The organism is Blautia segnis (assembly GCF_014287535.1).
Lineage (GTDB): Bacteria > Bacillota > Clostridia > Lachnospirales > Lachnospiraceae > Blautia_A > Blautia_A acetigignens.
Window position 1 is genome coordinate 1 of record NZ_JACOOT010000019.1, and the last position, 57,354, is coordinate 57,354.

The 57,354-nt window shown below is 43.1% G+C and carries 57 protein-coding genes, 3 pseudogenes and 1 riboswitch (1 of these 61 only partly in view); of the genes and pseudogenes, 13 read left to right on the plus strand and 47 right to left on the minus strand.

Annotated elements, in window-relative coordinates:
- Positions 1–85: 85 nt before the first annotated feature.
- The 10 genes from H8S54_RS08185 to H8S54_RS08225 all read right to left on the minus strand — a co-directional run bounded on the left by H8S54_RS08185 (position 86) and on the right by H8S54_RS08225 (position 11,101).
- A complete protein-coding gene (locus tag H8S54_RS08185) occupies positions 86–718 on the minus strand; it encodes an AraC family ligand binding domain-containing protein (RefSeq protein ID WP_186901254.1) in 633 nt (210 codons plus the stop codon).
- Positions 719–1,142: 424 nt separating this feature from the next.
- On the minus strand, positions 1,143–1,274 hold the full coding sequence (locus H8S54_RS18445) for a hypothetical protein (RefSeq protein WP_279288572.1): 132 nt from the start codon (positions 1,272–1,274) through the stop codon (positions 1,143–1,145).
- Positions 1,258–1,500, minus strand: a complete 243-nt coding sequence (locus H8S54_RS08190; protein ID WP_186901255.1) for a hypothetical protein — start codon at positions 1,498–1,500, stop codon at positions 1,258–1,260. The genes H8S54_RS18445 and H8S54_RS08190 overlap by 17 nt, the downstream gene beginning before the upstream one ends.
- Positions 1,501–1,661: 161 nt before the next feature.
- Complete coding sequence (gene rhuM / locus H8S54_RS08195) at positions 1,662–1,997, minus strand: RhuM family protein (protein ID WP_243176720.1); 336 nt, start codon at positions 1,995–1,997, stop codon at positions 1,662–1,664.
- Positions 1,998–2,085: 88 nt separating this feature from the next.
- Positions 2,086–2,463 (minus strand): PH domain-containing protein, encoded by a 378-nt coding sequence (locus tag H8S54_RS08200; protein ID WP_186901256.1) that lies wholly within the window; start codon positions 2,461–2,463, stop codon positions 2,086–2,088.
- A gap of 96 nt (positions 2,464–2,559) precedes the next feature.
- Positions 2,560–2,874 carry a hypothetical protein gene (locus tag H8S54_RS08205; RefSeq protein ID WP_186901257.1) on the minus strand — a complete coding sequence of 105 codons (315 nt, stop codon included), beginning with the start codon at positions 2,872–2,874 and terminating at the stop codon, positions 2,560–2,562.
- Positions 2,875–2,894: 20 nt separating this feature from the next.
- Positions 2,895–4,148, minus strand: coding sequence for a hypothetical protein (locus tag H8S54_RS08210; RefSeq protein ID WP_186901258.1), 1,254 nt, complete (start codon positions 4,146–4,148; stop codon positions 2,895–2,897).
- Positions 4,149–4,267: 119 nt separating this feature from the next.
- Positions 4,268–6,622, minus strand: coding sequence for an FtsK/SpoIIIE domain-containing protein (locus H8S54_RS08215; protein WP_186901259.1), 2,355 nt, complete (start codon positions 6,620–6,622; stop codon positions 4,268–4,270).
- A gap of 16 nt (positions 6,623–6,638) precedes the next feature.
- Positions 6,639–8,354 (minus strand): hypothetical protein, encoded by a 1,716-nt coding sequence (locus H8S54_RS08220; protein ID WP_186901260.1) that lies wholly within the window; start codon positions 8,352–8,354, stop codon positions 6,639–6,641.
- 92 nt (positions 8,355–8,446) lie between these two features.
- Positions 8,447–11,101: a hypothetical protein gene (locus tag H8S54_RS08225; RefSeq protein ID WP_186901261.1), complete on the minus strand. Its 2,655-nt coding sequence runs from the start codon at positions 11,099–11,101 to the stop codon at positions 8,447–8,449.
- A 171-nt stretch (positions 11,102–11,272) separates the two neighbouring features.
- Between H8S54_RS08225 and H8S54_RS08230 the strand changes: the two genes are divergently transcribed.
- Entirely contained in the window at positions 11,273–11,611 is a 339-nt protein-coding gene (locus H8S54_RS08230) for a helix-turn-helix domain-containing protein (RefSeq protein ID WP_186901262.1), read from the plus strand.
- A gap of 1,049 nt (positions 11,612–12,660) precedes the next feature.
- Positions 12,661–13,362 (plus strand): hypothetical protein, encoded by a 702-nt coding sequence (locus H8S54_RS08235; protein ID WP_186901263.1) that lies wholly within the window; start codon positions 12,661–12,663, stop codon positions 13,360–13,362.
- Positions 13,363–13,688: 326 nt separating this feature from the next.
- On the opposite strand, the pseudogene H8S54_RS18940 reads toward H8S54_RS08235, so the two are convergent.
- Positions 13,689–13,898 (minus strand): annotated as a pseudogene (locus H8S54_RS18940) (DUF6783 domain-containing protein).
- Here H8S54_RS18940 and H8S54_RS18945 point away from each other — a divergent pair.
- A pseudogene (locus tag H8S54_RS18945) lies at positions 13,836–13,976 on the plus strand (DUF6783 domain-containing protein); the annotation flags it as partial. The pseudogenes H8S54_RS18940 and H8S54_RS18945 sit on opposite strands and share 63 nt — an antisense overlap.
- On the opposite strand, the gene H8S54_RS08240 reads toward H8S54_RS18945, so the two are convergent.
- The 7 genes and pseudogenes from H8S54_RS08240 to H8S54_RS08270 form a co-directional block, all read right to left on the minus strand.
- Positions 13,927–14,232, minus strand: a complete 306-nt coding sequence (locus tag H8S54_RS08240; RefSeq protein WP_186901264.1) for a DUF7724 family protein — start codon at positions 14,230–14,232, stop codon at positions 13,927–13,929. The pseudogene H8S54_RS18945 and the gene H8S54_RS08240 sit on opposite strands and share 50 nt — an antisense overlap.
- Before the next feature lie 177 nt (positions 14,233–14,409).
- Positions 14,410–15,033, minus strand: coding sequence for a hypothetical protein (locus H8S54_RS08245; RefSeq protein WP_186901265.1), 624 nt, complete (start codon positions 15,031–15,033; stop codon positions 14,410–14,412).
- Positions 15,024–15,230: a hypothetical protein gene (locus H8S54_RS08250; RefSeq protein ID WP_186901266.1), complete on the minus strand. Its 207-nt coding sequence runs from the start codon at positions 15,228–15,230 to the stop codon at positions 15,024–15,026. Before H8S54_RS08250 ends, H8S54_RS08245 begins: the two co-directional genes overlap by 10 nt.
- Positions 15,231–15,265: 35 nt before the next feature.
- Positions 15,266–15,520: pseudogene (locus tag H8S54_RS08255) on the minus strand (LysR family transcriptional regulator); the annotation flags it as partial.
- Positions 15,521–15,556: 36 nt separating this feature from the next.
- Positions 15,557–15,736: a hypothetical protein gene (locus H8S54_RS08260; protein ID WP_186901267.1), complete on the minus strand. Its 180-nt coding sequence runs from the start codon at positions 15,734–15,736 to the stop codon at positions 15,557–15,559.
- A gap of 3 nt (positions 15,737–15,739) precedes the next feature.
- The gene (locus tag H8S54_RS08265; protein ID WP_186901268.1) at positions 15,740–16,177 is read right to left on the minus strand and encodes a hypothetical protein; all 438 of its coding nucleotides are present in this window, start codon (positions 16,175–16,177) and stop codon (positions 15,740–15,742) included.
- Positions 16,178–16,444: 267 nt separating this feature from the next.
- Positions 16,445–17,320, minus strand: coding sequence for an FKBP-type peptidyl-prolyl cis-trans isomerase (locus tag H8S54_RS08270; RefSeq protein ID WP_186901269.1), 876 nt, complete (start codon positions 17,318–17,320; stop codon positions 16,445–16,447).
- A 175-nt stretch (positions 17,321–17,495) separates the two neighbouring features.
- Positions 17,496–17,592: riboswitch (THF riboswitch) on the plus strand.
- Between the two features lie 170 nt (positions 17,593–17,762).
- Here H8S54_RS08270 and folE point away from each other — a divergent pair.
- The 4 genes from folE to folK are packed head-to-tail and all read left to right on the plus strand — an operon-like array spanning position 17,763 to position 20,508.
- Positions 17,763–18,320, plus strand: a complete 558-nt coding sequence (folE, locus tag H8S54_RS08275; RefSeq protein ID WP_186901270.1) for a GTP cyclohydrolase I FolE — start codon at positions 17,763–17,765, stop codon at positions 18,318–18,320.
- Entirely contained in the window at positions 18,317–18,814 is a 498-nt protein-coding gene (locus H8S54_RS08280; protein WP_186901271.1) for an HD domain-containing protein, read from the plus strand. Before folE ends, H8S54_RS08280 begins: the two co-directional genes overlap by 4 nt.
- Positions 18,815–18,848: 34 nt before the next feature.
- Entirely contained in the window at positions 18,849–19,658 is an 810-nt protein-coding gene (gene folP, locus H8S54_RS08285) for a dihydropteroate synthase (RefSeq protein ID WP_186901272.1), read from the plus strand.
- A 22-nt stretch (positions 19,659–19,680) separates the two neighbouring features.
- Positions 19,681–20,508: a 2-amino-4-hydroxy-6-hydroxymethyldihydropteridine diphosphokinase gene (folK, locus tag H8S54_RS08290; RefSeq protein ID WP_186901273.1), complete on the plus strand. Its 828-nt coding sequence runs from the start codon at positions 19,681–19,683 to the stop codon at positions 20,506–20,508.
- A 78-nt stretch (positions 20,509–20,586) separates the two neighbouring features.
- On the opposite strand, the gene H8S54_RS08295 is transcribed toward folK, so the two are convergent.
- The 4 genes from H8S54_RS08295 to H8S54_RS08310 all read right to left on the minus strand — a co-directional run bounded on the left by H8S54_RS08295 (position 20,587) and on the right by H8S54_RS08310 (position 25,001).
- Entirely contained in the window at positions 20,587–22,374 is a 1,788-nt protein-coding gene (locus tag H8S54_RS08295) for an aminopeptidase P family protein (RefSeq protein WP_186901274.1), read from the minus strand.
- Between the two features lie 30 nt (positions 22,375–22,404).
- Positions 22,405–23,259, minus strand: coding sequence for a YitT family protein (locus H8S54_RS08300; RefSeq protein WP_186901275.1), 855 nt, complete (start codon positions 23,257–23,259; stop codon positions 22,405–22,407).
- A gap of 127 nt (positions 23,260–23,386) precedes the next feature.
- Complete coding sequence (locus H8S54_RS08305) at positions 23,387–24,118, minus strand: class I SAM-dependent methyltransferase (RefSeq protein WP_186901319.1); 732 nt, start codon at positions 24,116–24,118, stop codon at positions 23,387–23,389.
- The gene (locus H8S54_RS08310; protein WP_186901276.1) at positions 24,108–25,001 is read right to left on the minus strand and encodes a 4Fe-4S binding protein; all 894 of its coding nucleotides are present in this window, start codon (positions 24,999–25,001) and stop codon (positions 24,108–24,110) included. The genes H8S54_RS08305 and H8S54_RS08310 overlap by 11 nt, the downstream gene beginning before the upstream one ends.
- 113 nt (positions 25,002–25,114) lie before the next feature.
- On the opposite strand from H8S54_RS08310, the gene H8S54_RS08315 reads away from it, so the two are divergent.
- Positions 25,115–26,026 (plus strand): LysR family transcriptional regulator, encoded by a 912-nt coding sequence (locus H8S54_RS08315; RefSeq protein ID WP_021926199.1) that lies wholly within the window; start codon positions 25,115–25,117, stop codon positions 26,024–26,026.
- A gap of 102 nt (positions 26,027–26,128) precedes the next feature.
- Here the strand turns inward: H8S54_RS08315 and H8S54_RS08320 are convergent, their stop codons facing one another.
- The 7 genes from H8S54_RS08320 to H8S54_RS08350 all read right to left on the minus strand — a co-directional run bounded on the left by H8S54_RS08320 (position 26,129) and on the right by H8S54_RS08350 (position 32,683).
- Positions 26,129–26,332 carry a hypothetical protein gene (locus H8S54_RS08320; protein ID WP_117850319.1) on the minus strand — a complete coding sequence of 68 codons (204 nt, stop codon included), beginning with the start codon at positions 26,330–26,332 and terminating at the stop codon, positions 26,129–26,131.
- A gap of 282 nt (positions 26,333–26,614) precedes the next feature.
- Positions 26,615–27,817, minus strand: a complete 1,203-nt coding sequence (gene hydF / locus H8S54_RS08325; protein WP_186901277.1) for a [FeFe] hydrogenase H-cluster maturation GTPase HydF — start codon at positions 27,815–27,817, stop codon at positions 26,615–26,617.
- Between the two features lie 95 nt (positions 27,818–27,912).
- Positions 27,913–29,328, minus strand: coding sequence for a [FeFe] hydrogenase H-cluster radical SAM maturase HydG (hydG, locus tag H8S54_RS08330; protein ID WP_186901278.1), 1,416 nt, complete (start codon positions 29,326–29,328; stop codon positions 27,913–27,915).
- A 74-nt stretch (positions 29,329–29,402) separates the two neighbouring features.
- Positions 29,403–30,464, minus strand: a complete 1,062-nt coding sequence (gene hydE / locus H8S54_RS08335) for a [FeFe] hydrogenase H-cluster radical SAM maturase HydE (protein ID WP_021925125.1) — start codon at positions 30,462–30,464, stop codon at positions 29,403–29,405.
- Between the two features lie 188 nt (positions 30,465–30,652).
- Positions 30,653–30,898, minus strand: coding sequence for a TM1266 family iron-only hydrogenase system putative regulator (locus tag H8S54_RS08340; protein WP_021925126.1), 246 nt, complete (start codon positions 30,896–30,898; stop codon positions 30,653–30,655).
- 384 nt (positions 30,899–31,282) lie between these two features.
- The gene (locus H8S54_RS08345; RefSeq protein WP_021926223.1) at positions 31,283–31,645 is read right to left on the minus strand and encodes an aldo-keto reductase family protein; all 363 of its coding nucleotides are present in this window, start codon (positions 31,643–31,645) and stop codon (positions 31,283–31,285) included.
- Positions 31,646–31,654: 9 nt separating this feature from the next.
- The gene (locus H8S54_RS08350) at positions 31,655–32,683 is read right to left on the minus strand and encodes a helix-turn-helix domain-containing protein (RefSeq protein ID WP_021926224.1); all 1,029 of its coding nucleotides are present in this window, start codon (positions 32,681–32,683) and stop codon (positions 31,655–31,657) included.
- Between the two features lie 201 nt (positions 32,684–32,884).
- Between H8S54_RS08350 and H8S54_RS08355 the strand changes: the two genes are divergently transcribed.
- Genes H8S54_RS08355 through H8S54_RS08370 form a run of 3 tightly spaced genes read left to right on the plus strand, consistent with a single transcriptional unit; the run spans position 32,885 to position 36,635 of the window.
- On the plus strand, positions 32,885–33,817 hold the full coding sequence (locus H8S54_RS08355; RefSeq protein WP_173767744.1) for an ABC transporter substrate-binding protein: 933 nt from the start codon (positions 32,885–32,887) through the stop codon (positions 33,815–33,817).
- Between the two features lies 1 nt (position 33,818).
- Positions 33,819–35,819 (plus strand): iron ABC transporter permease, encoded by a 2,001-nt coding sequence (locus H8S54_RS18190; protein ID WP_243176721.1) that lies wholly within the window; start codon positions 33,819–33,821, stop codon positions 35,817–35,819.
- A gap of 27 nt (positions 35,820–35,846) precedes the next feature.
- Entirely contained in the window at positions 35,847–36,635 is a 789-nt protein-coding gene (locus H8S54_RS08370) for an ABC transporter ATP-binding protein (RefSeq protein WP_173767746.1), read from the plus strand.
- A 76-nt stretch (positions 36,636–36,711) separates the two neighbouring features.
- Here the strand turns inward: H8S54_RS08370 and H8S54_RS08375 are convergent, their stop codons facing one another.
- The 13 genes from H8S54_RS08375 to H8S54_RS08435 form a co-directional block, all read right to left on the minus strand.
- Positions 36,712–37,263: a CDP-alcohol phosphatidyltransferase family protein gene (locus H8S54_RS08375; RefSeq protein ID WP_021926229.1), complete on the minus strand. Its 552-nt coding sequence runs from the start codon at positions 37,261–37,263 to the stop codon at positions 36,712–36,714.
- A 144-nt stretch (positions 37,264–37,407) separates the two neighbouring features.
- Positions 37,408–38,163, minus strand: a complete 756-nt coding sequence (locus tag H8S54_RS08380; protein ID WP_021926230.1) for a hypothetical protein — start codon at positions 38,161–38,163, stop codon at positions 37,408–37,410.
- A complete protein-coding gene (locus H8S54_RS08385) occupies positions 38,160–39,416 on the minus strand; it encodes a COG1361 family protein (protein ID WP_173767748.1) in 1,257 nt (418 codons plus the stop codon). The genes H8S54_RS08380 and H8S54_RS08385 overlap by 4 nt, the downstream gene beginning before the upstream one ends.
- 312 nt (positions 39,417–39,728) lie before the next feature.
- Complete coding sequence (locus H8S54_RS08390) at positions 39,729–40,388, minus strand: ATP-binding cassette domain-containing protein (protein WP_186901280.1); 660 nt, start codon at positions 40,386–40,388, stop codon at positions 39,729–39,731.
- Positions 40,366–41,094: an ABC transporter permease gene (locus H8S54_RS08395; RefSeq protein ID WP_243176722.1), complete on the minus strand. Its 729-nt coding sequence runs from the start codon at positions 41,092–41,094 to the stop codon at positions 40,366–40,368. The genes H8S54_RS08390 and H8S54_RS08395 overlap by 23 nt, the downstream gene beginning before the upstream one ends.
- A 21-nt stretch (positions 41,095–41,115) precedes the next feature.
- Entirely contained in the window at positions 41,116–42,006 is an 891-nt protein-coding gene (locus H8S54_RS08400; RefSeq protein WP_117850296.1) for a hypothetical protein, read from the minus strand.
- Position 42,007: 1 nt separating this feature from the next.
- A complete protein-coding gene (locus tag H8S54_RS08405) occupies positions 42,008–43,597 on the minus strand; it encodes a DUF6034 family protein (RefSeq protein ID WP_186901281.1) in 1,590 nt (529 codons plus the stop codon).
- Between the two features lie 268 nt (positions 43,598–43,865).
- A complete protein-coding gene (locus H8S54_RS08410; RefSeq protein ID WP_186901282.1) occupies positions 43,866–45,296 on the minus strand; it encodes a HAMP domain-containing sensor histidine kinase in 1,431 nt (476 codons plus the stop codon).
- Positions 45,293–45,958, minus strand: coding sequence for a response regulator transcription factor (locus H8S54_RS08415; RefSeq protein ID WP_186901283.1), 666 nt, complete (start codon positions 45,956–45,958; stop codon positions 45,293–45,295). Before H8S54_RS08415 ends, H8S54_RS08410 begins: the two co-directional genes overlap by 4 nt.
- 149 nt (positions 45,959–46,107) lie before the next feature.
- Entirely contained in the window at positions 46,108–47,979 is a 1,872-nt protein-coding gene (locus tag H8S54_RS08420; RefSeq protein WP_186901284.1) for an ABC transporter ATP-binding protein, read from the minus strand.
- Positions 47,966–49,873, minus strand: coding sequence for an ABC transporter ATP-binding protein (locus tag H8S54_RS08425; RefSeq protein ID WP_186901285.1), 1,908 nt, complete (start codon positions 49,871–49,873; stop codon positions 47,966–47,968). Before H8S54_RS08425 ends, H8S54_RS08420 begins: the two co-directional genes overlap by 14 nt.
- A 145-nt stretch (positions 49,874–50,018) precedes the next feature.
- Positions 50,019–50,681 (minus strand): sensor histidine kinase, encoded by a 663-nt coding sequence (locus H8S54_RS08430; RefSeq protein ID WP_021926240.1) that lies wholly within the window; start codon positions 50,679–50,681, stop codon positions 50,019–50,021.
- A gap of 7 nt (positions 50,682–50,688) precedes the next feature.
- Positions 50,689–51,393: a LytR/AlgR family response regulator transcription factor gene (locus H8S54_RS08435; protein ID WP_021926241.1), complete on the minus strand. Its 705-nt coding sequence runs from the start codon at positions 51,391–51,393 to the stop codon at positions 50,689–50,691.
- Between the two features lie 79 nt (positions 51,394–51,472).
- On the opposite strand from H8S54_RS08435, the gene H8S54_RS08440 reads away from it, so the two are divergent.
- The gene (locus tag H8S54_RS08440; RefSeq protein ID WP_117850284.1) at positions 51,473–51,745 is read left to right on the plus strand and encodes a hypothetical protein; all 273 of its coding nucleotides are present in this window, start codon (positions 51,473–51,475) and stop codon (positions 51,743–51,745) included.
- Positions 51,746–51,818: 73 nt separating this feature from the next.
- Here H8S54_RS08440 and H8S54_RS08445 read toward each other — a convergent pair whose 3' ends face one another.
- Together H8S54_RS08445 and H8S54_RS08450 are read right to left on the minus strand one after the other, a co-directional pair.
- Positions 51,819–52,526 carry a FadR/GntR family transcriptional regulator gene (locus H8S54_RS08445; RefSeq protein ID WP_117850282.1) on the minus strand — a complete coding sequence of 236 codons (708 nt, stop codon included), beginning with the start codon at positions 52,524–52,526 and terminating at the stop codon, positions 51,819–51,821.
- A 94-nt stretch (positions 52,527–52,620) separates the two neighbouring features.
- Entirely contained in the window at positions 52,621–53,997 is a 1,377-nt protein-coding gene (locus H8S54_RS08450) for a sodium-dependent transporter (RefSeq protein ID WP_186901286.1), read from the minus strand.
- Between the two features lie 175 nt (positions 53,998–54,172).
- On the opposite strand from H8S54_RS08450, the gene H8S54_RS08455 reads away from it, so the two are divergent.
- Positions 54,173–54,694: a hypothetical protein gene (locus tag H8S54_RS08455; RefSeq protein ID WP_173767756.1), complete on the plus strand. Its 522-nt coding sequence runs from the start codon at positions 54,173–54,175 to the stop codon at positions 54,692–54,694.
- Between the two features lie 73 nt (positions 54,695–54,767).
- On the opposite strand, the gene H8S54_RS08460 is transcribed toward H8S54_RS08455, so the two are convergent.
- The 3 genes from H8S54_RS08460 to H8S54_RS08470 all read right to left on the minus strand — a co-directional run.
- On the minus strand, positions 54,768–56,138 hold the full coding sequence (locus tag H8S54_RS08460; RefSeq protein WP_173767758.1) for an MATE family efflux transporter: 1,371 nt from the start codon (positions 56,136–56,138) through the stop codon (positions 54,768–54,770).
- Between the two features lie 110 nt (positions 56,139–56,248).
- Positions 56,249–57,112 (minus strand): YitT family protein, encoded by an 864-nt coding sequence (locus H8S54_RS08465; protein ID WP_186901287.1) that lies wholly within the window; start codon positions 57,110–57,112, stop codon positions 56,249–56,251.
- A gap of 136 nt (positions 57,113–57,248) precedes the next feature.
- On the minus strand, positions 57,249–57,354 hold the end of the coding sequence (locus H8S54_RS08470) for an alpha-L-fucosidase (protein WP_186901288.1). Its footprint extends 1,328 nt past the window's final position; 106 of the gene's 1,434 nt are visible here — the last part of the coding sequence; the start codon falls outside the window, past its right edge; the stop codon is at positions 57,249–57,251.

Sequence of the window (57,354 nt, forward strand, 5' to 3'; positions counted from 1 at the left end):
AGTTACATCACAATAATAAAGGAAAAACGTACCGCTTTGAGCAGAAAACGCATACCGCTAAATCAGAATGGATGTACCGCTAATTTCAGAATAGGCGTACCGTTCGGGCAGAATTTGCACCGGAAAAGACCCGGGAAAGTGTAAATTTACTTACTCCCATATCTCTTGCCATCTTTTCCAGGGACATTTCTTCTTTAAAATGTTTTGCAATATAGGAGACAGTCTGATAAATGATATCATTGCTCTCCACACTGCTCTTTTCCTGTAAGTTAAATGCCGGGATACTTCTGGCCAAAAGGATCTGCACATAAGCCTGTTCCACAACAAGGTTAGGATTTTGCTCCTTTTTATCGAGCTTCAGACACCGAATTGCATTTACAATATCCCGGTGGACCTGCGGCTTTTTAATCACAGGATTTTTCGGACAGTATTTCTGCATAACAGAAGCAAATTGTCCGCAAAGTATGGGCTGCGCCCACAGATAGCATGCCTTATTATTCTCTCCTGAAAAGACCTGGCAGTGATGGATCACTTCCGGAAAAAGGACTGCAAAATCACCTTCCTCCATGTGAAAGAGTTCCTGGCCCATTCCAAGCTCCAAGCATCCTTCTGTAAGATAGATGAATTCAACTGAATTGTGCAGATGAGGGGATTCATGTCTGGCAATGCGGGAATGTAAATGCAGGTTTTCTTTTTTCTCTTCATAAACCGGAAACATAATTTCTCTCCTCTGCAAATTTTGTCTGTTTTTTCTTTTCATTTGGCACGTAATCCGCTTTCAGGTGATCTATAATGCACTTGTAAGTTAAGCAAAGAGGTGAACGAAATGAAAAATTTAAAAGCTTATATCTTATATGTGATGAATTTCTATGCAAACTATTATAAAGTTTGCCGCTAATGCCAGAAGAGAATTCCGGTATTCGGCCGGATTTTCTTCTGCATAAACTATCACATCCGCTTTTTATTAGTATAACCAACTGATGAACCCCTGTACATGAACAGGATTCTTTAAAATATAGACAAAATGATACAAAAAAAGATATGCTGCAAAAAATGACTGTATTTCCTGCCTCATATCTTTCCTTAATCCAATGACAGACAGCCCGAAAATATCGGGCTGTCTGCTTTTTAGATGGTATCAATCAGATCACTTCCACTAATAATCTGGCTCCAGCGGTTTTCACGTTTGTCCGCATTTTTCTCAAAGTATGGAAGTTTTCCATCATCTTCTTTAATTTCTTATAGTAGGCACCAGTGTCAACGCCGCTCTTCACCACCTCCTGCCTCTGTTCTTCGAGCCCTCACTTTCGTAACAGTATCGGGAACAGCATCAAATATTTCTTGAAGATGAGTGCCGGATACAACAAGATTTTCATCGCCATTGCCCGTACTTGATACAAAAAACACAGGGACAGAAATTAGGCTTGGATTATAATCCCACTGCAAAGCCTGTGCCATCGTCATATTCGTTGGACTTGCAGAGAAAATCGCCTTAATCATATATCCATGCTTATTCTCTGTTGCCGCATTGATAACACCTACACCGCCTTGAGAGTGTCCAGAAACACCAATGTTATCAATGTTAACACGACCATAAAATGGATTCCTCTTGCATCCATCAACATAAGGATGATCTTGCTTCCAGTAGGCTTTTTAAGTGATTAATGATCATACTGATCTAACAGCATCAAAGCATTTGTATATAAGCTAATAGCTTTCAACACCTCTGCTTCATCTACTTCCAAAGTGCATGCAAGCATTTTTGTTTGGATATTTATTGTTCGTTGTAAAGCTTCTAATCTTTTTTCATTGATTGCATACCCCTGTATGATATACTGTTTTAGAACACTATTAGCCCATTTTCTAAATTCTACTCCTCGATTAGATTTCACTCTATAGCCTATAGAAATAATCATATCTAAATTATAATGTTCTACTTGATACATTTTTCCATCTGAAGCAGTTGTCGCAAAATTTGCGACAACTGAAGTTGGCATTGTTAATTTTCTGGCGTATAAGCTAAATGAGCTGCCGCACACGTACATTTTAGCGCGACAGCCTATTTTACTATTTCCAATATTACAGCTAACAATACATCCCAATTATTCTGCCAATTTCAATAATATTGGCTTTTTCTTGAAAATGAAACTCAGCCTTTTTTCCATCAGCGAAAAAAAGAAGCAACGATGAATCCGGAATTACCTCCGCAAAACCGGCAGTTTTTATTCCATAGTATTGCACTTTTCTGTAAGGTAATGAAAAAATGTCCTGCTGCACACCTGTAATCCCATTAACTTCGACGGTAATAATACGTTTATTGGTAAAAATTACTTGATCTCTAACTACAGCAAAAGGGGCAACAACATTTTCTCCACTATGTAATAAATTCAAAATATTTTTATTTACCATTTTTAATGGCAAACCATGTAAATTAATAACACCTTTCTTAGTAAAATCCAGCATAATATCCCCCTATTCTATACAATAATCTCTCGGAATCTTTCACTGGCATGATCAATTAGAATTCCGAGAGCTCATTACATTTTTTAATTATATATGTTAACTTTGTAACTTATGTATTCCCCAAATGACAAACGCAATTATTAAAAAAGCTATTATCATATAAATTATGCTTTCCGTTACTCCGTATTTAATGATATAAAAAGTGAAATAAATCACATATGTTGCCCCAACTCCCAACAAATGTGATACTTTGAAATCAATACAAATCATTGCACACCATATTAGAAATCCTATAAGACCATTGATACCTGTTCCTCCCATGCTTTTAGGCCCTGATATATAGAGAACACCCAGGGTAATTAATAAAAAATCAAACCCACATCTTAATACATATCCTATTTTACCAAACATATTGCTTCCTCACAATCATTCTATTGGAACACACTTGTAATCATTTTTATCATTATCCACAGCCCAAATAATACAGCCGCACCTTCTGCCAAAACCACTAATAATGTATTTACTCCTGTTCCAGAATTACCATTTTCTATTCTTTCCTGCATTGCATTATCATTGTTTTTTATTTCATTTATTGCAGATGTCGAAATTTTTTCGGACGAAGAATCATTCAATGCTGCCATTTGTGCTATTACTAAATCTAATTTCTCATTTTTTTCCAATTCTTCGTCCCAATTAATTGTAGTTTGTGGAACACGCTTTATACTTTTTAATATATTCTGAAAATCTTCTGCTGATAATTCTTCAAAATCACCATTGGCGTAAACCTGATAATAGAAATAACAAGCTGGAGGATATTGTGTATGAAAAGCAGTGCTATATATAACACATGTATCAGAGATCTTGTATAATGTCACCTCTGTGCATTCAGCTTCAGTATGGTTCTCATCCTTTTCTGCTTTTTTTAATTTGTCACAAAATGTTTTGGCAATGTTATATAATAATGGATTTCCAGTTATTTCTTCCGCATTTTTATAAGCAAGAAGTTCACTATTTTCCGGGAAATAATTAGTTGCTTTATTAAACAAATCGCACACATACTCAAGATTGTTATTTGCTGTCAATTCTTCATATGCAGTCTGAATAACAGCATTAATGTATTCATTTTTTATATCTGCAATTTGGCCGCTAGCTTTAGAATAATTGGTATCTTCCTTTATTACTTTTTGATATTCATCCATAGCATATATATATTCCGCAGAAGCTTCATATTCTTTTCCTAATATAAATCCTTCTTTTGAAGCAATATATAACTCTTTCTTTTCTTTATAAGAAGAAAAAATTTGTAGCTCACCTTCTGTTAAATTCTGTCGTTCTAATATTGAAAACTTTGAATCTAATTCCCTCTCATTGATTTTATCATTATTATATTCAGAGAGCGTAGAATTTAAATAAAAAGCAATATTTTGATCTACAAGCTTAGTACCGCCTGGTATTCTACATAGAAAACTAACTTTATCAATTCCCTCTTCAACGTGTAATTTATTCTGTATATAGACTGAGGCTCCAAATACAAAAAGAACCAAAATACCAAGAACAGCAAGAATAAAAGAAATAATCTTAACAACTCTTTTTTTTCTTTTCTGATCTTGTTTTTCCGTTTCATGGTATTTATTTACTTTTTTTAATCTTTCTTCTTCTTTTTTTCTAACTTCATTAATATCCATAAAATCCTCTGATCATGTCTCGCTTTTTTTATGCAAATTTGCAAATTTACACATACAAATACGGCATAGTATGGCAAAGATACACTCCGAAGCCTATCCCTGTCATACTATACTTACTTCTAATATGAATTTCCTAATAGAGAATCAAAATTAATTGCTTTTGCTGTTGGCTCATTTAATTCACATCTATATTTTTTAAATGCAAATTTTTTATTAGTATTTTTTATGGTTCCAAAAAATTTTATACCGCTTCCACCTTTGGGAGGCTTTTTTCCATAATAATCTTCAAATATCCTAACATTATCACCTGAAACAAACACGTAGTTGGAAGCTTCTCGTACTTCAAAGCGAACTGCGGTTGTCGAAAAAATCAATGTCAAAATATTGTAGTCCGTACCGTTAGATAAATACTCTGAAAACCAATTAGGAAGTCTTTCCATATTTTCAATTCCTGTAAGAAATACTACAGATGGCTCAAATATTTTATAACTTGGACATTTTTTTAGCGACTTATATCTATAATACCTTTGTAAGTCAATTCTTATATCTTCTTCATGTTTTCCAAGAAAACTCAAATCATAATTAATAAATTCTAGCACATTAGAGTCATCATCTTTAAGCCGATTTAGCCCTGCGTCAAAAAATCTTTTTATAAATTCTTTTTTTATTTCATCATCTTCGCATTCTTCAATTTCACCTAAGTACCCCATAAGTTGATGAATTACATAATCTCGAGCATTTTTCACCTGTCGTAGTATTTCTAACGTATTTTTTCTATCTGTAAATCTATCCCATAGCATATTAAGTTCTTCGGCTCTGTAATGAACATACTCCTCTTCAAATTGCTTAATATAATTTTCTTTTTCCGCTTCATTTGCAAAAGCATTATCATAACCAAAATCTCGCATACGCTCTTCTACTGGATAAAAAGTGGATACAAGTGGATTTAAATCATAAAATTCTGGTTCATTTAATGGCAAATTTATATCATTAATAGTGTGATTCGCTGCATCCATCGTTCTAAGATTCATTGCAATCAATTTTTGAAAATATGCAAGATCTTCATTGTTTGGAGAAACACAAAGGATACATCTGTTCTTAGCATAATCGATGTAAATATTTTCTATGTCAAAATTTTCATTGGTGTATGTTGTCTTTCTTCCGAGTACCAGGCTCATAAAGTTTCTTCGTTTATCTTCTGAAAATTCTTCGCCTTCAAACATTCTGACTTTTTTAATAGCAGGATTTTCTAATAACTTTTGCAAATCTTCTATTTGCCATTGTTTATCTTCATCATAAAATTTTTGAGCCAATTCATAAATATAATTTGTTTGCTTTGCATAACCACAAAATAATTTTAACATTCTATAAAAATATTCTTCATCGTGAGGCTCATCCTCGGGATCAACTCCAAGTGGAACAGTATACAATTCGTTGTCTTCAACAAGCTTCGATTTTGCATTCAAAATGACTTGTCCGCGTCTAATATTTTCCGCCGCCGGGTTTCCCAAAATATCACTTGAAATAGAAGCACTGCAATGTAATGCAAAATGAACTTTAAAGTTTGCCAACTGCTGACTATTTAATGCTCCACTAAGTTCCTGGCTACAGAACATTAAATGCACACCTTGTGAACGTCCCGTCTTTATAATACTTGTTAATAAATCATTTATCGCATCTTTCTGAAATGAATCAGTATCCAGATACATCTGCTGAAATTCATCCACAATAAATAAAATGCGCGGTAGTGCAACTTCCAGATTATAGTTCTCTCTATAATATTTTCTAAGATCTTCTATTTTTTGAAATCCTAATCTTGAAAACATCCTTCCTCTATCATCATTTTTATTTTTTATGTACTGAATTAAAGATTGAACATAATCAATTTCACTTGTAGCTGCACATGCCCTGACATGTGGAGCCTTATATTTATTCATATATCTACTAAATTCAACTTTTTTGAAATCTGCTAAATATAATTCCAATTCCCACGGCGGATATTCAGCCATCAAATTTAATATCATACTATTTAGAAATACAGATTTACCAGATCCAGTCTGACCAGCTACTATAGCATGCGATTTTTCGCCTTCCATTAATAAAGGTTTGGGGACTCTATTACTTCCTTCCTGCTTACCTGGTCGCAAATTTATTCCTCTGTCCGTTGTATTATACCAAGTAAAATCATCAGGCATTTTATCTAACGAGATAAACGGTTGCTTTTCAACAAATGCTTTAAATACTTTCTTATTTTTTTCCACATCATCTGGATGCATATTTGTATCTTTTATAATGTCCGTTAAATCCGAAACAATATATGCTTTTTTTCCTTTTCCATATTCAATCCAGCGCTCATTTTCTTTTGCATGTGGATCTCTTTGGAGCGTTCTTTTCCAATTATTTCTGAAAGCATTATGATAACTGATTGAGCTTTGAAATTGATCTAAATTAAAAAGAGACTCATTATTTTCCATTCTACCACCTCATTCTTCATTTCTTTTTTTTCCTTGCATTCTGAAAAATATCTCGTGTATCCTTAATATCAGAAAAAATATTTTCTCCCTTCTTTATTGCTCTATCAATATTATCCTTCCTCTTTTCTTTAAAAGTATCTGCTATTGTTGTTATATCAGCGCGAGCTGCCTCATATACTGTTTCTACATTATTAAATGTACTAACAACCATAGATATCATATTCGCATAAATTGCATTCTCCTCAGAATAACCTTCAAATCGAGTCTTCCATTGTCCCTTTAAAGCGCTCAGTGATTTAAGCCATGAATCTACAAATGCTTGATCCTCACGCATTACTTCTTCATTTACTTGTATAGCTTTATTTATAGCTATTTCTGAGATATTTGTAAAATACGAATCAACCTGTTCTTTCAAACTGTCCTGCAACTTTTCCGCAGCAGCAATAGATTCTTGTGAGCAATCTTCATCCAAATCTTGCAGCAATTTGGAGAAACTCTCATCTGAGCTAGACCATTCCTGTATTGCTTCTTTAATTGCTTTCGGTACATCACTATTATGTAAATTAATAAACGTATTTGCTACATGCTGCAGCTGTTTGTAAGGATGTTCCTTAATACGCTGCTCAAACACTCTAATCATATTCTCACAATTAGACTGTATATTCTGAACAACCATCATATACTGTTTTGCTGCCGCCTGCTGTGCTCCTTCACTTAAATCTGTTCCGCCTGACCATCCTGCCATACTACTTACCATTCCTTTCTCGTTTCCTATTATTTTTTTATTATGTAAATTGTTTTGTTGTAACCTCTTAGACTTTTCTTTCTTGAAAAAATCAAAATCATTACCTACAGCCATCAAAGGATTATTTCCGTTAGGTACTTCATCTCTAAGACCTAACAAAATCTGATTGCGTACAGGCTCATCAATAACATGCTTCAATTGCCTAATTTCTGACAATGTTTTACCAGAATAATATAAGGTACTTTCATCTGCATATCTTCGTGCATCAACCTCCAACGCATTTGCAAGATATTCTAAAAATCCTTCTTCAGTACGTTGCCTTTCCTCATCTGGATAAATGTCTTCTTCATATGCAAAATATTGTTTTACTATTGTATTGATGTGTGGAAACCGCTCCGGATTATCCAACATACGATACTGGTACGAATGCCGTAGTTCATGAGTTGCAGTATCAATCACTTCTAAAAGATTATTATGCTTAATAGCACCATCTGTACTAGAATTAATTACCATCTCTTTTGCATCATGATCATAAAACCCTAGGCTCTCCTCTTTCTCATCCAATTTCTCAAAAATAATTTTTGGATTAGGAATTCCCATTTTTACAGCTTCCATTTCAACAATATGGCGTATTAAGATTTGTTGATCCTTACAAAAATTTGCTTTTGTTTTCCATATTTCAGAATCTGTTATTCCTGGTATATCATCCATTCCTTCATATCGTTTTGTATACCTTGACCTTTCGATACCTTGTTCTCTTGACTTTATAGATCCTGTTTCCGTTGTTTCAACGTTCTCATCAGCCTTTGCCTGCTCTCTTAAATGATCTATAAAAGCCTGTCTCTTTTCTTTTGCCGAAGTGATTTTAGATTCTTTTGCCAGATCCCGAATAGGTTCCTCTTTTTCATCATCATCTGAACCATTATTTTTTTTGCGCATTAATTCTTTTATTCGATCATATAATCCATTATGACTTTTTTCTTTCATTTCTGCTACTTACTATACCCCTATACATTCATAATTTACACCAAACAGGGCACAAAGATTCTTATTTCAGCTTCTTTGTGCCCTGCATATTTTTATGCCTCAGAAATTTTCAACAGATCCTGTCTTTCCTTACCGATATTCTCAATATTCCATATTAATTTATCACGTAAGTTTTTGATCCATGAAATATCGTCACTCAATTCAGGATGATTCCAATTATCAGAATCAACAAGGAAAATAGGAACAATTCCACTTCGAGCACATCCTGTAAAACATTTTCTTAATTCTTCTGTTATTACTGACTTTCCTGCACTCTTCTGGTGTGAAGAGGGAATAATAAATATAACAAAACTATATTTAACTGGCTTTTCCCACAATCCCACCTCACCTTCTACTGGTCTATCCGGATTTTCAAAAATATCATCCTGATCAACCAACATGATTGCTTTATTAAGCGCGTCAATATTACCGATATCTCCAAGCTGATCAGCAATTTCAAGTTCCTTTGCCTGCGAATAAATTGATTGCCCTCTAGATATCAATGCTCTCTCTTTTTCATTAAACCGTTCCTCCAAAGAATGAATTCCTTGACTATCATCAATTACATCTATAAAGCCGTTGAATCTTACAGTTTTTAATACACTATTTCCGGAAAATGTATCTACAACAACAGCTTTATCTATAATACTCTGAGCAGTTGTTCTTCTAATGCTTACACATACCCACTCAATAAAATGACTAAGCTCTTCGCTAAGATTATCTCCTTGCAAAGAACTACTATCATAAATTCCTACTATAGGTATACACTTTAATGATAGTTTACTTACGATTGCCATGCCATTTTCATCTAACTGAGGACTGATAAAATAAATTGAGTCTGAAAGTTTTGCTTCAGTTTTGTATACAGACTTGGTACAATCGATATTCTTAAATGACCTGATTCTAACGAGTCGATCTGTTTCTTTTATTAAATACTCTTTGTCAATCTGCGATTGCTCTATTGTTTTTTCTTCGCAATCTATCTTTTTTCTTAAAAAAACTGATATTATAGAAAGAGCCTTTTCCGTAAAATTTTCAACAACTGGAAGTATTTTATCCCGATCGTAAATAGCAATACCTGTAAGTACTTCACCTGTACTTGTCCTTACAAGTTGACATATTCTCAATGCGTCATCTTCAACTGCTTTATTTAAAGCATTCATTTTTTGTTTAACATTTTGAATACGCGTTGCCTCTTTTTTTTCAAGGTTTTTTCTAATTCTCTCTTTTTCTTCATCATTGGTCTTTCTTCGCAGTTTTTCTTTGACTCGTTCACTATCACGCTCCTTTTCAAGTGTTTTTAATTCAATTTTACATTTATTCTCAATTTCAACATAACCAGAATCTTTCTCTATATTGCTTAAAGAGGACTCTATACTCTGTAATCTACCACTCAAGCTTTTAGTGCAAGCATATTCCATTGCTAAATCAATATTAAACAGATTTATAAAAGTTGATTTATTGGTCTCAAAATATTGGTCATACGCTTCCAAATCCTTTAGAACTTTATTATCTTTTGGTTTATAAAACAAGCCTATTAAGGGCGTATTACTGATTAGCACATTTACAATAAAAAGAACAATCGCTATCAATATAATTTGAATAATCCATATGAGAATACCATGTATTACCCCGCCAGCTCCCATTAAACTACTTGTTTCGATTGTTGGATGCATATCTGTGTATATTTTCCAGCCAAAATAGAGACCTCCAATAACACCTATTATTCCACCTAATATTTCCATTTCAAAGTAGGTAAATAAAGAGTACACAACACCAAAAATAAGAACCCCGCCAAGCAATCCTAAAATAATGTTAACTAAAAACTGCAATACTGACTGAGTAGTTCCTGCAATGGCACTTGCTGATAAAAACGATTCAAATGGTGCGAAATAAATGAATGCCACAACAAAAACTATTCCAAGAAAAATCAAAAATGGAATTGTTGATCCTGTTGTATTACCTGCTTTTACATCGTTCGCTGTTATTTTATTTTTTCTTGCATATATATCAGTTCCGCCTAAATTCATTACCTCATTTAGTAGTTTTTCTTCTGGTAAGACACTTGTTGAAAGATTTGGCTTTTCTGTTTGAATAATACTCATTATCTTTTGTGAGATTGGAGAATTTTTTATCTCAGAACTAAATGTCAAATAATCTGTAATTTCCTTTCTCTTACCAGATAAGACGGTATCACTTCCTGGACAAATTTCTTCTTTTCTCCTATTTACGTAACCAGCTTTATCATGTGCAAAATTTTCAAGTTCTTTTCTATATTTATCTCTTTCTGGTTCGAGTTTCGAATGCCTTTGTTTTACATATATATCTTTCTGTTTTTGATATTTATCTATTATATTTTTTCTTTGAGATTCATATGTGTTGCTATCTGTATATCTTCCGTGGAAATCTGTAATGCCACGTATTTGTCGGTTATATTCATCTTCTACAGACCTGCTCTGAACTTCTTTTATATAGCTTTTTCTATAATCATCTCTTGTTTCACTAGATTTTTTTAACCTGTCACTAAGCAAGCCTGCATCTCCAAATGCTTTTTGAGCTTTTTCTGTTTCTGAATGAGCTACTTTTATTCCTTCTAACGAATGCTGGTAACGATCATATGTGCTTATATACTCCTCATAATCATCAGAAGGACATTTCCAGTCTTCCAGCCATTTAGGTACTCCAGATTCTGCTATTCCAGTTTGCATACCACTCTTCCTTTCCACATTACATATCATTATTTTCAGTATGTTTATGAAAAATTTTTCACATCCTACCCTATTATATATCGTTTTGTTGAATTAAGTCAACAGTACGCGCTTATTTTTATCGTCTATTGTGGATATAATTAAACAGCAGAAGAGGAGGAGAATTCTTTTATGTTTGATAACGAACTGTGTTTACAAGAAATCGGGAAAAGAATCATGGAACGACGAAAAAAACTTGGACTTACACAAGAAGCTCTTGCTGAAAAAGGGGATGTTACAACTCAGTTTGTCTCTTACGCTGAATCAGGCAAACGAGCAATGCGCCCGGAAAACCTTCTAAAAATCTCATCCGCACTAAATGTAAGTGCCGATTATCTGCTTACAGGGGAAATCATTGATAAAGACTTGTTAATTCTCTCCGGCAAGCTCCAAAAGCTTACACCGGCTCAAGTACGAACTGTTGAAAGTATTATTGATGAATGTATTACGCTTTTTGGTTCAGAGAAATAATGAACTTTTTCCTTTTCCACTTAAATATCAAACACAGAAAGTTGTTCGTTTTTTCTGAAATATTATGGTAAGCGATGAAAAACCGGGAGGTTATTCATTGCTTACGTATGATACGGCTTTAGCCTGTTCAAAATGTCTACGCATCGTGTAGACACTTTGAACTACAATCCATCTGCTTTGCGGGTGGTGTACACTTGTTATACGCAAAAATCACCTTTCCGCACTATAATAGAGGTGTTCTGCACTATTATTATAGTACGGAAAGGTGATTTTATGGCAAAGAAAACGAATGATCTATTACACAAAAAAACCAGGAACTGTCTTCAGTTTGAAATACAGATGTTCTTTTGGCTGTTCCCTTCCTTCTTCCATAAAGTCATTTGAAAACATATCAAAGCTGCTTAAAAAACAGACCATTTATACCGTGAAGCCTTTTGACTACGGATAACTAATACACTGGATATTTCCCCACTGGAATGAAATCAGGATGCGTCCACCCGACTTCATTTTCTTTTCTAATAGCAACATATGCTTCGAACTCGTTATGACACATGCCACATTTCACTTTACGAGTAACTGTCAGTCCTGGAGGAGACATCAGCGATATTATCGGATGTTCACCTGCATGCTGTGCTGTATGCTTGTCTAATACCTGCTGTTCCTCATCTGTTAGACGGATTGTCCAATATTCATGTTCCTCACCACAATGAGGACATGACGGATTAATTTTATATAGTCTTCCCATTATAGGTTCCCTTTCAAATGTTTTAATATTTCTATATCGCTTTTTAGAATAACGGAATCATTTTTTTCCGCATATTCTCTTTCTCTATTATTTTATATACCTTTATACGGCGGTAGGGGGCGATATAACTTTCCAATATAGAGAATGCAGTTTGACATAATAAATATTAAAAGAATACTTTTTATACGATACTACTTGCATAATATAACAAAATGATTTAATATACAATATGAAATATATTATATTTAAAAAGAATATGTTAAAGCACAGTTTATGTCCAATAAAATATTGAATGGAATATAAAATGGGTGATGTAAGTATTATTGCAAGACGACTTGCTGATGGTCATGTTCAATACGGCTGGAGCGGAAATGGAGGGTATTTTAGCATGGTGGGAATTAGACTGCTATTATGGTATCAAGAGCCTGAAAATGTAGAATATCTATTTTCACTTGGGCAGACCTCATTAATCGGAAAGATTGGAAGTGAAAAAGGCGGTTCTAATTGGTATGAAACTCATTGCCCTACAGGAGAGCCATTCTGGCTAGATAATACGGAAAGAATGATTTTTAGTAGAATTATGTTTATTGATTATGGCTATTTTTATGATTTAGACCATAAATGGTATTATACTATTCCCGGACCGTTTAGAATTAAAATTCCATTGGAGCTGATTGAAAATAATCTTGATGAAAGAGATTATGAATTTAAGTATGAATGCGAAGTAGAGGCGAGGATTGCCAGATTTATTTTAAATGATTATAAAAAGACAGATCCGATTTTTGAAGAGTTTATACATACGAAAGGCTATACTTCGGAAGTAATACTTGCAAATATTAGTGAGAACGATACTCCTTCACTTTATAATCTATATTGTAAATATCGTGATATATATGATTACTTTGATGATTGGATTCTGGTAAAATCCAACGCCAATCATACGGAAATATCGGAAATTGTAGTAAAAAAGAAAATGGATGTACATATAGAAACTTGTAAATGGTAATATAGTAATCAAATACAATTGTTATGAAGGATAGTCTTGCCATCGTGGGGCTGTCGGTTAATACCACATTTCGGCATCACTAGTAGTAATTGAAAGGATCCCTGCAAGGACGAGGCTTGTTAGGCTTCTATCTTGCAAGGAATCCTTTTTTCTATGAAAGATGAACTTTATTTTTGTCCTCAAAAATTCCTTGTTCGGATTTCTACAGCAGCACTTTTGATTAAGCAGCAGATACTGGCATTCTGTCTCCGTCATTTTTACCACCTATGATCAGCTGACCGACAAACTTTGCTCAAAAAATAAAAGGCACCTTTTCTACCGTGATGTCATGTACAGAGAGGGAGCAGAAGGAGAAAAGACACCATAAATATTTTTTTGATATTTCCATGATGTGCGCTACTCCTAGAGCGTGTTTGAAAAATCATTCCCGCAATCTGTACGCCCCACTTTGCGGGAGATTTTGCCCGAATTCAGTTGCCGTAGCCCGCTACGGCGCCCTCATCCGGACAAAATCTCCCACAAATTGTGACGCACATCTTGCAGAAAGCCTTTTTCAAACACGCTCTAGCCCTCTTCTGCCATGGAAATTGCATAGTCAATGCGAACCTCCTTGATCGGATTTAAAAATTCATCTACGTCATAGTATAAATTCTGCAAAATTGGTATCAGATCGATATACTCTTCCATTCCATTAAGGTTTTTGTATTTTGCAGTTACGACCAGGTATCCATGATCCCATTCTTTAATACTTGTATATTTTTCTAATTTCGAAGAAGTTACGAAGCGAATCACTTGATTTCTAAAGATAAAAATCGTATATTGGTGATCACTTTTTAAAACGGCATAATCTTCTTTTTTCTGTACACTCATCCCTCAGGCACCTCCGATTCCTTATGAACATATTATAGTATTGTTCCTTACTGCCGTCATTCAGTTTCTGAGTATATAAAAAACGAACCGAATGCTTTATCCCTTTGGAATCAGAAGGTGCTGGCTGATTATGTCATTGGCACATTACATGAGTGTTATAGGAAATGGGGAACCCAATCATTTCACATATCCAAATTTCACCAATTCCTGTATAAATGCACTCCGTCTTGAATATCGTTTGCGATATTCTGCCATAAATGTACTTTTTTCACCGATAGTTCCATAAGACTCCTTCATAAAGGTAAATGACCAGCCAAGTGATTCTCTTACATTCATGCCCTGGGTCATTACAGTATCAAATTCTTTATTCCAGAAAAGAAGCATAAAATATAATTCATTATCCGTTTTATATAGACCCTGGCAGATTTTTGCTGCCTGTCGTTTGTTGTTTTCCCAATTGGCTCCACAGAAGCGCAGACGAAGGTAATGAACAAGCGACGGATTAGAGCGGAATGCTTCCAGCCAGCAATATTCGCATACTGATTCCTGATTATTTTCACATGCATATTTGGCTGTAAGCAGAGCTATTTCGCTTCGGACTTTTGTGTTTTCGGAAATCCTTTCCAATGCTTCAATACCAATGCTCATCATACGTTGATTTTTATCAGGATCAGAGTTTTGCTCCAAGATCTGCTTATATAACTCAGGACAAGTATTTGCATATTTTCTGGCTGTGTCGAGAATCTGCTGTTCATCCTGAAGCATAGACTGGGCTTCTTTCAAAAGTATTTTTACACCCATGCCGCTGTGGGTCCCCAGGTATTCAATCCAAAGCGGAAGGAACTGCTCAAACTCAGGTAATTCAAAGTATCCAAAAAGATTTCTCTTTTATGCTCTGGTAATGTTCTGGCAATTTCATGGATAACAGCAAGCAACTGGTCCTTTGATAACTGTTTTGCAAGTTCATCTGATTTTCTTAAAAAAGTTGGTAAATTCATTTGTATTCTCCATGTATATTGCTTAAATCAGTATTGGACATAATCATATTTTTTAATTTATCCAGCAGAAAAATATTAAGGGCAGTTTCACTGGCACCAATGGATACACTTCCGTGAGACAATCCGGAGCTGTCTGCCAGTTCCTCTTCTGCAATCTGAAACTGCTCCAGACAGTTCATGGCCCGGGTGATATTGGGCTGGCTGTTATTTAAAGCCTGGGCTGCTTTGGTAAAGTTGTGGTACTTTGCTACATAATAGAAAATTTTGTAATACTCGAAATTTACATCCATAATAGGTTTCCTTTTTTTACCATGTACTTTGTTCCCTTATTCACTGTCTATGCAGTCTGCTTTTATAAACAAAGTCAGGCAGTAATCGGAATCTTCCGTGTTTGGGCTGTCCTGGCATACCAGCAGGTCAGGTGTCTGGGAAATAATGTCCAGTGCACGAACACTGTGTTCATTATAATAACAAAATGTGCTGTCGAATATCTCATAGTCGAACACTTCCTAGTCTTCAACAGATATAACCTTATCTTCAGAAAGGAACAGGTCAGATTCCACATTCAGAACGTAGCCCTTGTCCGAAGCTTCTCCGTCTAAAAAGAAAATGCCTATACAGGTATCATCTCCGTAAGCATAGTAAAGGATGGTATCCTCAGATTTAAAAACCGAAAAGCTGGTGATTTCACCTGTATCTGCATCTGTCTCAAAGGTTCCATCCGGATGAATGCACAAATCCGTATTCTCCTCACGTTGAGACATGGTTACATGGCAGTCTCCATTGGAATCAAAGCTTGCTTCATATGAGAATTCTGCTTCTGCAAGCAGCCAATGACCTTTTAGATCGCTGCCTGTAAGCGTTATGTCATTCCCGGCGAAAAGAGTTGCAGGAGTAAAGCAGATTGTAAGGATTGCAGCTGCTGGTATCAAAACTTTTTTTAACATGGAAAAACCTCCTGTAGCTGATATAATAGATTATAAAGCTATTATATCAGCCACAGGAGGGAATGAAAAGAGGCATGGTTGCAAAACTTTCCCAAAACCTGTTCACACAGCATGAACATTACCCTCTCGAATTGTGTGGATTAATAAATTTTTGCACAAAAAAAGCAGACAAAGGGATTCTTCTTAGACCCCATTGTCTGCTTTTCGCACAAAAATCATATTCGGTATTATAACCTGCATTGTTTTTATAATCAAGAAAAAACTATGTTATTTTACTTCAACAAGCTCGATTCTGAAGTTCAGTTCTTTTCCTGCCATTTCATGATTGGCATCAAAGGTAATGGTCTTCTCTTCCTTCGCTGTTACCTTAACCGGGAAAGGCTGTCCAAACTGATTAGACAAGTATACCTGCTGTCCTACAGTAAGATCCTCAGAACCTGGAAGCTGTGCGATTTCAACAGTAAAGATCGCATCCGGGTTAGGCAGCCCATATGCTTCCTCCGGCATCAGATGAACATCTACCACCTGACCTACCTCCATATTTGCAACTGCCGCATCGAAGCCTTTGATCATCTGTCCGGCTCCGCAAATGAATTCTAGCGGTTCCCCGCGGTCATAGGAGGAATCAAATTGAGTTCCGTCGTTAAAGGTTCCTCTGTAATGAGTGCGGCAGGTCTTTCCAACATTCGGTCCGGTGATCACAGGCTTAGAGCCGCATCCGCCGCAGCTGCCACCACAGGAGCCGCCATCTTCGTGGCTTCCACAGGAATGACCCTCCTCGTGATCTCCACAGGAATGGCCTTCCTCATGGTGATGGTGATTACAGTTGGCACCTGTTGATACAAGCTCACCGCGCAGGTAAGCCTCTACAGCCTGATCTGCATCTCCATTTGCTCCGGAGCATACTTCCACGCCAGCCTCTTTAAGAGCTGTCTGTGCTCCGCCGCCAAGACCACCGCAAATCAGCACATCAATGCCCTGCTCTCCAAGAAGTCCGGCAAGAGCGCCATGACCTAATCCATTGGAGCTGATCACTTCACTGGAAATGATCTTGTTATCCGCTACCTCATATACCTTAAAAAACTCTGTTTTTCCAAAATGCTGGAAAATATTTCCATTGTCGTATGTTGCTGCAATTTTCATATGTACAATCCTCCATTAATCATATGAGTTATAGTATAACGTGATAAGAGAATAAAAGCAAGGGGTGTTCTTTTAAGGACCCGGCAAATCCTTTTGGAAATTTTTTAATAAAATAATTAAAAAATCTTTTCTGTTGTTTCATAACGTGTTATACTTACTTTCGAATTGAATGATATGCAAAATAGGATTTTATGCGTTAAGTGTTCGGTGAATGGGGAGTTGTCACTGAAACGAAAAGCACGTCTTACGGTATATTATCCGCACCCGTTGCAAGCACTATAAGAGGATATCTCATATTGTGTCAGACAGTGTTTGGAAATTACGTCCAAACACTCTTTAGGGAATGTTTTCGACATACATTCTATCACAATTGGAGATATCCTTTTTCTTTTTGATATTAAAAGGATAATCTCCACAGCAAAATACAAAGGAGGTTATTTTAATGGTTGACAAACAAAAGGTAGAAGAGGCGATTCGTTTGCTTCTTGAGGGAATTGGCGAGGATATTACACGAGAAGGTCTGATTGATACTCCGGACAGAATCGCACGTATGTGTGAGGAAATCTATGGCGGTCTTGACCAGGAGGCTGACAAGCATTTGTTAAAACAGTTTCCGGTAGAGAACAATGAGATCGTATTGGAAAAAGACATTACTTTTTATTCTATGTGTGAGCATCATCTTATGCCCTTCTATGGGAAGGCACATCTTGCCTATATTCCGGACGGAAAAGTCACCGGCTTAAGCAAGCTGGCGCGCACAGTAGAGGTTTACGCCCGAAGACCACAGATTCAGGAACGGCTTACCGTACAGATCGCAGATGCGCTGGAACGTGCCCTTGCACCTAAGGGAATCATGGTAATGCTGGAGGCAGAGCATACCTGCATGACCATGCGCGGGGTTAAGAAGCCAGGAAGCAAAACCATCACCACTGTAACCAGAGGCGCTTTTAAGGAAGATAAGGAATTACAGAAAATGTTCCTTTCTATGGTTGGAAAATGAGCAGCTTCATATCCGAAACAAACCGTATTAATTTAATCTGGCAGCATCCCCTTTACCAGGAACACTGCCGGAAGATACAGGAGCTTGAAAGAGACCGGATTTTCTGCAGGCATACACCGGAGCATTTTCTGGATGTTGCAAGGCTGATGTATATTTATTCTCTGGAAGAAAAGCTTAATATATCCAGAGACATTATTTATGCTGCTGCTCTTCTTCATGATATTGGACGGGCGCAGCAATACACCTTTGATATTCCCCATGATACTGCAGGAGTAAAAATTGCAGAGGAAATTCTGGCAGAGCTTCCGTTTACTGAGCAGGAAAAAGAAGAAATACTCTCAGCAATCGGTCAGCACAGAACTGAGGCTGACGGTAATGCTCTGTCCCTTCTTTTATACAAGGCCGACAAAAAATCCAGAAATTGCTTTTTATGCGCCCAGGTTTCTGAATGCTACTGGCCTTCTGAGAAAAAAAACATGAAAATTGAATACTGATAGAAAAATAAAATAGGAAGGATGGTTTTTGCTTATGAAAATCGGAAACCGTTTATTTGATACAGAAAATCATACTTACATAATGGGTATCTTAAATGTTACACCTGATTCCTTTTCCGATGGGGGAAAATGGAATCATATAGATGAAGCCTTAAGACATACAGAGAATATGATTGCAGAGGGTGCGGATATTATTGATATTGGCGGCGAATCCACCCGCCCGGGACATACTCCTGTCAGTGCTGATGAAGAAGCCCAGCGTGTTCTGCCTGTTATTGAGGCAGTCAAAAAGCGTTTTGATATTCCCATTTCTGTAGATACCTTTAAAAGCAGTGTTGCAAAAAGTGCTATCCAGGCCGGAGCAGATCTGGTTAATGATATCTGGGGACTAAAGTATGATTCCCAGATGGGGGCGGTAATTGCAGAATCTGATGTGGCATGCTGTCTTATGCATAACAAATCCAACACAGAATATAAGAACTTTCTTATAGACATGCTCTCTGAAACCCAGGAATGTGTCAATCTTGCAAGACAGGCAGGAATCAAGGATGAGAAAATTATCCTTGACCCAGGTGTGGGATTTGGAAAAACATTTGAAATGAATCTGGAAACTATGAAGCATCTGGAGCTTTTCCAGAATCTGGGCTTCCCGGTTCTTCTTGGTACCTCACGCAAATCCATGATCGGACTGGCATTGGATCTGCCTGTAGACCAGCGCGTAGAGGGAACATTAGCAACCAGTGTGATTGGCGTTATGAAGGGCTGTGCTTTTGTCCGTGTCCACGATGTTAAAGAGAATAAGCGCGTGATTCAGATGACAGAAGCCATTTTGGCGCAGAGATAATTCACTGAAAGGAAGTAATGCTATGGAAAAAACCAGATTAGATAAAATAGAAATTAAAGAGCTGGAAGTTTTTGCCAATCATGGTGTGTATCCTGAAGAAAATATTCTGGGACAGAAATTTGTTATTTCTGCCACTCTTTTCACCAGTACCCGTCAGGCTGGCGTAACAGACGATCTGTCTGCCTCCATCAATTATGGAGAGGTCAGTCACATGATTACGGATTTTACCAGAAAGCACACCTTTAAGCTTTTGGAAGCTCTGGCAGAAAATCTGGCAGAGATGCTTCTTTGCACGCTCAAAGGTCTGGAAATGGTTACTTTGAAAATCGAAAAGCCCTGGGCACCTGTAGGCCTTCCGCTGAAAACCGTGTCTGTGGAAATTACCAGGAAATGGCACACTGCATACATTGCATTTGGCTCCAACATGGGAGACAAGAGGCAGTTTATTGATAACGGGATCCGTGGACTTTCTCAAACAAAGGGATGCCGGATTGAGGCTGTATCTGATTATCTTATTACTGAGCCTTATGGAGTCATTGATCAGGATGAATTTTTAAACGGAGCGTTGAAAATGCGCACACTCCTTACACCGGAAGAATTGCTTGAGCGCCTGCATCAGCTGGAGCAGGAAGCAAACCGGGAACGCATTATTCACTGGGGGCCACGGACGCTGGATCTTGATATTCTGTTTTATGACCAGGAGATCATTGACAGTCCAACGCTCCATATTCCACATACTGATTTACAGAACCGCACCTTTGTTCTTATTCCTATGAATCAGATTGCCCCTTACTTGCGGCATCCTGTATTAAATCAGACAATCTCGCAGCTTTTGGATTCTCTTTCCTGAATTATTCCCCAAAAAGCTGTCAAAAAAGCCCCAGATTAAACTGGGGCTTTTCTTTCACTTGATACAATTATTCAGAAATCAGATTGCACGGGTAGCTTCCTTAAGCCATGCTTTCTCATCTTCATTCAGATATGGAGAAATCTTCTCATATACCTGTGCATGATAATCATTAAGAAGTGCTCTCTCCTGGACAGACATCTGCTGTGGAACTACACCGTCAAGGTCAAAGGGAACCATAGTCAGATGCTCAAAGCACATAAACTGTCCGAAGCTTGTTTTTTCTGCCTTCTTGCATACGATCATATTTTCATGACGGATTCCGTATTCATTCTCCACATAATATCCAGGTTCATCTGAGGTAATCATACCCTCTTCCAGTACTGCGTTATCTCCCGGAATGATTCTCCAGCGGAAGCTGTTTGGCCCTTCATGGACATTCAGCAGATAGCCGACTCCATGACCGGTTCCGTGATTAAAATCCTGACCAAGCTCCCAAAGTGGTCCACGAGCCAGATAATCCAGGTTTACGCCTGTGCATCCATAACGGAATTTTGCATTTGCCAGATTCAGCATACCGCGTAAAACGGCTGTAAAGTATTTCTTCTGTTCATCATTTACAGAACCCATAACAATGGTACGTGTGGTATCTGTAGTGCCCTCGTAATAATGTCCGCCGGTATCTGCCAGAACAAAATTTCCCGGTTCAATGGAAATATCTGTTTCAGGTGTTGCAGAATAATGATTAATGGCAGCATGAACACCGTAAGAAATAATAGGATCAAAGCTGTTGCCGATAAAGTTCTCCTGCTGCTTGCGCAGGCTATAAAGCTTCTCTGTAACACTAAGCTCCGTCATTGGAACCTTGCCCACATTTTTCTTTAACCAGTAAATAAATTTTGTGAGAGCCACACCATCTTTAATATGGGCGATGCGCTCATTCTCTACCTCTATCGGATTTTTGATTGCCTTTGGAAGGAAGGTAAGATTCTCTTCATCCAGAACAGCTACGCCCTCCGGGATACTGCCTGCGAGGCGGCTGTTAGCTTTCTTTTTACAAAGAAGGACCTTCATATCTGTTGTGAATGTTTTTACATATTCATAAATATCGTCATATGGAAGAAGGGCTACGCCATCCTTTGCCAGTGCATCCTTAACTTCTGCCGGAAATGCTTTTTCATTTGCAAACAGAAGGATTTTGGTTTTGGTCATTACCAGGTAAGAAAGAACAACCGGACAGCAATGCACATCGCCGCCGCGGATATTTAAAAGCCATGCAATATCATCCAGAGAGGTCAGTACAAAGGCATCTGCCTTCTTCTCTTCCATTGCCTTGCGGATCCTTGCACATTTGTCAGCACGAGATTCTCCTGCCCACTTCACGTCCAGCTCCATAACCGGCTCACATGAAAGCGCAGGGCGGTCTTCCCATACTTCTCCCACAAGATCATAGTTTACGCAAAGAGCTGCGCCCTTCTTTTCAAGAATCTCTGAAAGCTCAGCTGCTTCCTTCGCACTGACAGTTCTTCCGTCAAAGCCCAGACACATGCCCTTTCCCAATTTTTCCTCCAAAAACTGGTGTACAGTGGGAACGTCCGGTTCGCCCATTTTAAAAAGCTCTACACCTGTGCCCTCCAGCTGCGCTGCAGCCTGGATAAAATAGCGGCCGTCTGTCCATAAACCAGCCATGTCCTCCATGATCACAGCTCTTCCTGCAGAACCGGTAAAGCCTGTGATAAATTTCCTGCACTTAAAATATTCTCCTACATACTCTGAAGCATGAAAATCATCTGTGGGAACAAGATAGGCATCTATTTTTTTCTCCCGCATCTTCTCGCGAAGAGCCTCGATTCTCTCCTTTACTGTCATAGCATAATCTCCTTTACTATTGTTTTATCCTTAATGCTTAGGCTGGTAACGCATATCTGAAACATTATATACGGTTACAAAAGCCTTTGGATCCTCCTGATTGATGTAATTCATCAGCTTCTGATATTCGGATTTATCTACAATGGTAATGATTTCATTTCGTCTTTGCATATTGTAAGCGCCGATTGACTCATAGATGGTTGCTCCACTGTGCAGATCCTCTACAATAAACTGACGAAGCTCCTTCTCCTTCTGCGTGATGATACAGACCCGTCTTTTGATATTGTGGTCAAAAATAAAGTGATCCAGAACAATTCCATTAAAGTATGTTCCAAGAACACTAAGCACTACTGTCTTTTTGTCATATACAAGTGCGGCAGAAAGTGCTACGCACATTCCTGATAAAGACATTGCTTTTCCAATCTCCATGTGAAGGTACTTGTTCATGACCTTCGCTACAATATCCAGGCCGCCGGAAGAAGCATTTCTGTTGAAAAGAATACTTGAGCCAATACTTACCACAAGAATATAGCACAGCACATCCAGCTCCTGGCTGTTAGTCATAGATCCGAAATCCGGAAATAATTTTTCGAAAAGGCCAAGAAACAGAGGCAGCATTATACTTGTGTAAATAGTCTTTACGCCAAACTCCTTTCCGCAGGTAAGAAACCCCACAATTAAAAGCACTACATTCAGGATCATAGTAATCGTAGACAATGGCAGGGGAATAAAATTGGTAAGTACAATACCAAGACCTGACATACTGCTTATGGAAGTGTGACTGGGGACCAGAAAGAAATATACGGCAGCTGCTATGATGGCCATAACCCCGGTCAGAATAAGTGCTTCCCTTAATACATTAAAATAGTTGAAATCTTTTTTCATGGTTACTACTACTCCCTACATTATTTTCCCAACATGCTTTAGTATACTTAAGATTGCAGGGTTTGTCTATATGGATTTCGGAAAAACAGTGATTGTATGCGGCAAATCAAAAGGGAGAATTGATACACTATAAGGTATAGCAGTCATAGCGAATGGCTTTTCCGCTTAAAGTATAGGATGGCTTTCTTTCTGCAAGAAATTCACTTTTTAAGGGGCGTTTTACAATAATCTTTGACGGTCTGGTCTTAATGGCAGCGTCAAAAAGCTCTGTTTCAGCAGAGCAAGGCGGCTCCAGCTTCTGAATCAGCTGAAGCTTTTTGTTGATCAGGCTGGACTTCTGCCTTGCAGGAAACATGGGGTCCAGATAAATTACATCTACCGGGTCAAGAAGCTTTGACATCTGGTCTATGCTGTTGCCCTCTATCAGCTTCATGCGGCCTGCAATGTCCTTTAGGAGCGGATGCTTCCTGGCCCGTCGAAGTGCGTCCTTTAAAAGAACTGCGATCACAGGATTCTGTTCATACAAGGTTACTTCATAGCCCTGTGCTGCCAGAAGGAAAGCGTCCTCTCCCATTCCTGCTGTGGCGTCAATGGCTTTTCGCCCCTCTTTTTCAGATTTGGCTGCGCGGACAAGCATCTCATGCTGCAGTCGTCCGTTGGTGACTCTGTGAAGCATGTTTTCAAAATCTCCCTGGTAGCTTAATCCGAAGCCGACTAAAGAAACTCCTTTGGAATTAAACAAAACAGTCAGCTGGCTTCCCGGTTTGTCCATCATGCAGAAGCCTGTTCGCCTGGAAAAGGCTTCTGCCATGTCCTTTTGTCCGCCCTTTTCAAGGCAGACTACGATCTCACTGTTCATTTTCAAGCAGCTGTCTCTCCACAGCTTCAAATCCAATCCGCTCAATAGTTTCTGCGAAGCGCTCTCCTTTGATACCGTTATCACGGAAGAAAAGGATGGCTTTTTCAATCACGTCTAAGGCCTCCTCTTTGGAGGTGAAAATCCTGCCAAGAGCTCTTCCCTTTGCTACTTTTTTGCCCCAACGTCCGCCAATGTAGATTTTGTAGCCGTAGGTGCCGTCTTCAATGGTGCCAAACGGGCATTTTCCTACGCAGCGTCCGCAGTGCTGGCAGGTCTCTTTGTCAATCTGGATTTTTCCATTGATCACCTTTGCCACTTTGTTTGGACAGCTGGCTTCGATGGCACATTTTTTGCAGCCCTTACAGGCATTGATGCTGACCTGTGGGATTCTCTGGCCGATAATGCCAACATCGTTCAGGTCTGGTTTGACGCAGTTATTTGGGCAGCCTCCAACTGCAATCTTAAATTTATGGGGAAGGGAGGTATCCCGGTATCCTTCGTAGAAGCGCTTGTAAATTTCTTCTGAAATTGCGTAGGAATCCAGAAGTCCGTACTGGCAGGTGGTTCCTTTACAGGATACTACAGGACGGACCTTGGCTCCGGTTCCGCCTGTCACCAGGCCCTCCTTCGCAATAAACTGCTGGAATTCTTCAATTTTGTCATAGGGAATTCCCTGCACTTCTACGGAAAGTCTGGTAGTATACAAAAGATTGCCGTTGCCGAACTTCTCTGCCGCTTCTGCCATGCAGCGGTGCTGTGCTGCGGTTACTTTTCCATTGACGGTAAGAATACGGGCAGAAAAAAGATCCGTTCCCCGGTTGTTAAGAAAGCCCATTCCTTTTACGCGGGCTTCGTCTTCTTTGCTGACTGTTAATGCTGACATTTTGCTACCTCGTTTCATGTGTATTTCCTTTAATATAGCACTTGAGGATGTATTTGAAAAATGATATTATTTTATAGAAATGATAGGTATTTTCTATATAAGGAGCAATAGATATGACGATAAGACATCTGACGATTTTTGTTGCAGTGGCGGATCTGGGGTCTATGAGCGCCGCTGCTGCTTCTTTATATTTGTCTCAGCCGACGGTGAGCCAGGCCATTCGGGAGTTGGAAAAGCATTACAATGGTCTTCTTTTTGAACGATTGGGAAAGAAGCTGTATCTCACAGAACGGGGCCAGCTTTTGCTTCCCCAGGCGCGAAATCTGATCCGGCAATTTCAGCAGCTGGAGGAACTGATGCTGAATCAGGGGCAGTCTTCCACACTGAAGCTGGGTTCTACTATTACGGTGGGAACTTGTTTGACGCCCTTTCTGATTCCCCGGCTTCAAAAGAACTGCCCGGAGATTCGGGTCCATTCTTATGTGAGCAATACCAAGGATATTGAGCAGAAGCTTCTTCGCTCGGAGCTGGATGTGGGAATTGTGGAGGGGGAAATCCTTTCTCCGGATCTTACTGTTCTTCCGATTATTGATGACTGCTTGGTGCTTGCGGTGGGAAAGGATCATCCATTTTATGGGAAAAAACGCATTCAAGTACAGGATCTTGTGGGGGAACCTTTTGCTATGCGTGAACAGGGAAGCGGAACCAGGCAGCTGTTTGAGGAGTATGCTGCGAAGCATCATATTTTTGTGCAGACGGTTTGGGAGGCCAACAGTCCCCGGGCGCTTCTGAATGCTGTGCTTTATGACCGGGTACTTGCGGTTATGTCTCTTCGCCTAATGCCGCATGAGATCCGGCATGGAAAAATCAGGGTTTTTTATAATCAAAATGGGGAATGGAACCGAAAATTCAAACTTGTTTATCACAAAAACAAGTTCCTCTCTCCTGCTATTCATGAACTGGAAAGACTGCTTCACACTTATGAAAATATAGAACTTTCGCCGGATATGGGGATACTGGAATGATGTATCCAATATTTTCCATGTCTGGCGGAAGTGTAAAGAATTATTGAAATTTTATTCATCAAATCAAAAGGGCAGGAATATGGCTCCTTCATTAGATTCAGCTTAGATTTTACTGATCAATACTACAATTCCGGCGACGGCAAGGGCGATGATCAGATACAGAATGGTGGCCAGGCCGCGTTTCTCGGCCTCGTTTATGTATTCCTTTGGATAAAAATAGATACAGTTGAGTCCGCTGTCTTTAGCCGCGCATTTTACCAGCAAAAAGAACAGGAGACAGTACAGGATAAGTTGTAATAACAGCATAATCAAATCCTCCTATATAAAAAATGGAGGACCATCAGGTCCTCCGTCTGATTGCAGGATTCTTGCCTGTGCATCTTCCGTTATTCTGGCATGATGTTCCAGTCCCATCAGTTGGTCCAGAAGATAGCAGGACTCACCAGTATCAGAACCAACTTTTGCCCGCATTTTTGTATCTAAACCATTAAGAAATTCTATGGCAGGTTTGGTTCCTTTAGATTGGTATATGGTATATACCATATTGTCAATTGCAAATTATTATATTACCGTTCACTGGTAATATAATCACAGCATCTCATGAATCTCCGGGAAGATGCAAAGGCTGCGGGCTAAGGTTCCGGTGATCAGGGCGATTATGGTGCCGTAGTTGGTGAAGGGGATGGACTGGTCGGTGGCGGTGCGCATGCGGTACTGGATTTCGCGGTGGTTCAGCATGCAGCCGCCGCAGTGGATCACCATGGAATAAGGGGCAAGGTTCTCTGGGAATTCGGTGCCGGAGCAGAATTGGAAATTCAGGGACTTGCCGGTGTACTGCTGGAGCCAGTTTGGCAGCTTTACGGTGCCGATGTCGTTGCACTGGCGGTGGTGGGTACAGCCCTCAGCGATGAGAACAGTGTCCCCGTCCTGAAGGTTTTTCAGGGCGGAAACGCCTGCCACTGCAGTTTTCAGGAAGCCTTTGTAATTTGCCATCAGTATGGAAAAAGAAGTCAGGGGGATGGAATCGGGTGTGATTTTTCCTACCATGGAAAATGCCTGGCTGTCCGTGATGACCATTGCTGCCTTATTTCCCAGCTGGTCCAGGGCTGCTGCAAGTTCATGCTCCCGGACTACCACTGCAATTGCCCCGGCTTCTAATACATCCCGGATGGCCTGCTGCTGGGGCAGGATCAGCCTTCCTTTTGGTGCGGATTCATCGATGGGACAGACCAGGATCACGGTATCAAGAGGTTTTAGCAAGTGGCCGACCAGTTTTTTTGTCATGGTGTCGGTTTGAATCAGGTGGCCTAAGCGTTCCTTTAATTCTTGGATATTGGTTTTCTTTAGGGCGCTGACCCAGATCTCATGTTCCCCGGCATCTGGTATGGGAGAAATAAGGTCGGATTTGTTGTATACGATCAGATAGGGAAGCTCTTTTTCACGGAAAAGAGTGATCAGTTCCTGATCGGCAGTGGTTGGTCCTGCTGTGGCATCTACCACAAGTACGGCAATGTCAGTTTTGTTCAGGATTCGTTTGGTGCGTTTTACGCGAAGTTCGCCAAGCTCTCCTACATCATCAATGCCTGGAGTGTCAATGATGACTACGGGGCCAAGGGGAAGAAGCTCCATGGATTTGGTAACCGGGTCGGTGGTGGTTCCTTTTATGTCTGATACAATGGAAAGCTCCTGGCCAGTTACGGCGTTGACTACGCTTGATTTGCCTGCGTTTCGGCAGCCGAAAAAGCTGATGTGGAGGCGGCCTGCGGAGGGTGTTTGATTTAAAGTGCTCATAGCTTAGCATCTCCTTTTTCTTTGAAAATACAAATGTGGGGACAGCAGACGCCATCCCCCAAGATATTTGCTCTAGAGCGTGTTTGAAAAAGGCTCTAGAACCGGAAATCCCGCTCTCCGCCTGCAATCTTCACAAGGCGCTCTTCCACAATTTTTCTTACTTTTTCGTTTGGAATATCCTGAAGCTGGGACTGGATCATGGTGTCGCCGAGGGTGCGGGTTTTGTCGGAGGCGTAATCCTGCAGGTATTCTTTTAAGGTCATCAGGGCGTTTGGCAGACAGCAGTTCTGGATCTGACCGGATTTGCAAAGAGACATGAACCGGTCGCCTGTCCGCCCCTCCCGGTAACAGGCGGTGCAAAAAGAAGGAACATAGCCCATTTCCATTAACCAACAGACTACCTCATCCAGGCTGCGGCGGTCAGAAATATCAAACTGTACCGTGTCTTCCGGTCGCTCCTCTTCCGTGTATCCGCCTACGCTTGTGCGGGAACCTCCGCTGATCTGGGAGATTCCAAGATGGAGCACCCGCTCACGGCAGCGCTGGCTTTCCCGGGTGGATACGATCATGCCAGTGTAAGGAACGGCAATGCGGATACATGCCACGATCTTAGCAAAGGTATCATCGCTGATTGCATTGGAAAAAGCAGAAGGATCGATATCATCCGCCGGACAGATACGGGGAACGGAAATGGTATGCGGTCCCACCCCGTGAACAGCCTCCAGATGCTCGGCGTGCATAAGGATTCCCGCAAACTCATAGCGGTATTTATCCAGCCCGAACAAAACGCCAAGTCCTACATCATCAATGCCGCCCTCCATGGCACGGTCCATAGCTTCGGTATGATAAGCATAGTCATGCTTCGGTCCCCATGGGTGAAGCTGCTCATAAGATTCCTTGTGATAGGTTTCCTGGAAAAGAATGTAGGTGCCGATGCCGGCATCGTGAAGCTTCCGGTAATTTTCCACGGTGGTTGCAGCGATGTTTACGTTTACCCTGCGGATGGCGCCGTTTTTGTGTTTGATGGAATAAATGGTTTGGATAGATTCCAGTATGTATTCAATGGGATTGTGGATGGGATCCTCTCCTGCTTCCAGGGCAAGACGCTTGTGGCCCTGATCCTGAAGAGCGATAACTTCCGCGCGGATTTCCTCCTGGGTCAGCTTTTTGCGGGGGATGTGCTTGTTGATGGCATGGTAGGGACAGTAAGTACAGCCGTTTACGCAATAGTTGGAAAGGTACAAAGGCGCAAACATTACAATACGGTTGCCGTAAAAATCCTTTTTGATCTGCTCGGCCAGAGCATAGATTTCCTGAACCTTTTCCGGGGTTTCGCAGGCAAGAAGCACGGAGGCATCCCTGTGGCTTAAGCCTTTACGCAGCTTTGCTTTTTCCAGGATCTCATCGATCAGGGGGAGGTCGTCTTTGTGTTCGTCTGCATAGGCAAGGGATGCAAGGATTTCTTCGTGGTCAATAAATTCTTCGGCTTTTAATGATTTGGGATCGTACATAATGGTTTCCTTTCTTTTGGGTCAGGACGGGCCTTTCCCATTAGTGAAGTGTTATGGAGTTCCGTATTCAGTTTTTATTTTGAGCGCCTGGAAAGATGGTCGCCTCTAGACACCACTACCTGATATCCAATGGATTTCATGCGCATGGAAAGACAGTTGCGGCACTGTGCTGCCTCATCCCCGGTGCAGATCTTGTTGTCGTAGAGTGCGTATTTTTCCCGCACCTCTGTAGGGGAAAGGTTGGGCATGCACACGTTTGCACCAGCCTGGATGCCTTTTTCCCGGCCCTTTGGGTGGATGGTTCCAAGGGCTGTGGTGGCCGGAAGCAGAGCCTGGGGAAGCATCAGACGAAGGATGCCAAGGAGAAAAAGGGTCTGCTCTAAGGTGCCGGGGGCCTGAGCCCGAAATGGGGTGTCTTTCTGTGGAATAAAAGGGCCGATGCCCACCATCTCCGGCTGCAGCTCGTGGATAAAAAGCAGGTCCTCTGCCAGCTGCGAACTGTTCTGTCCAGGAGAGCCTACCATGAATCCGCAGCCAACCTGGTAGCCAATGCTTTTTAAATCCCACAGGCATTGTTTCCGGTGAGCCAGGCTTAGTTCCGGCGGATGTAAAATCCGGTAGTGAGCATCCTCGGCAGTTTCGTGACGGAGAAGGTACCGTTCTGCTCCTGCGTCAAACCAGCGCTGGTAGGTTTCCCGATCATGCTCTCCCACGGAAAGGGTGATGGCGCAGTCAGGATGCTGACTTTTGATAGAGCGCACCAGATGCTCAATCCGTTCTGGAGTGTAAAAAGGGTCCTCTCCGCCCTGCAGTACGAAGGTGCGAAAACCAAGCTGATAGCCCTCTTTGCAGCAGCCAAGAATCTCCTCTTCGGTCAGCCGGTAACGGCTGGCATTTGGGTTGGAACGGCGGATGCCGCAGTAATAGCAGTCATTTCTGCAGTAGTTGGTGAACTCGATCAGACCGCGGACGTAGACATCTGTACCGTAATTGACCCTGCGCACAGCATCTGCTCTAGAAAAAAGATAGGCAGAAAGCGCTTCATTTTGCCCGTCCAAAAGTGTGATCAGTTCTTCTTTTGGCAGAATGTGCTGCTGTTCTAATTTGTCAATGCGTTCTATTTGTGCTTGGATCATAAACCATCTCCCTTTTATAAAAAAAATCCCGCCGCTTCGCTCCCCCTCTTAAAAGGGAAAGATACAGCGGCAGGATTTGTGTCTGCAAAAAAATCATCGTATCTTTCACCTCAAGGATTGGTTTCAGTGTCAGGGGATGCTTGTATTCAATTGTAAAAGCTTCTAAACTTTTCCAGGCTATACCTCTTTCAGACCTTGGAATAAGCCACCTTGGTGGAAATCCCATTCAGCCGTCCAAGAGCACCGGACAGTGCATTGATCTTGTCAAGGGGAGCATCCAGCACCACGCAAATAATGTTGATGCCTTTTTCACGATGGGGAATACCCATCCGTCCGATGATGTATTCTCCATAGGTATGCAAAAGTCCGTTCAGTGGTTCGACGGCGTCCGTATTCTCTACAATAATGCTGATCACAGCAACTCGTGTTTCCATGGAAAATCCTTTCTGTAAAATAAAAAAACAACAAGTTATTTGTGTTTATTATAGTGATAAATTAACCAAAAAGCAATAAAAATTATATTTTTAACAAGCATTTTGTACAAAAATAGTTACTGTTCATAGGTAATATTCCGCGAGGTGTTTTTTGTGAACAAAGTTCACAGAAAACCCGAGGATTGCGGCGCGAAATCATGCAAAGCATGATTTCTGTGCATCGCGAAGCGTGTTACTGGGCACGGAGTGAACCAGTAACCAAAAATAGTTGCTGCGCCGAAAGCATGCAGCAACTATTTCGCAATTGTATTTATTTTCCCTGAATATCCACTAATGAATACTCAGATTTGCATCCGGTTTTGAATTTGATGGCCCAGTCGGAGATTACGGAGGTGACGATGAAATTGGTGTTGTCACGCTTCTCAAGCCGTAAACACGGTCGTCTGAGGCAAGATTGGAATGGTTCTTGATGGTCATAAGGGGGAAAAGCTGTCCGGCATTGAATGGCTTCATGACGGAGATTCCAACGCCTTTTTTTTCACATCTGGAATACAGTTCATAGCGCTCGGCATTACTTCCGATGGAAAAATCTCCCTGTCCGTAATCGTACATAGGGTTGATGGAAAACATCATCATGTCGATTAGGCCCATATCCAGAACCTTGTTTGCCAGCGTGGAGGCAGAGGTTAGGGGCAAAAGGTCTTTTGCCCCTATTTTGCCCCTGATATCATAATAAGGCTTAAACATGGGTTTAAGTCAAGAAAAACTTTCCTGGGAGCTGCTGGCTTGTTGGCTGGTTTTCTGGCTGGCGCGGAACTGCAGGGGTGTTTTCTGGTAAAATTTCCGGAATGCTTTTATGAAGCTGGCGCAGCTTTTGTATCCGGTTTCATGGCTGATCTCCAGGACACTGAGGCTGGTATTGCCAAGAAGCTGGGCGGCTTTTGTCATACGGCATTCATGGACATATTGTCCGATGGATATGTGATAGCACATTTGAAAACCAGCTTTCAGCTTCTGTTCATTCAGAAGCAGCAGCTTACTCAGCTCCGGAATACTGGGAGCAGACTCCGGGTGATCGGTGAGAATCTGATACGCCTGGCTGATGGCAGACAGGTCGAAAGAAGAAAAAGTAATCTGCCTGTTTCCCAGCATGGTACTTGGGCATTTTTCATCCAGGCTGAACTGGCCGTTTTTTACAGATTCACTGATGCTTCCAAGACACTGGAGAATGCATCCTTCCAAAATCAAAGGAGTAAGAGTGCCCCGGACTGCCATGTTGGTGAGCTGGCGCAAAGTAGTCATGGCTGCAGTAGGAAGCCAGTGATAAGTCACGTTTCTGGTAAAACAGGTTACGGAAAAAATGTGCGGATCCACAGTTTTCAGCAGTTCCACAAATGAAGGGGCGATAGAAACCTCAATTCCGCAGTACTGCTCTCCTTTTTTCCAGAACTGTTGTCCCTTCAGATGTCCTTCCAGCACCAGAAAAGAGTCCGGCGTGGAAGAATCTGCTTTTACTCCGTCAATTTTGAAATGGGTGATTCCGGTATAAAAGTTTCCGAAACGAAGCAGCGGTTCTTCATCCTGAAAAGAAATGGAAAAATTATGATGCACAGTATACTGGGCAACTGCCAGGCTGTAAAATCCCTTTCGTTCATAGAGAATCAGGAACCCATCCTCTGGATTTTCTTTATTATCCCATCTGGTACAGGATTCCAGGGATTTTGGGCAAAAGTTCAAAGCTTTCAATATTTTTTCCTGGAATTCCAGGTGCTTTTCCAATGACATAAAATCAGATTTCCCCCATCTTCTGTAATTTACAGCTTTTATTATACCAGGTATTTTCCTGAAAATGCAAAAGAATATTCCAATCGGGTGTAATTTTATTGAAACATTGCCAGACGGAAATTTCTGTGATATGATACCCCTCGTCCAGTTAGCTAACACTAATTTTTGTTAAACACATGAACCACAGAAAGGATAATAAGTATGAAAACAAGAGAAAAACACACAGGTATGCTTCTTGCAGCCGCAGCACTTGCAACCGCGTTTACATGCACTGCTTTCACCGTATCCGCTGCAGAAGAACAGGAAATGCGCACGGTAGAGACAGATAAGGGTGAGGTGGAAATTCCAGTCAATCCTGAAAAAATCGTGTCCGATTACTATCTTGGAGAATTTCTTGCAGTAGATGTAAAGCCTGTTATCGCGTCTCCTTACTCCTTATCCAATAAATTTCTGGAGGAATATATAGACGGGATCCAGGCAATGAACGTTACAAGCGCAGAAACCTCTCTGGAAATGATCGTGGCAGAACAGCCAGATCTGATCGTCACCATTACAGAGGCTGATTATGAGAAGTATTCTGCAATTGCACCTACTGTTTATATTGAAGATGGAAAGCGCTCTGACGAGGAGCTTTTCCTTTACATTGCAGATCTGGTGGGAAAAGAGGACGAAGCGCAGGCTTATGTAGATGATTTCAATACCCGCGTGATGGATGCAAAAGAAGAAATCCAGGGAATTGTAGGGGATCAGACTGTTTCCATCGTAGAGGTATGGCCGCAGCAGATCTATACAATGGGAAGTCATTTCGCAAGAGGCGGAAGCATTTTATATGATATGTGGGATTTAAAGGCACCGGAAAAAGTTCAGGAGGAAATGGTAGACGGGGATACCGCTTATGAAGTTGTTTCTCTGGAAGCACTTCCGGAATATACCGGCGACTTCATTTTGTACGGGGTTCTTGCGGATACAGACAGCTCTTTTGTGGAGGATTCCCAGCTGTGGAACAACCTGGATGCAGTGAAAAATGGAAAGGTTCTTTCCTATGAGCAGGTATCCTTTATGCACCGTGATCCTATCACACTGAATGCACAGCTTGACATTTTCCTTGATTTCTTCAGAGGCTTTGAGGACTAAAATGAACTCCCGAATTAGAAAAACCATATTTTTTATTGTTGGAATCGCAGCCCTTTTTGTGGCTGCGGTTTGTTCTGTAAGGTTTGGAAGTACAAATATATCCGGGGAAAAGATCCTGCAGGCGATTTTGCAGCCGGACTGGTCCGATTCTGCGCAGATTGCCATTCTTGAGCTTCGGATTCCAAGAACCATCGGCTGTATTATCGTAGGTGCCGCATTTGCCTGCGCCGGTGCGATCATGCAGGGAATCACCCGGAATCCTCTTGCCGATTCCGGGCTTCTTGGAATTAATGCAGGATCCTCTTTTGCTCTGGCGGTATGTCTTGCTTTTTTGCCGGGAATGAGCTTTTCCGGCATTGTAATGTGTTCTTTTCTGGGCGCTGGTGCTGCCCTGCTTCTTGTATATGGGCTGATGAGCCTTCGCCACAAAAAGCTGGATCCTGTCAGGCTGGTTCTTGCGGGAAGTGCGGTAAGCATTTTCCTCTCTTCCATCTGTCAGGCAATCTCCCTTTTTTATAATATTGGCTATGATCTTACCTTCTGGACAGCTGGCGGCGTTGCGGGAATCCGTATGAAACAGCTGACCTTTGCAGTTCCTGGAATTGCGGCAGGACTTCTTCTGGCGATGCTTCTTTCCAAAAGGATTTCCCTTTTAAGCCTTGGGGATGACGCGGCAAGAGGACTTGGAATCAAGGTGGAAAGGACAAAAACATTATGTTTGGTGGCAGTGCTTCTTCTTGCAGGAAGTGCGGTTGCACTTGCAGGACCCGTTTCCTTTGTGGGACTTCTGGTTCCCCATGTGGTCCGTTTTTTTGCAGGCTCTGACTACGGCACAGTGATACCTGGCTCTATGATTACAGGGGCTGTGTTTATGCTTCTTGCGGATATTATTTCCAGAGTGATCAATGCGCCTTCCGAAACGCCGGTGGGACTTGTTTTTGCAGTTGTGGGGTCCCATTTTTCATTTGGACGGCAAGAAAGGGGGCGGATGAAAATGACTGATGCAAAGCAGAAAAAAAGAGTCTGTATGGTGTCCCTGATTCTTTTGGTTCTTCTTGCAGCGGGAATCCTTGCAGATATTTATGCAGGGTACAGCCGGCTTTCTCTCCAGGATTTTTGGGAAATTATCTTAGGCGGCGGAGATCCGGGACTTCGGTACACCCTGATTCAGCTTCGCCTTCCCAGGATTTTTACCAGTCTTTTGGTTGGCGTAGGACTTGGACTTGCCGGCGGAATCATACAGGGCGTGGCGAAAAATGATATGGCAGAGCCCGGAATTCTTGGAATCAATGCCGGAGCAGGACTTGCGCTGGCTGTGTTTATCGTATTTTTTGCAGGCAGCAGCCAGAATATGACACCTCTTCTGCCAGTGATCGCTTTTGCAGGGTCTGTGATCGTTGCAATCATAGATTATCGGTTGGCATTTACGGGAAATGGACTTTCCCCCAAAAGGCTTCTGCTGATTGGAATTGCGGTTTCCACTGCTGTTTCCAGTGTGACTACCATGCTGATGCTCCGCATGTCAGACAGTGAATATGCCTTTGTGCAGAACTGGCTCGCCGGAAGTATCTGGGGTGCATCCTGGTCAAATGTGCACATTTTATTTGTTTGCCTTCTGGTGCTGGGGCTACTAGCTTTTTACAAAAGCCGGACCTTGAATGTTCTGGTTCTTGGAAATCAGACCGCAACCGGTCTTGGGGTTGAAGTTTCGAAGCAGTCTGCCATTCTTCTTGGAATCGCCATTGGAATGTCCAGTCTTTGCTGCGCTGTAGGCGGCGGCTTAAGCTTTGTGGGGCTTGTGTGTCCTCATCTGGCAAGGCGTCTGACCGGTCCGAACTACAGATCCCTGATTGGGATTACAGCTTTACTGGGTGCGGTGCTTCTGGTGTTTTCCGATATTATTTCCAGAACCCTGCTGATTCCAAATGAGATTCCCATTGGAATTGTGGCTGCGGTAATCGGTGCGCCTTATTTTCTTTATTTACTGATCATGCAGGATTAAATCATAAATTTGGAGGAACAAAACGTAATGAAACCAGCTATTTACGGCAAGGATATTTCCGTTGCCTATCAGCAGAATCTGATTATCCCGTCTATGAGCGTCCAGATTCCAAAGGGAAAGATAACTTCTATTATCGGCCCCAACGGCTGTGGAAAATCTACTTTATTGAAGGCACTCTCCCGTATGATTCCTGTAAGATCCGGAGAGGTTTTCCTGGAGGGAAATTCCATTACCCAGATGCCTGCTGTGGAGGTTGCAAGGAGAATGGCAATTTTACCACAGAGTCCTCAGGCTCCCGGCGGACTTACGGTGCAGGAACTGGTCTCCTATGGAAGATATCCCCATCAGAAGGGGTTCGGGAAACTGAAAAAAGAGGACAAAGATGCCATACAGTGGGCTCTTGAGCTTACCAAAATGCAGGAACTAGCACATCGGCGGGTGGATGCGCTTTCCGGCGGTCAGCGCCAGAGGGCCTGGATCGCAATGGCATTGGCACAGGATACGCCGCTGATCCTTTTGGATGAGCCTACTACTTATCTGGATATGGCGCATCAGCTGGAAATCCTGGAGCTTCTGGAAATGCTGAACAAAACTCAGGAAAAAACCATTGCACTGGTAATTCATGACTTGAACCAGTCTGCCAGATTTTCTGACTGGATCATTGCCATGCGGGACGGGAAGGTACTCTATGAGGGTACGCCAGAGGAAATTATGACGCCGGAGGTTTTTCATAATGTATTTTCGCTGGATGCGTATATGGAAACCGATCCGTGGACACAGAAACCAATGTGTGTCACCTACCGGCTGGAAAAATAAAGAGGAAAGAGCAAATGTGCGTGACACAGATGCTCTTTCCTCTTTTATTACGGCTGTTGGCAGTTGACCTGTTTGTTTAGGAAAGCAGGTCTTTGTAGCGTTTGGCGTATAGGATAAATGACAGGGCCATGAAAAAGCTGCAGGCCAGGATCAAAGTGTTGGCGATGTTCATGGGCATGTCGGGGATGAAAAGAAGCAACAGCATGACCAGGTAAAAGAAGGCGGTACAGACCTTGCCGTACCACATGGCGCCTTTGTTTTCCTGGGTTTTCTTTAAGACCTTCACTCCCACGATTCCCATGAAGGCTTCTTTCACTGCGAAAAGAAGGAATAGCCATTTCAAAAGGGAATATTCTTTCATCAGGCATAAGATCAGAACACCTTGGGTGATCTTGTCTGCAATAGGATCCAGGATCTTGCCGAGCTCGCTGACCATGTTGAATTTCCGGGCAATCTTGCCATCCAGGAAATCGGTGAGTGCGGAAAGCAGGATGATGGCTGTGAGCAGATTGCTTCTGCCGGATGCCCCGGACTGATAAAATGCGGCTAAAAATACGAACGCCAGTACAATGCGGAATGTGCTTAACAGGTTGGGAATGGTAAAAATTTGTTTTTTGTCCAGTTTCATAACGTTTCTCCTCCTTGGTTGCTTCCTATTGTAAAGCATTTTGGAGGGAAAATCAATTTACAGATTTGGGATTGAGACAAATCTGTAAGGCAAAAGACAGGCGGGGGCTATGCAGGCTTGGGGGAAGGTGGAGGAGTTTATTTATTATTGGAATAGCTGCCTGGCGTTTTCCAGGTTTTCTTTGCCGTTTATTTTCAGGAGGACACTTGTAATAGATTGATTCATTCCGCTGGACTGGCACAGGGCTTGGGCGTGGGAAAAGGGAATGTAGATTTCGGTATCCTGGTTTTCCAGGACGGCGGCTGCATGGCAGGGAAGCCAGGTGGAAGCGGCAACACTGGAAGGATTGTTTCCAGAAGCATTAGCCATATTGGAGGTAGCACTGCCTGTCGCAGAAGAAACGGTGGTGTAGGAAGCCGTGGCGGTAAGGCTGTCAGATGCAATGCCGGTATCCAGGGAGTAGGTGATGGAGAGCTCCTCTCCCATTTGCAGATATTTTTGCTGCTGATTTTGGGAAATCTGGTGGCCATTGGAGTCTTTCATATTGGAGAGGGAATTTTTGCCAAGGAGCAAAAGGGGAACGGTTCCCAGGGAATCCTCATCTGGACTTTGAACAAAGGCACTTAGGTCAATTCCGTAGAAGGCGGTGGTTTCTGTGTAATCTTCTATTTTTAAGGTTACTGGAATTTCCACAACCGGGTAAACTGCCTGGATGCCTATTATCTTTGACGCGCTTTTCAGAAAGTCGTTATCGTAGGTGAGATCGCCAAGGGACACCAGTGCGGTATAGGTTCTTCTCTCCTCCTGCATGCCAAGGAAAAGCCGGATAAGCAGGAAAAAAATCAGGGTGCACAGGGCGGCGAGAAAACAGGTGAAGCTGTCGGCTTTTTTCTTTTTCATTGGGAGGCCGCCTTTCTGGCTTCTTCCAGGAGTACGTTTTTTCGGCGCAGGCTTACCAGGAGAAGCAAAATGATGCAGATCAGGAAAAGGGCGCCTACAGCAAGGATAGAATACCACCAGCTGTTGGTTTCGGTCTGGTCCTCTTCCACTTTCAGGGACTGGATCTGGGATTCTTTGAGTTCGGTCAGGAAGTCAGAGGCGGTCTCGTAGGAATTTCCAGAGGAATCCTCGTAGGTGAGGATGAAACGGCCGGAGATTTGGCCTGGGGATAAGGTGGCTGCGGTTTCATTCGTTTTTCCCTTTACATAGATTTTCATACTGCCCTCTGCTGCAGTGCCGGCTTCGATATTTCCGAGAAATACCGTTCCGCTGGGGCTTAGGCCCGTGGCTTCCAGGCGGACTTTGGCGTTGTAGAGCTTGTCTCTGCCAAGGTTCATGGCTTTTACCGGGACTTCGATGGTGTCCATGGTGTAGACGATGGAGGGAATGTCGGAAGCTTCCAGCTCGGCGCGAAGCTGTTGCGAAATATTGAAGGTGAGGGTTTCTGTGCCAGTAGCTGCGGTTGCCTTGGAGTCCTCATATTCCAGGGAAAAAGTGACGGTGACTTGTCCTGGGGCGGTATCTTCCGCTATGGTCATCAGCGACTTGAGGGTGATGGCTTCCCCGGGAGTTAGTCTTTGTACATAGAAAGAATTTTTGGCAAATTCGATTCCCTTTGTTTCTGTAGAAAGGGAAATCTTCAGGCCGAATACGTTCTGGCTGCGGCTTTTGTTGCGGAAGACCACAGACATTTCCTGGGTGGTTCCGGCTTTCAGGGACTGACCGGAAAGGTTGCTGTCTTCTAAGAGAAGCTGGGGCTTATGGAGAATGACTTCACCGGAGGATGAGCTGCCTGAACTGCCGCCCGTGTATCCTCCAGAGCCGCCGTCTGTATATCCGTCTCCTGATATGGTTCCGTTGTCTGCACCTGGATCTATTATGGCGGAGCCGTTTCCGTTTAAGTCATTTGAAGAATTTCCATTTTCGATGATGACATGGATGGTTTTATCCTTGGAAGAACTGCTGGTGTCATCGCCTGAGAAAAATCCGTCCAGGTCAGAGGATGAGTTATCGGAGTCCGGTGACTGGCTATCTGAACCAGAAGAACTATCGGAGCCGGGCTCCCGGTTATCTGTGGAGTTAAAGTTATGGTCGCTGAAATCATCGCCGCTGGAATTGTTGACGGAACTTTCATTGTCCAAAGAATTTTCCATTTCTTCCGAAAATGTACCGTTCTCATCGGGGACAGATGCTGCGGCGGGAACTGGCAGTAAAAAGATAACAAGGAAAAGATAAGCACCGCTCAAAAAACGCCTGTATGATTTTTTATGAATGCTATTATTTTTTGTGTAAATTTGTAATTGACAGTTCCTCATATCCAATTTGTCCTTTCCTTATAATTATTCGGAGATTACGCAAGCTTTTGGGGGAACAAAATTCACAGAAAAATCGAGAAATGCGATGCGTAATTATGCAAATCATAATTCCTGTGCGGTGCAAAGCGTATCATTGGGAAGGTACGAAGCTTACCGTTCTCTTAAAATTCCGCCGTCCATTTCGTAAACATGGTCGCACAGGATGCGGATATCTTCCTCATTGTGACTGGCCAGGAGGATGGTTTTTCCGGCGGCTTTCAGTTCCAGAAGCAGTTCCCGGATTTCTGCTACGCCGTGTTTGTCCAGCCCGTTGAAAGGCTCGTCCAGAATAAGAAAACGAGGATTTTCCATAATGGCCTGGGCAATTCCAAGGCGCTGGCGCATGCCAAGGGAGTATTTTCCCACAGTTTTTTTCATGTCCGGGTCAAGGCCTACCTTGCGAAGAATCAGGCGGATGTCGGCTTTGGTGATCTGCCCTCTCATATTCGCCAGAATTTCCAGATTTTTAGCGCCTGTATACTGGGTGAGAAAGCCGGGAGTTTCGATGATGACTCCGAGACTTTCCGGGAAATCTACGTCCCTGCCGATCTGTTTTCCGAACACATGGATGGTTCCTGTGGTGGCGGGGAGGAAACCGCAGATGCACTTCATCAGCACGGTTTTGCCGGAACCATTGTTTCCTACAATACCGTAAACCTGTCCGCAGTTCAGGGTAAGATTGACCTCTTTTAGAACCAGATCCTCACCGAAGCATTTGGTTACCTGGCAGATCTGCACGCAGGCAGCTTCAGATTTCCTGGATTTTTCCATATAATACACCTCCCAAAATAGGAATCAGCACAAGAAGAAATAATAACAAAAATAACCACAACCCATCTTTCTCCGATCCCCAGTCTCCAGCTGCCTGGATCCATTCTACCGGGTAAAACCAGATCAGCTCCTTAAAGTAACGCTCATGGAGAATGATTCCAAAATAATAGGTGACAAAGGGAATTCCATATGCCATATAAGGGGAATTTCCAAGAACTGCGCAAATACCGCCGAAAGTACTGAGAATGCTTCCAGTAATTCCAACCCGAAGGGTCTTTTGAATCAGCTCAAGCAGCAGCTCTTTTGGGAAACTGCCTCTTTCTTCCATGGGATAAAATATAACAAAACTGACAAAAAGCATGGCAACCACTGCAAATATCCAGACCAGAAATCCGGACATCACAACGGAAAATACTTTTCCCTCCACATAACGTCTCCGGTCGGTTCTGGGCAGCACTGCCTTTAGAAAGCCGCTTTTGTATTCCTGCAAAAAGGAATCGCTCCATGGCAATACAGCCGCCACCGGAATGGCAAAGGACAGAACCTGGCTTTCCAGGGAACCGTTCAGAAGCCGGAGGAAGGTGCCGCATTCCAGAACTTTTTTCAGGTTAGGGTAAGATGCGCCTGCCGCAAGGGAAAGGCAGGCAATGAGCCACGCTGCCAGAAAGCTTTTTCCTGTGAGCATGCGTTTCATTTCACCTGTCATTATTGTCCTCCCTTCCGCAACTCATGCCTTTTCTCCAAGAAATTCAAACTGGTATTTTCGCATTTTAAAAAGGGCAAGAAAAGCAAGAAGCACAAGAAAAAACAGGAAAAACAGGCAGGACTGCCAGATGGTGGGGAGCAGCGCGTCATAGCCAAAATTGTGTTTTCCGTACACCGCCTGGTTCAGCGGACTGATCCAACTGACCAGCACATTCATCTGGTACATTTCGTAGTCTTCCTTATGGAAAATCACTGCCAGCACCTTGGGATCCAGCAGAAATCCGTACACGCTGTAAAACAGCCCAAAAATCATGCCCTTTGTTTTTCCCTTATAAAGATTTCCCACAAGAATCACAAAGCTTAAGGTCAAAGAATAGCAAAAAAGCAAAAGGAAAACCTGCAGCATGCATCCATAGGGGGAAATGCTTTCCATAACTCTTACAGTGGACGGCACCTGCAGGTTTTTGCCAAGGCTGGAATAGCCAAGCATGGCGGCGGTTTCGCTCCACAGATTGCCGGGATAACTGTTCTGCATGCACAGCACAGAAGTAAAAAGAAGCATAAGCACTGTGTACAAAATGGTCACCAGTGTGACGTAGACAAACTGCCCAAACAGCCATTTTTTCTTGGTGGTGCGAATCAGCTGGTATGGGGTGACGGGCGTCATTTTGGGCAGGTCTGAGAACAAAAGGAGCAAAAGCAGGGAGCTTAAAAGCACCGCAGTTCCATCTCCGAAGGTCCACAGGAACGGCTCAATGGCCTGCACCGGAGTGTCGTAGGTTTCCATGACGATCATGATCCTTCCGGTGAGCAGGAAGCTGAGCACAAATTCCAGGAGAAAAGTAAAAATCACCTTGGGATTTCGGAAAAAGCCGAAGAAATTGTAGCGGACAATTCCAAATACCTGTTTCATATCAGTAGCCCAGGCTGCGATCGATAATGCTTCCGTCTACGGCATTGATGGTAAGATAGCTCCAGGTGGGGTAATCAGTTGTGTCGGAATAGGATTCCCCGTCATACTCGGTTTCTGTTTTTCTGGTTCCGAAGAAATCCCAGACAGGAACCAGAAGCCCTGTGTGGGCATCCTTGGAAGGCTCATAAATTCTGGCATAGCCAAGGACGATCCGGTCGATGTCATAGACCCTGGAATTTTCGTATTCCATGTTGTCGGCGTTTGTGACCACCATCATTTTTTCGTAGGTTTTCATGATCTCACTGAAAGGAAGGAGGCTTAAATTCTCTGTTTTGGTTTCTCCGATGATGTAAGGATCACGGTAAGCCACCGATGCGATCCCATCTTTATCTACAAAAAACTCCAGACTTTCATAAGACCAGGTTTCCATGGTACTGTCCATGTCCTCCAGATTGCCGCCGGAATCCATTGTCTGGGTTATGGGAACTCCATTTATGACACGGTTGTAGTAAATATGATATCCTGTTCCAATGTTGCTTAAAGTGTTGTCATCTTCCAGATTAGTACACACAGCATAATCCCATCCAGTACATTGCAGATCGGTAATCCCCATTTTATCTACTTTTTCCTGTACCAGTTTTTTGGCATTCTCAAGTGAAAGGCCGATGGATTCCTCTGTGGGTTTCTGGAAACCGTTGCTGTCTGTATAATCAAACCAGCTTGTATCGGTTGGAAGTGCTTCGCCGCCTGCCTTCGCCGTTTTTTTGATCCTGACAGCAAGAGTATCCGAGCCGCTGGAATAAGTTTTATAGTAATATTTGGAACCGTCATTCATGACTGCTACGCCTGAAAAGGAATTCTCTTCCATAATCTGTCCATCAGAGGCCTGGGACGCGACGCCTGCCACCGGTCTTCCTTCCACCAAGGTTTTGGCTTCCGGGGCTGTTTCATATTCTGATTCCCAGTATTCAATATCCGCATAAATATCGTAGATATAATTTCCGTCATCATCTGTTCCCCAGTTATTGGGGTCCAGGTTTCCGTTTGCCACATCCTCCTTTAATCCATCCAGAATCTCTTTGATCTCGCTCTTGGTCTGGATGTAATAGCTGTCTGCAGTGTACAGGGTGGCATTGGAAAAGAAGGCGTCTGTGATGCGGTCCAGAAGATCCTGGGTAACCTCTGCTGGAGTTACGGAAATGGCGGATATTTTGTCCACATCCGGGATTCCCACAGTAGCGTCTGTGTTAATCACCAGCTTGGCGCTGTCATCTGTGACCTGGCTTTTGTAGGTCTGTGGCGCGTTGATCAGGTCGCGAATGGTGGTCTTGGCAGCGGAGGCGGCAGAACTGCTGTTATTGCTGTCAGTGGTGTTGTCGTTCTCGGAGGCTGCGCTGTTTGAATCTGCAGCTGCTTCGTCAGAGGCTGTGTTATTTTCTACCATGTCCACACTGTCATCTGCTTCTTTGTAGGCGTCCATGGCACTGCTCCCTTTTGGCTTTACAAGAGAAGATTCGGGGGTCTTGGCGCATCCGGTGAGCATTCCTACACAAAGGGTAAGGCCGATTATTTTTTCTATGTTTTTTCTCATATCTGGTAAGTTCTCCCTTCCTGTATGGCAACGCTGCATAGGGAAGCATTGCCATTTATCCGAGCGTGACTGAAAAATGTGAGGCGTTTGGAAAAATTTTGCAGAATGTAAGTTACAGGCTGCGGAAATTTTTTCCAAACATGCTTTAGGGGAATCGGCGGATGGCCGGGGACATTTTTCAGGTCACGTTCTGGTATAGATGATAGCGCCTGTTTAAGCATCGAATCTTCCGCAAGTTGTAACCGAGATGTAATTGGTGAGAATGATATCACCATAAAACAGAAACCTTCGTTCCCTCTCCTACCGTACTTTCAATTTTCATCTGATAGCCGTGCAGATCTGCGATTTTCTGGCAGAGGGAAAGACCAAGGCCTACGCTTCCATTTGCCCGGGAACGGGATTTATCTACCATGTAAAAGGCGTCGGTTACTTTGGATAAGTCCTCCGGGGGGATTCCTTTTCCGAAATCCTGTACAGTAAGTCGGTCATTTGTAGCGTGAAGCAGAATTCTGGAATTTTCTTCCGAAGCCTTGACTGCGTTGTCGATAAAGTTGGTGACGACACTGAGCATCAGGTCTTTGTCGAAGGTCTTTTTCAAATTCTCTGGATTGCAGGAAATTTCCAGATGGAGATTTTTTTCCTGAAGACGGTATAGAGTCAGTTTCCGGGCCTCATCCAGGAAATCCGCTACCGGAACCTCCTGAAGGGTAAGCTGGGATTCCCCGGTTTCATACAGTCCGGTCAGCTCCAGCATTTTTACGGAAAGCCTGGAAAGCCGGCGGCATTCGTTTCCAATATAGGTCAGTGCTCTCTCCTGCCGCTCCTTTGACAGGCGGACGGTGAGAAGGGTGTCTGCGTAGCCGATGATGGCGGTCATAGGAGTTTTCAGCTCGTGGGCCAGGCTGCCAAGAAGCTGCCTCTGGGCCTGGTTGACGGCGGAGAGGCTTTCAATCTGCTCTTTTATTTTGGCAGTCATCTGGTTAAAGCTTTTTCCCACCTGTGCCAGTTCGGTGTTTCCGTTCTGTGGAACCTGGATATCGTAGTTTCCGTCCGCAATGCAGAGGGCGGCTTCGTTCAGTTTGGTAAGAGGCGCCATGATCTTTTTCAGGCTGAAAAAAAGAAGGAAGCCTGTGAAAAGAAGAAGGCCAAGGGTCAGTGCGCCTGCCTGGAAAAACAGGATCTGGCTGCGTTTCAACACATCGGTGATGTCTTTGTAGGTGACGATCTGATAGTTCTCTTCCCCTGTGTATTCTGTGGAGAAATAGGAATACAAAAGAAGGGTTTTACCATCTGTTTTGCTGATGACAGGATCATAATCATAAAATGCGGAAAGGTTTTTCTGAGGAAGGGTTTCTGCTGTCAATTTCCTGATGGTTTCTGCCTCAAATTCATAGGAGGTTCCGTTGTAAAGTTCTTTTTCATTGCAGTATAAAGCGGCGGAATCGTGGAAAACGTGGCGAAAGGAGTAGACCAGTATTTTTTCCTGAAGGTCGGGATCGGAGGCATCTGACTGGCTGCCTGCGATCCTTAGCTGGTTTTCGAACTGGGAAATGCTGGTCTGAAATTTGTTCCACTCGTAGCTGTTGATGTCCTGCAGGCTTTGATCTTTCCAGCGGCAGGTGGTGTAGAAAAAAATGGCGGAGGATAAAATCAGGATCACACAGGTCACCTGGAGAAAGATTTTGGTAAACAGCTTCAAAGATCCACCTCCAGTCGGTAGCCGATGCGGGGGATGGTTTTGATCTTGTCCTGCCAGCCCAGCTTTTTGCGGATACGGCCTACGTGGGCATCTACGGTGCGTGTTTCTCCTTCAAATTCCACGCCCCAGAGGCCGGAAAGGAGCTGTTCTCTTGAAAGGGCTTTGTTAGGACTTTTCACGAACATCATCAGGCAGTTGTATTCCATGGGTTTCAGGTAAATTTCTTCGCCGTTTTTGATGACGGTGTGGCTTACGGTGTCAATGATGACATCGTCAATCTGAAGCTGCTCCTGGGTGCTGCCGTGGCGCTCCAGTACTTTTTCCAGGCGCACCATGACTTCCAGCATTTCGAAGGGCTTTACAATGTAGTCTTCAGCTCCTTCTTTCAGGCCTTTTACTTTGCTTGACAGGTCGGCTTTGGCGGTGAGGAAAATGACGGGGATGCCGAAGCGCTTCAGCTCTGGCAAAAGGGCGTAGCCGTCTTTGCCTGGGAGCATAATGTCCACAAGGGCGCACTGGAAGTTATGATCCTGGCGGATGGTGTCGCTTGCCTCGTTTCCATCCAAGCAGCTCACCGTCTCATACCCTGTCACCTCCAGGTTCATGCACAGCAGGTCATTGATCGCGATTTCATCTTCTATTACAAGGATTCTGGCTTTCATTTTTCGTGGGTGTTCCTTTCTAAGTGTTGCATTTATGCAGAGGGATGGCTGTGGGCCATCTGGGTTTTATTATACATTGTTTTGAATGTGGAAATGTAACCGTATTGTAACGAAATGAATACAAAAATAAAGCAAAAATCCTGCAATGTCTATGTATAATACTGTGCCTGGGCCTGCCAGAGGGTGTGGTAGATGCCGGTTTGGTCGGTGAGGAGGGACTGGTGGGTGCCAGTCTGGACGATGGTGCCGTGGTGGAAAACGGCGATTTTGTCGCAGAATTTGCAGGAGGACAGGCGGTGGCTGATGTAGATGGCGGTGCGGTCACCGACAATTTCGGCAAATTTCTCGTAGATCTCGGCTTCCGCTACAGGATCCAGGGAAGCGGTTGGTTCGTCCAGAATGATAAAGGGAGCATTCTTATAGAGGGCTCTTGCGATAGCAATTTTCTGGGCTTCCCCGCCGGAAATGCTCACTCCGGATTCGGTGTACTCCTTGTATAAACAGGTAGAAAGGCCATGGGGCATTTTGGCAAGACGCTGCTTAAATCCGGCTTTTTCAAGGGCTTCTGTAACCAGTTCTCTGTCATAATTTGTTCTGGCTGCCACATTCTCTCCAAGAGGCAGGGAAAACAGTTTGAAATCCTGGAAAACCACGGAAAAGATCGTCATATATTCCCGGTAATTGTACTTTCGGATATCGATTCCATTGAGCAGAATTTCCCCCTCTGTAGGATCATACAGACGGCAAAGAAGCTTGATAAAGGTCGTTTTTCCGCTTCCATTCATACCTACCACAGCCAGCTTTTTGCCGATTTCAAACTTTATGTTCACATCCTTTAAGGCATATTCCTGGCTTCCCGAATACTGAAAAGACACATTGCGAAATTCCACCTCATATTTGCGGTCATTTCGCTTTTCAACCGTCAGACTGCCCTGATACATGTGATCCGGAATGTCCAGAAACTCAAATACCATATTCAAAAAAGCGGCATTGCTTCGCATATCCTCCATTGTCGTGATCAGGGTGGAAATCCCGCCGTAAACCCTGGTGATGGAAGCAACGTATCTGGTAACTGTACCCAGTCCAAAGGCTCCCGCCCACGCTTTTAGGCACACAAAAACATAGGCGATTCCGGTGAAAATCCCAGACACTGCCGAAGCCCCGGCAAGATAAAATCCCACAGGACCCTTCTGGTATCTGGCAAACACCCCTCTGGAACCAAAGGTACTTTCTTTGTTTAAATTATATTTTTCGCAGATTTTATCCTGTCTGTAAATGCGCATATCTGCCGCTTTTTTGGTGTCATATCCAAGATGTCCGTAATAGGAAAACATACGGTTTCCAAGGTTATGGATATCTGCCAGGCTGGTCAGATAGCGTCCAGCTTTTCCTGCAAGTACAGGCGAAATGCAGGTGACTGCCAGCATAATCAGAGCGATTAAAATCACAAATAACGGATTGTTTAAAATGGTATATTTCCCTGCACTTTCCGGTACCTGGCTTGTGAAAAGGGAAAGGGTCAGGGAGGCGCCGCCAAGGATCACTATCACCGTCTGGCACAGGGCTTCGCAGTCTTCCAGAGTGCGATAAAGGCCCCAGCCAGCGCTGTTGTGGTTCTGGCAGATGGCAGAATACAACTCCATATTTTTCGTTTCATCCAAATTTACATAGTCAGTTTCAAACAGCTTCTCGGACAAAATTTTCTTGATCTTCAGCCACATTCCAGCGCTTTGAACGTTCTTCCATTTTTCCAGAAGAGCCGTTACAAGGCTGCCTGCAGCTATCAAAAATAAGGTAAGAAGCACCAGAAAATGAATCCGTCCAGGGTTTTTTGCCCCTGCCAGTTCTTCAATAATAAGGGCGGAAAAATAGATGCCCACATACGGCGTCAGCGCTTTCCAGATAATCAGGGCAAAGCGGGAAAGAATCATCCGGGGATACCTTTTGTAAAAGAGCAGGTAGGCTCTTTGGTTGACTTTCAGCATTTCCAGCCAGGATAAACGTTGTTTATTCTGAGACATTTCTGCCCTCTCCTTTCCTGTAAACGAATTTAGTCTGCTCTCTATCTGTAAATTTACTCATATCAGTATGGTTCATTTCCGTCTTTTCCCTGTAATATTTGCTTTGAATCTCATACAGCTGGGCGTATTTTCCCCCAAGGTTAAGGAGCTCTTCGTGGGTTCCTTCCTCCAGGATTTTGCCGTCGCCAAGCATAAGGATCCGGTCGCAGAACCTTGTGGAAGCAAGACGGTGGGAAATAAAAATAGAGGATTTTCCCTGTGTCATTTCGTTGTATTTGCCGTAAATATCTGCTTCCGCAATGGGATCAAGTGCTGCGGTAGGTTCGTCTAAAATCACAAAGGGAGCATCCTTATATAGGGCACGGGCAAGCATAAGCCGCTGAGTTTCCCCGCCGGAAAAAAGCACTGCATCCTCATAAACCTCCCGGTTCAGACAGGTTTCATATTGTCTGGGAAGGGACTTGATTTTTGCGCGAAGTCCGGCTTTTTCCAGGCAATCTTCCACTCGTTTCTGGTCTATTTCATCCTCTGTCTGTGCGACATTTGCTGCCACAGTTGCTGCCAGCAGGGAAAATTCCTGAAATACTGCGGAAAAGAACGTGTAATAATCCGTACGATTATAGGTACGGATATCCGTTCCATTTAACAAAACATGGCCTGCCGTAGGATCATAAAAGCCGCAGATCAGCCGGATCAATGTGGTTTTTCCAGCTCCATTTAAGCCTACCACCGCCAGTTTTTCTCCTGGATGAAGGGTGAAATTGATGTCTTTTAAGGTGTCCTCTGAGGCATTTGGATAGCGGAAAAACACATGCTCAAGGCGGATTTCATAGCTCTTTTGAGTCTCCCATTTCAGGGGAATTCCATCCGTGAAGGAGAAAATTTCCGGGTAATCCAGGCATTCACGGATAGTGGAAATATCCAGGGACTGCTTATGCAAGGTGCGAAATCCATCCAGAATTCCAAGAACCCAGCTGGAAAATCCATCTACTGCGGTGAACAATAAAAGGAATGCCGGCACATCCATCTCCTGCTGAAATACCAGATAGATCAGGAATGCATAAGCGGTTCCATTTCGCAAAAAGGTGAGAATAACATCTGCAATCCGTGCCCAGAGGTATACCCCTTCCACCTTCCTGTGGAAGGCAAGAAAAGCTTCCAGATTTTTCTCATACAGTTCCTCCAGCCAGGTGCAAAGCCCGAAGATCCGAATGTCCTTTGCAGCGCCGAAGTCCTTTGCCTGATTCAGAAGATACAGCATCCGTTTCGCATATTCTGCTTCCTCATCCAGGTGGGTATATCGATAGCTGTCCAGATGTCTGGAGAGAAAATAGCTGGTCCCGGAAGTGGCAAGAATCACCAGGATCAGGACTGGCTGAACCTGGGTCAGAAGGCTGCCGTAAAGAAAGAAACAGGTAAGATTGATCAGCAGTAAGGTAAGGGTTTCCCATATGGCTCCGGCTGCTTCCTGGTTACAGTTGGTGTATTCATTTGACTTTTCCAGCAGTTTTAAAAAGCGGTTGTCTTCCAGGTTTGGGTAGGCGGTGGTGGCTGCTTTACGGTTTAGAAGGTTGACGATTTCACAGCGGACACTGATGCGCCCGGGACTGGAATTTTGCCTGGCGTAGGTCAGCGCAGCGGATACGGCCATGCTGGCAATCGCAAAGCCTGCAATAGTAAAAAGCAGCCGGATGACAGGCACATGGTTTTCCACGGCGTCCAGGATCACGGGGGAAATGTACAGATCGATCAGGTTCTGCGCCACTGACAAAAGTGCAATCAGAAGGCAAAGTACAAGAACCATTTTTTCATCTGAATTCCAGGCCAGACGGATCATAAAGCCAATGTTTTGGAAGGTGTTATATTTAGGAGTGGAGTTGCTTTTTGTAAACATAAAGAGTACCTTTCTGGGTTTTTTCATTATTTTACCAGAAAAAATGTCCCCGGGTCAAACCGGGGACGAATTGTTAATCGGGGTGATGAATTGTAAAGTTACGTTTTACCTGCAGTATTTTAAGGAAAAATAAGGTGCCCTGCTTTTATACCTGCGGAATCAAAATCTCCGTAGTAAAAGCCCCATCCTCACTGTTGCGGTTGATATATCCGTCCAGACGTTTCACGATATCATCAATGCGGATCAGGCCAAGACCGTGCCCTTCCCCTTTGGTGCTTTTAAACAGATTTCCCTCCTTTTTCATTTTCTTTCCAGCGGTAAAATTGGTAAAGGAAATGTATAGCTGGGTGCCTTTCATGTCCATATAGATGCGAATGATCCGCTGCTCTTTGGGAAGCGCCAGGCTGGCCTCAATGGCATTGTCAAAAAGGTTTCCGATAATACAGCACAGATCGATCTCCGAAGATTTCAGCTTCACCGGAATATCGGCATCTGCAATCACCTGAATCTCCTTTGACCTTGCCAGGGAGATTTTTGAGTTTAAGATTGCATCTGCCATAGGATTTCCTGTTTTGACTACGGTATCCACAGTCGTCAGATCCTCATCCAGCAGATCCAGATAATGCCGGATGGCTTCCCAGTCTTCTGCCGCCGCATAGGCCTTCATGGTCTGGATGTGATTGCGGTAGTCGTGTCTCCAGCCCCGGATCTGGCGATACATATTGTCCACTTCCTGATAGTGTGTCTGGATCAGTTCCTGCTGATAAACGGCAAGCTTCTTATCCATTCTTTTCGAAAAAAATCCCATTGTGCATTCACTCCATATTTATAATGGCCCGGTTAAGCTTCTCATAGACACCTCTTGGAAGAGGAAGAACCGTTCCATCCTGCAGATAAATTTCTTTTCTGGTGACACGGCTGATCCGGGTAAGGTTGACAATCAGGGAACGTCCTGCCCGGAAAAAACGGGAATCCAGGTGTTTTTCCAGTTCCCCAAGAGTCATTTTCAGGGTAAAATCACTGATTTCATGCAGGGTTACATAGTTTCTGTAAACTTCTGCATACCGCAGCTGATTAAGTGGAAACCGCACCATTTCCCCGCCGCTTGTGAGAGTCAGAACTTTCTCATTTGCGGAAAGCTTACGGGCTGCACGGTCCAGAACTGTGAAAAGCTTCTCTTCCTTCAGAGGTTTCAATAGATAATGAAGTGCCTCCACCTCATATCCTTCTGCAATATAATCTGAATATCCGGTGACAAACACAATCTGGATGGTATGGTTGTCCTGACGCAGCTTTTTCGCCATGGAAATGCCGTCCATGTCTCCCATTTCAATATCCAGAAGAAGGATGTCATATTCTTTATTCTCAGCGTAATGAAAAAGAAAATTCTCCGCAGAAGTAAATTCGCGAACACGCACCGCCGCTTCCTTTGCACTGCCCCACTTTTTCACAAGGGAGGAAAGGAAGGCGCGGTCTGCCGCTTCATCATCACAAATTGCAATTCGATAAATGGTGTCCATTTTTTGCCCCCAAATCATGGTAACGATTTAGCAAGGGAATATTTCCCGTAACTGGGAAAGTGCCAAATAGTTACAAAGTATGATAAATGAGTATATAGGATATGGGCAGGAATTACAAGGCAAAATCACTGTCAGCAGTAAAGTCCGCAGCAACAATTTAGACGGCTCCATCTTCGAAATTCCAGAATTTATTTTCATATTGACATTTCGAAAAACCGGTGCTCTCTATTTTGATGAGCGGTGCTACTTATCTCATTGCCCTTGGCGTAAAGATCAGTATGGCCATGGTAATGATGCTGCTGATTGGACTCCTTTTTCTGGTGCTGGGAAATTATTTTCTATTCTTATCTGATCTACAAAAAGAAAAACTGACAGCCGGGGGAAAATCCCTGACTGTCAGTTACTCAGAACAAAAGGGGCGGTTTTTACCGCTCTTTTTGCATTTCAAGCATATATTTCTCGATGGTTTGCATATGCTCAGACATACAGTGCTCCGCTTCCTTGGCGTCACCGTTTATAATGGCGTGCACCAGTCTTCTGTGCTGATCATCCACATCTTTGACAGACTGGTTTTTCAGCATGATGTAATCTCTTGTTCCGAAAATGCTGGATTCGATCAGCTGATCAGCGGCGGAAAGAACACTGTAAAGCATAGGATTGTCTGCAATTTTGGCAATTTTGTGATGAAGCTCCTTGTCGAGATCCCCTCTGGTTTTCTCATCCTCTGAACCGTCCAGCCTTGTGAGGATTATCAGCAGCTCTGCTGCGTCAAGGGGCGTACATTTCTTCGCTGCAAGAACCGCGCATTCCCGCTCCAGTGCGGCGCGAAGCTGCTGGTTCTGAATGGGATAGCTGTTGTTTAACTGGAAAAGGATGGACAGCGGGCCGATGAGCCAGTTGTCAAGATCTGAAGTAATGTAATTGCCGCCACCAGGAACAGATTCCACAATTCCAAGAAGCTCCAGCGCACGGAGCACTTCCCGGACTGCCGAGCGGGATACGCCCATGGCTTCTGCCATAACCCGCTCCGCGGGAAGTGCCGCCCCGGCTTTCAGGGTTCCCTTCTGGATGTTCTCGATGATCTGTTTTAGAATCCCGTTAAATGTTCTTTCTTCACCAATTTCTCTGAACATAATTTTCTCCTTTGTGTTAGAGCATGTATCAAAAATCGTTCCCGCAATCTGCACGCTCTGCTTTGCGGTATCTTTTGTCCGAAGTCAGCTCCGTTTACATGGAAATCCAGCCGAATGCATTTGCCACGGAACTGAGCAGAATGATCACAGCAAAAATCGGGCAGAGATACCGGATCATAAAACGAAAGACTTTTTTCCTTTTAAAAGATCCTCCGTCTGCTTCCACTTCCTCTTCAATTTTGCCAACACCGATGACTCTGGAAATCAGAATGCAGGTTGCAAATGCAGCGATAGGCATCATGACCGAATTTGTGAGGAAATCAAAGAAATCCAGGAACTGCATGCCAATGATCTTCACAAATGCCAGCGGTCCGTACCCCAGGGAAGAAAGGCTTCCAAGAATAACCATGATGATGCCTACGATTACCGTTGCACCTTTTCTCGGCCATCTCAGCTCGTCCTGGAAAGTGGATACGGCACTTTCCGTAAGGGCAATGGAGCTTGTCAGAGCTGCCATCAGTACCAGCAGGAAAAAAAAGATTCCAATTGGCGTTCCAAATCCCATGTTGGCAAAAACCTTGGGGATGGTAATGAACATCAGCGCCGGACCAGCCTGCAGGGTATCCGGATCTCCACCGGAAAATGAAAAGACTGCCGGAATGATCATCAGGCCTGCCATAATGGCAATGGCGGTGTCAAAAATCTCCACATTTGTGGTGGATCCTTCGATGGACACGTCTCGTTTCATATAAGAACCGAAGGTGACCAGGATTCCCATTGCAATGGACAAAGAATAAAACATCTGTCCCATGGCTGCGACCACGGTCATCCAGGAAAAGTTAGCCGGGTTGGGAACCAGAAAATATTTCACGCCAGCCAAGGCACCAGGTCTTGTAACCGAGTAGAAGGCGATCAGCACGGACAAAAATACCAGGATCGGCATCATGAATTTGGACACACGTTCTACTCCGTTTCGGACACCTGCGAAAATAATTGCCAGTGTCAAAAGGGCAAATACAAGAAAGCAGATCTCTGTGGAGGTTCCGTCTGAGATAAAGGCGGAGAAATATCCGTCTTCTGCCAGCTTCTGGCTGTTGCCTTTTACATATTCAATGAGATACTTGATAACCCATCCGCCGATTACCGAGTAATACGGTACGATCAGGATGGGGATAACGGCGTTGATCCATCCGCCGAAGGACAGCCATTTGGATTTGCCGAATTTGCCAAAAGCGCCTACTGGGCTTTTGCGGGTCATGCGTCCAAGGGCTGTTTCCGCAATGATCATGGAGTAGCCGAAGGTGAGTGCCAGAATGATGTAGATCAGTAAAAAAATGCCGCCGCCGTATTTGGCTGCCAGGTAGGGGAATCTCCAGATATTTCCCAGTCCTACCGAGGCTCCGGCAGCAGAAAGTACAAAGCCCAGTTTCCCGGAGAATGTACTTCTCTCGTGGTGATGGTGTTTTTCCATAAAATTTTCCTTTCCGCGTCTGTTTGTTTGAATAATACTGCTATAGATGATACCACGATTTTTCAGGAAAGGCAAATGATATATAGAAAGAATGGGGCAACTTATTGCTTTTTTGAGCTTAGGCTCTTATAATAAAATTATCAATTACCATCTTATACTATGGAGGGCGCGGATTATGAATGAAGAACTTTTTAACGAAGCAACCAAGTCAAACGTATTGACAAAGAAACTGATCGACCAGCTTCTGGAGAGCATGACCTACAGCAGCATTTCCTTTATCAACTGGACCATTGAAACCCTGTCCCTGATCAAGGCAAGGCTGCAGAGAGGCGATAGGATCACAGATGAAGTAAGCGGAGAAGTCTATACTCTGCACTCTTTCCAGGAATTTGTAGAGAAGCATTTTTCTTCCTACATTGCCAGCCAGGTATTTAAGGAGACCTCCCAGCCGGAGAAAATTTATTTTTCCTTGAAGCCCTGCGAGGGGGGTTACAGCCTGGTAGCCGCAGATTCTGACAGTAACAAGACTTATGCATGGATTTCCAGTCTCAGCAAACGCTTCTCTCTGGTGGAGATGATCGCTACGGGAATTGTGTATGTGAAGGATACCCGCACAGATACCTACCAGCCGTTTATTTCCAGCAATGGGAAGTACTGCCGCTATGATAAGGGGAAGGGAATTCTTGTAGAGATTTGATTTTGAATTACATAAAAGAAACAACAAGGCAGCCAGTGTATGTGATTCTGGCTGCCTTGTTGTTTATCCAAATTTATTCAAATAGATTGTCCCGTGTTATATTTTTTGCCCAGGTGCCCTTGAGGTAATGATGGAAAACCCAGGGCCATTTCACAAACTCGTCGGTGCACAAAAGGAAATATACCCACAGCACCGGAAGCTTCAGCACAAACGCGGCGAAAAATCCAAGAGGCACCGCGTACACCCACATATCTATCGTGTCACAGATCAGGCCGAACTTGGTATCCCCTCCTGCCCGGAACACACCTGCAATCAGTGCAGTATTGACCGCGGATCCCATAATGTAGTAAGTGTTGATAAGAAGCATGTATTTCAGGTAATGCATGGCTGTCTCATTCAGGGAGGCGAACTTCAGCACAAAAGGCGTGACGGCAAGAACGATCAGTCCACCGATAGCACCTGTGATCACAGTCAGGCGAAGCATTCTGGAAGCGTACCGTTTGGATTTTTCCAGGTCGCCCTGTCCCATGATCTGACCAAGCAAAATGGTTCCTGCGCTTGCGATGGCAAAGCAGAATACGGAGCCGATGTTTCGCACTACCGTTACCAGGGAATTGGCGGCTACTGCGTCTGTGCCAAGATGCCCTAAAATTACGGAGTACATGGAAAATGCCACGCTCCAGGACAGGTCATTTCCAAGTGCAGGAAGTGACAGTCGGATAAAATCGTTCAGCAGTACCTTGCTTCTGAGGAACATGTAAGCGAGATTCAGTTTCACATCCTTACTCAGAAAGGAAACGATCATACAGGCAATCAGCTGGATCAGTCTGGAAAGTGCGGTCGCAATGGCAACTCCGGTGGCACCGAGCTTCGGTGCGCCAAAAAGACCGAAGATAAATGTGGCATTGAGCAAAATATTCAGGATAAATGCCAGCATATTTAGTACCATGCTGACGGTAACGCGGCCGATGCTTCGAAGAACCGCCAGGTAAATTTCCGAAATTCCCCAGCAGATGTATGTGATTCCCATGATCCGCAGATAGGATGAGCCGATGGCAATCAGTTCCCTGTCAGATGTAAAAAGGGTCATCATCCGTTGGGGCATAGTAAAGGCCACCAATGCCACCAGAATGGATATTGCCACGGAAAAACGAAGGGCAATTCCTTCGACTGCATGGATGGCCTGGAAGTTCTTTTTGCCGGAATACTGGGAACACAAAAGGGACGCTCCTGTTCCCAGTCCGTAATAAACCATAAACAAAATATTGGAATAATTGGCGGCCAGAGATACTGCCGAGATAGCAGACTGACCTACGTAATTCAGCATGATCACGTCAGCTGAATTTACTGCCGCGCTGAGCAGATTCTGGATAATGATCGGAATTGCCAGCCGGAAAATCTGCGGGTAAAAGTTGTCTTTCCCCGTTGAAACCGTACTTTTCATAGTTCCCCCTTCGAGTCATTATAAATTTGTGTCCTATCATTATAATGCTTCAGAGAGAAAAATGCCACCCTTATTATGACAGATAATTACACTATTCTGACTTCTGGTATTTAAATACTTCGGAACCCTTTTCCGATAATTTCACTGCTGTTTACAATGGTGATAAATGCATGGGGGTCCAGATGGCGCAGGTAAATACGAAGACGGTTGGTTTCACTTCTGGTGAGAACGGTCATCAGTACCTTCTGCTCCGTTTTTGTGTAAATGCCGAAAGCCTTCTGCTCAGTAGCAGAACGGTGAAGATCATTGATAATGAAAGACTCTACTTCGTCCGGATACTTACAGATTACGGTACAGACCTTTCGAAGGTTCAGGCTCTCAATGGCGCTGTCTACTACGGTGCATTTCAGGATCATGCCCAGGATACAGTAAAGTCCGGTCTGTGCGCCGTAAAGATAGGCTGCCACAAGCACGATTCCAAGGTCACTGACCAAAAGGGCGCGTCCGATCTCAAGGCTTGTGTATTTGTGCAGGATCATAGCCACAATATCGGTACCGCCTGTAGAGGCACCTACATTAAATACCATAGCAGCACCAACTGCGGGGAGAATAACGGCAAAGCACAGCTCCAAAAATACATCATGAGTCAGTGGTGCCTGTAATGGGTAAATAAATTCACAGGCACTGACAAAAAAGGACAAGGCAAAGGAGGAATAAATGGTCCAGCCCATGGAATGGATTCCCAGGAAGAAAAATCCCAGCACAACCAGCACTGCATTGACGATCCACATGAATACACCGACATTCCATTGTGGAAAAAGGGTGGACAGTATGATGGACAGACCGGAGGTTCCCCCAAAGGCGAAATGGTTAGGCGTTTTAAAAATGGAAATTCCTACTGCCGTGAAAATCAGTCCCAGATTGAGGATCAGGAAAAAAATCAGGTTGTCTTTTGTAAATATTTTCTTTTTCATAAGTTTTACTCTCCTTCTTTGGATATCTTAAGTATAACGTAAAACGCAGTCTCTGTAAAGAAACTGCGCTCAAAGAATTGCGAATAATAATATGTTTAAAAGAAAATTATCTGGAAAATAATGGTATTTTATGAAATTATCTTTTGGGATAAATTCCCACAAAGGAAATTAAAGGCGCAACACGATAATCAGAAAATACAATTTTAAGCTTCCTGGTGAAAGCTTCGGAAAGCTTCACGATT

Bases quoted from the DNA above. Each gene is read 5' to 3' on its own strand.
- H8S54_RS08185 (WP_186901254.1), bottom strand. From the start codon at position 718: ATGTTTCCGGTTTATGAAGAGAAAAAAGAAAACCTGCATTTACATTCC.
- H8S54_RS08190 (WP_186901255.1), bottom strand. From the start codon at position 1,500: ATGATTAAGGCGATTTTCTCTGCAAGTCCAACGAATATGACGATGGCA.
- rhuM (WP_243176720.1), bottom strand. From the start codon at position 1,997: ATGCCAACTTCAGTTGTCGCAAATTTTGCGACAACTGCTTCAGATGGA.
- H8S54_RS08200 (WP_186901256.1), bottom strand. From the start codon at position 2,463: ATGCTGGATTTTACTAAGAAAGGTGTTATTAATTTACATGGTTTGCCA.
- H8S54_RS08205 (WP_186901257.1), bottom strand. From the start codon at position 2,874: ATGTTTGGTAAAATAGGATATGTATTAAGATGTGGGTTTGATTTTTTA.
- H8S54_RS08210 (WP_186901258.1), bottom strand. From the start codon at position 4,148: ATGGATATTAATGAAGTTAGAAAAAAAGAAGAAGAAAGATTAAAAAAA.
- H8S54_RS08215 (WP_186901259.1), bottom strand. From the start codon at position 6,622: ATGGAAAATAATGAGTCTCTTTTTAATTTAGATCAATTTCAAAGCTCA.
- H8S54_RS08220 (WP_186901260.1), bottom strand. From the start codon at position 8,354: ATGAAAGAAAAAAGTCATAATGGATTATATGATCGAATAAAAGAATTA.
- H8S54_RS08225 (WP_186901261.1), bottom strand. From the start codon at position 11,101: ATGCAAACTGGAATAGCAGAATCTGGAGTACCTAAATGGCTGGAAGAC.
- H8S54_RS08230 (WP_186901262.1), top strand. From the start codon at position 11,273: ATGTTTGATAACGAACTGTGTTTACAAGAAATCGGGAAAAGAATCATG.
- H8S54_RS08235 (WP_186901263.1), top strand. From the start codon at position 12,661: ATGGGTGATGTAAGTATTATTGCAAGACGACTTGCTGATGGTCATGTT.
- H8S54_RS08240 (WP_186901264.1), bottom strand. From the start codon at position 14,232: ATGAGTGTACAGAAAAAAGAAGATTATGCCGTTTTAAAAAGTGATCAC.
- H8S54_RS08245 (WP_186901265.1), bottom strand. From the start codon at position 15,033: ATGGGTGTAAAAATACTTTTGAAAGAAGCCCAGTCTATGCTTCAGGAT.
- H8S54_RS08250 (WP_186901266.1), bottom strand. From the start codon at position 15,230: ATGAATTTACCAACTTTTTTAAGAAAATCAGATGAACTTGCAAAACAG.
- H8S54_RS08265 (WP_186901268.1), bottom strand. From the start codon at position 16,177: ATGTTAAAAAAAGTTTTGATACCAGCAGCTGCAATCCTTACAATCTGC.
- H8S54_RS08270 (WP_186901269.1), bottom strand. From the start codon at position 17,320: ATGAAAATTGCAGCAACATACGACAATGGAAATATTTTCCAGCATTTT.
- folE (WP_186901270.1), top strand. From the start codon at position 17,763: ATGGTTGACAAACAAAAGGTAGAAGAGGCGATTCGTTTGCTTCTTGAG.
- H8S54_RS08280 (WP_186901271.1), top strand. From the start codon at position 18,317: ATGAGCAGCTTCATATCCGAAACAAACCGTATTAATTTAATCTGGCAG.
- folP (WP_186901272.1), top strand. From the start codon at position 18,849: ATGAAAATCGGAAACCGTTTATTTGATACAGAAAATCATACTTACATA.
- folK (WP_186901273.1), top strand. From the start codon at position 19,681: ATGGAAAAAACCAGATTAGATAAAATAGAAATTAAAGAGCTGGAAGTT.
- H8S54_RS08295 (WP_186901274.1), bottom strand. From the start codon at position 22,374: ATGACAGTAAAGGAGAGAATCGAGGCTCTTCGCGAGAAGATGCGGGAG.
- H8S54_RS08300 (WP_186901275.1), bottom strand. From the start codon at position 23,259: ATGAAAAAAGATTTCAACTATTTTAATGTATTAAGGGAAGCACTTATT.
- H8S54_RS08305 (WP_186901319.1), bottom strand. From the start codon at position 24,118: ATGAACAGTGAGATCGTAGTCTGCCTTGAAAAGGGCGGACAAAAGGAC.
- H8S54_RS08310 (WP_186901276.1), bottom strand. From the start codon at position 25,001: ATGTCAGCATTAACAGTCAGCAAAGAAGACGAAGCCCGCGTAAAAGGA.
- H8S54_RS08315 (WP_021926199.1), top strand. From the start codon at position 25,115: ATGACGATAAGACATCTGACGATTTTTGTTGCAGTGGCGGATCTGGGG.
- H8S54_RS08320 (WP_117850319.1), bottom strand. From the start codon at position 26,332: ATGCTGTTATTACAACTTATCCTGTACTGTCTCCTGTTCTTTTTGCTG.
- hydF (WP_186901277.1), bottom strand. From the start codon at position 27,817: ATGAGCACTTTAAATCAAACACCCTCCGCAGGCCGCCTCCACATCAGC.
- hydG (WP_186901278.1), bottom strand. From the start codon at position 29,328: ATGTACGATCCCAAATCATTAAAAGCCGAAGAATTTATTGACCACGAA.
- hydE (WP_021925125.1), bottom strand. From the start codon at position 30,464: ATGATCCAAGCACAAATAGAACGCATTGACAAATTAGAACAGCAGCAC.
- H8S54_RS08340 (WP_021925126.1), bottom strand. From the start codon at position 30,898: ATGGAAACACGAGTTGCTGTGATCAGCATTATTGTAGAGAATACGGAC.
- H8S54_RS08345 (WP_021926223.1), bottom strand. From the start codon at position 31,645: ATGTTTAAGCCTTATTATGATATCAGGGGCAAAATAGGGGCAAAAGAC.
- H8S54_RS08350 (WP_021926224.1), bottom strand. From the start codon at position 32,683: ATGTCATTGGAAAAGCACCTGGAATTCCAGGAAAAAATATTGAAAGCT.
- H8S54_RS08355 (WP_173767744.1), top strand. From the start codon at position 32,885: ATGAAAACAAGAGAAAAACACACAGGTATGCTTCTTGCAGCCGCAGCA.
- H8S54_RS18190 (WP_243176721.1), top strand. From the start codon at position 33,819: ATGAACTCCCGAATTAGAAAAACCATATTTTTTATTGTTGGAATCGCA.
- H8S54_RS08370 (WP_173767746.1), top strand. From the start codon at position 35,847: ATGAAACCAGCTATTTACGGCAAGGATATTTCCGTTGCCTATCAGCAG.
- H8S54_RS08375 (WP_021926229.1), bottom strand. From the start codon at position 37,263: ATGAAACTGGACAAAAAACAAATTTTTACCATTCCCAACCTGTTAAGC.
- H8S54_RS08380 (WP_021926230.1), bottom strand. From the start codon at position 38,163: ATGAAAAAGAAAAAAGCCGACAGCTTCACCTGTTTTCTCGCCGCCCTG.
- H8S54_RS08385 (WP_173767748.1), bottom strand. From the start codon at position 39,416: ATGGAAAATTCTTTGGACAATGAAAGTTCCGTCAACAATTCCAGCGGC.
- H8S54_RS08390 (WP_186901280.1), bottom strand. From the start codon at position 40,388: ATGGAAAAATCCAGGAAATCTGAAGCTGCCTGCGTGCAGATCTGCCAG.
- H8S54_RS08395 (WP_243176722.1), bottom strand. From the start codon at position 41,094: ATGACAGGTGAAATGAAACGCATGCTCACAGGAAAAAGCTTTCTGGCA.
- H8S54_RS08400 (WP_117850296.1), bottom strand. From the start codon at position 42,006: ATGAAACAGGTATTTGGAATTGTCCGCTACAATTTCTTCGGCTTTTTC.
- H8S54_RS08405 (WP_186901281.1), bottom strand. From the start codon at position 43,597: ATGAGAAAAAACATAGAAAAAATAATCGGCCTTACCCTTTGTGTAGGA.
- H8S54_RS08415 (WP_186901283.1), bottom strand. From the start codon at position 45,958: ATGAAAGCCAGAATCCTTGTAATAGAAGATGAAATCGCGATCAATGAC.
- H8S54_RS08420 (WP_186901284.1), bottom strand. From the start codon at position 47,979: ATGTCTCAGAATAAACAACGTTTATCCTGGCTGGAAATGCTGAAAGTC.
- H8S54_RS08425 (WP_186901285.1), bottom strand. From the start codon at position 49,873: ATGTTTACAAAAAGCAACTCCACTCCTAAATATAACACCTTCCAAAAC.
- H8S54_RS08430 (WP_021926240.1), bottom strand. From the start codon at position 50,681: ATGGGATTTTTTTCGAAAAGAATGGATAAGAAGCTTGCCGTTTATCAG.
- H8S54_RS08435 (WP_021926241.1), bottom strand. From the start codon at position 51,393: ATGGACACCATTTATCGAATTGCAATTTGTGATGATGAAGCGGCAGAC.
- H8S54_RS08440 (WP_117850284.1), top strand. From the start codon at position 51,473: ATGATAAATGAGTATATAGGATATGGGCAGGAATTACAAGGCAAAATC.
- H8S54_RS08445 (WP_117850282.1), bottom strand. From the start codon at position 52,526: ATGTTCAGAGAAATTGGTGAAGAAAGAACATTTAACGGGATTCTAAAA.
- H8S54_RS08450 (WP_186901286.1), bottom strand. From the start codon at position 53,997: ATGGAAAAACACCATCACCACGAGAGAAGTACATTCTCCGGGAAACTG.
- H8S54_RS08455 (WP_173767756.1), top strand. From the start codon at position 54,173: ATGAATGAAGAACTTTTTAACGAAGCAACCAAGTCAAACGTATTGACA.
- H8S54_RS08460 (WP_173767758.1), bottom strand. From the start codon at position 56,138: ATGAAAAGTACGGTTTCAACGGGGAAAGACAACTTTTACCCGCAGATT.
- H8S54_RS08465 (WP_186901287.1), bottom strand. From the start codon at position 57,112: ATGAAAAAGAAAATATTTACAAAAGACAACCTGATTTTTTTCCTGATC.